The sequence below is a fragment of the Actinocrinis sp. genome (assembly GCF_035605935.1).
Classification (GTDB): domain Bacteria; phylum Actinomycetota; class Actinomycetes; order Streptomycetales; family Catenulisporaceae; genus Actinocrinis.
Genome location: NZ_DATNGK010000118.1, coordinates 1 through 41,721 on the forward strand (window position 1 = coordinate 1; position 41,721 = coordinate 41,721).

Annotated in this window: 53 protein-coding genes and 1 pseudogene; 46 read left to right on the plus strand and 8 right to left on the minus strand. The window is 68.5% G+C overall.

Annotated elements, in window-relative coordinates; all coding sequences use genetic code 11:
- The first annotated feature begins 80 nt into the window (after positions 1-80).
- The 29 genes from rpsC (at position 81) to glmM (ending at position 18,232) form a co-directional block, all read left to right on the plus strand.
- Positions 81-977, plus strand: a complete 897-nt coding sequence (gene rpsC, locus VN779_RS10205; protein WP_325722223.1) for a 30S ribosomal protein S3 — start codon at positions 81-83, stop codon at positions 975-977.
- Positions 978-980: 3 nt separating this feature from the next.
- Positions 981-1,400, plus strand: a complete 420-nt coding sequence (rplP, locus tag VN779_RS10210) for a 50S ribosomal protein L16 (protein WP_211468862.1) — start codon at positions 981-983, stop codon at positions 1,398-1,400.
- A complete protein-coding gene (gene rpmC / locus VN779_RS10215) occupies positions 1,400-1,621 on the plus strand; it encodes a 50S ribosomal protein L29 (protein ID WP_324839860.1) in 222 nt (73 codons plus the stop codon). The genes rplP and rpmC overlap by 1 nt, the downstream gene beginning before the upstream one ends.
- A complete protein-coding gene (gene rpsQ, locus VN779_RS10220; protein WP_325722224.1) occupies positions 1,618-1,905 on the plus strand; it encodes a 30S ribosomal protein S17 in 288 nt (95 codons plus the stop codon). Before rpmC ends, rpsQ begins: the two co-directional genes overlap by 4 nt.
- A 107-nt stretch (positions 1,906-2,012) precedes the next feature.
- Positions 2,013-2,381, plus strand: coding sequence for a 50S ribosomal protein L14 (gene rplN, locus VN779_RS10225; protein ID WP_034266103.1), 369 nt, complete (start codon positions 2,013-2,015; stop codon positions 2,379-2,381).
- 14 nt (positions 2,382-2,395) lie between these two features.
- Entirely contained in the window at positions 2,396-2,755 is a 360-nt protein-coding gene (rplX, locus tag VN779_RS10230) for a 50S ribosomal protein L24 (protein WP_325722264.1), read from the plus strand.
- Complete coding sequence (rplE, locus tag VN779_RS10235) at positions 2,755-3,333, plus strand: 50S ribosomal protein L5 (protein WP_325722225.1); 579 nt, start codon at positions 2,755-2,757, stop codon at positions 3,331-3,333. Before rplX ends, rplE begins: the two co-directional genes overlap by 1 nt.
- Before the next feature lie 2 nt (positions 3,334-3,335).
- On the plus strand, positions 3,336-3,521 hold the full coding sequence (locus tag VN779_RS10240) for a type Z 30S ribosomal protein S14 (RefSeq protein WP_211468866.1): 186 nt from the start codon (positions 3,336-3,338) through the stop codon (positions 3,519-3,521).
- A 371-nt stretch (positions 3,522-3,892) separates the two neighbouring features.
- Positions 3,893-4,291: a 30S ribosomal protein S8 gene (rpsH, locus tag VN779_RS10245; protein WP_325722226.1), complete on the plus strand. Its 399-nt coding sequence runs from the start codon at positions 3,893-3,895 to the stop codon at positions 4,289-4,291.
- 21 nt (positions 4,292-4,312) lie between these two features.
- Positions 4,313-4,852 carry a 50S ribosomal protein L6 gene (gene rplF, locus VN779_RS10250; RefSeq protein ID WP_325722227.1) on the plus strand — a complete coding sequence of 180 codons (540 nt, stop codon included), beginning with the start codon at positions 4,313-4,315 and terminating at the stop codon, positions 4,850-4,852.
- Positions 4,853-4,854: 2 nt separating this feature from the next.
- Positions 4,855-5,238, plus strand: coding sequence for a 50S ribosomal protein L18 (gene rplR, locus VN779_RS10255; protein WP_325722228.1), 384 nt, complete (start codon positions 4,855-4,857; stop codon positions 5,236-5,238).
- Positions 5,239-5,290: 52 nt separating this feature from the next.
- Positions 5,291-5,923, plus strand: a complete 633-nt coding sequence (gene rpsE / locus VN779_RS10260) for a 30S ribosomal protein S5 (RefSeq protein WP_325722229.1) — start codon at positions 5,291-5,293, stop codon at positions 5,921-5,923.
- A gap of 1 nt (position 5,924) precedes the next feature.
- Positions 5,925-6,110, plus strand: a complete 186-nt coding sequence (gene rpmD / locus VN779_RS10265) for a 50S ribosomal protein L30 (protein ID WP_325722230.1) — start codon at positions 5,925-5,927, stop codon at positions 6,108-6,110.
- Positions 6,110-6,571 carry a 50S ribosomal protein L15 gene (gene rplO / locus VN779_RS10270; RefSeq protein ID WP_325722231.1) on the plus strand — a complete coding sequence of 154 codons (462 nt, stop codon included), beginning with the start codon at positions 6,110-6,112 and terminating at the stop codon, positions 6,569-6,571. Before rpmD ends, rplO begins: the two co-directional genes overlap by 1 nt.
- 197 nt (positions 6,572-6,768) lie before the next feature.
- Positions 6,769-8,097 (plus strand): preprotein translocase subunit SecY, encoded by a 1,329-nt coding sequence (secY, locus tag VN779_RS10275; protein WP_325722232.1) that lies wholly within the window; start codon positions 6,769-6,771, stop codon positions 8,095-8,097.
- The gene (locus VN779_RS10280; RefSeq protein ID WP_325722233.1) at positions 8,098-8,748 is read left to right on the plus strand and encodes an adenylate kinase; all 651 of its coding nucleotides are present in this window, start codon (positions 8,098-8,100) and stop codon (positions 8,746-8,748) included.
- 37 nt (positions 8,749-8,785) lie between these two features.
- Positions 8,786-9,601, plus strand: coding sequence for a type I methionyl aminopeptidase (map, locus tag VN779_RS10285; protein WP_325722234.1), 816 nt, complete (start codon positions 8,786-8,788; stop codon positions 9,599-9,601).
- Between the two features lie 93 nt (positions 9,602-9,694).
- The gene (locus tag VN779_RS10290) at positions 9,695-10,315 is read left to right on the plus strand and encodes a DUF1707 domain-containing protein (protein WP_325722235.1); all 621 of its coding nucleotides are present in this window, start codon (positions 9,695-9,697) and stop codon (positions 10,313-10,315) included.
- A gap of 245 nt (positions 10,316-10,560) precedes the next feature.
- Positions 10,561-10,782, plus strand: a complete 222-nt coding sequence (infA, locus tag VN779_RS10295) for a translation initiation factor IF-1 (RefSeq protein ID WP_211468877.1) — start codon at positions 10,561-10,563, stop codon at positions 10,780-10,782.
- A gap of 41 nt (positions 10,783-10,823) precedes the next feature.
- Positions 10,824-10,937, plus strand: a complete 114-nt coding sequence (rpmJ, locus tag VN779_RS10300; RefSeq protein ID WP_015883600.1) for a 50S ribosomal protein L36 — start codon at positions 10,824-10,826, stop codon at positions 10,935-10,937.
- A gap of 241 nt (positions 10,938-11,178) precedes the next feature.
- Positions 11,179-11,559 (plus strand): 30S ribosomal protein S13, encoded by a 381-nt coding sequence (rpsM, locus tag VN779_RS10305; RefSeq protein ID WP_325722236.1) that lies wholly within the window; start codon positions 11,179-11,181, stop codon positions 11,557-11,559.
- A gap of 70 nt (positions 11,560-11,629) precedes the next feature.
- Complete coding sequence (gene rpsK, locus VN779_RS10310; RefSeq protein ID WP_324853305.1) at positions 11,630-12,043, plus strand: 30S ribosomal protein S11; 414 nt, start codon at positions 11,630-11,632, stop codon at positions 12,041-12,043.
- A gap of 20 nt (positions 12,044-12,063) precedes the next feature.
- Positions 12,064-12,690 (plus strand): 30S ribosomal protein S4, encoded by a 627-nt coding sequence (gene rpsD, locus VN779_RS10315; protein WP_325722237.1) that lies wholly within the window; start codon positions 12,064-12,066, stop codon positions 12,688-12,690.
- Positions 12,691-12,819: 129 nt separating this feature from the next.
- Entirely contained in the window at positions 12,820-13,842 is a 1,023-nt protein-coding gene (locus VN779_RS10320; protein ID WP_324853309.1) for a DNA-directed RNA polymerase subunit alpha, read from the plus strand.
- A gap of 123 nt (positions 13,843-13,965) precedes the next feature.
- Positions 13,966-14,574 (plus strand): 50S ribosomal protein L17, encoded by a 609-nt coding sequence (gene rplQ / locus VN779_RS10325; protein WP_349260730.1) that lies wholly within the window; start codon positions 13,966-13,968, stop codon positions 14,572-14,574.
- Between the two features lie 131 nt (positions 14,575-14,705).
- Positions 14,706-15,533 carry a tRNA pseudouridine(38-40) synthase TruA gene (gene truA / locus VN779_RS10330; RefSeq protein ID WP_325722238.1) on the plus strand — a complete coding sequence of 276 codons (828 nt, stop codon included), beginning with the start codon at positions 14,706-14,708 and terminating at the stop codon, positions 15,531-15,533.
- Positions 15,534-15,750: 217 nt separating this feature from the next.
- Positions 15,751-16,194 (plus strand): 50S ribosomal protein L13, encoded by a 444-nt coding sequence (gene rplM, locus VN779_RS10335; protein WP_325722239.1) that lies wholly within the window; start codon positions 15,751-15,753, stop codon positions 16,192-16,194.
- A gap of 46 nt (positions 16,195-16,240) precedes the next feature.
- Complete coding sequence (gene rpsI / locus VN779_RS10340; protein WP_349260731.1) at positions 16,241-16,744, plus strand: 30S ribosomal protein S9; 504 nt, start codon at positions 16,241-16,243, stop codon at positions 16,742-16,744.
- Positions 16,745-16,882: 138 nt separating this feature from the next.
- A complete protein-coding gene (glmM, locus tag VN779_RS10345; RefSeq protein WP_325722240.1) occupies positions 16,883-18,232 on the plus strand; it encodes a phosphoglucosamine mutase in 1,350 nt (449 codons plus the stop codon).
- A gap of 47 nt (positions 18,233-18,279) precedes the next feature.
- Here the strand turns inward: glmM and VN779_RS10350 are convergent, their stop codons facing one another.
- From VN779_RS10350 to VN779_RS10370, 6 genes and pseudogenes are all read right to left on the minus strand, one after another.
- Positions 18,280-19,125, minus strand: a complete 846-nt coding sequence (locus VN779_RS10350; RefSeq protein ID WP_325722241.1) for a class I SAM-dependent methyltransferase — start codon at positions 19,123-19,125, stop codon at positions 18,280-18,282.
- Between the two features lie 157 nt (positions 19,126-19,282).
- Positions 19,283-19,513 (minus strand): annotated as a pseudogene (locus VN779_RS26430) (VOC family protein); the annotation flags it as partial.
- A 72-nt stretch (positions 19,514-19,585) separates the two neighbouring features.
- Positions 19,586-20,305, minus strand: a complete 720-nt coding sequence (locus VN779_RS10355) for an ABC transporter permease (protein WP_325722242.1) — start codon at positions 20,303-20,305, stop codon at positions 19,586-19,588.
- Between the two features lie 2 nt (positions 20,306-20,307).
- Positions 20,308-21,258 carry an ABC transporter ATP-binding protein gene (locus tag VN779_RS10360; RefSeq protein WP_325722243.1) on the minus strand — a complete coding sequence of 317 codons (951 nt, stop codon included), beginning with the start codon at positions 21,256-21,258 and terminating at the stop codon, positions 20,308-20,310.
- Positions 21,255-22,250, minus strand: coding sequence for an ABC transporter permease subunit (locus VN779_RS10365; protein WP_325722244.1), 996 nt, complete (start codon positions 22,248-22,250; stop codon positions 21,255-21,257). Before VN779_RS10365 ends, VN779_RS10360 begins: the two co-directional genes overlap by 4 nt.
- Positions 22,247-23,185 (minus strand): ABC transporter ATP-binding protein, encoded by a 939-nt coding sequence (locus VN779_RS10370; protein ID WP_325722245.1) that lies wholly within the window; start codon positions 23,183-23,185, stop codon positions 22,247-22,249. Before VN779_RS10370 ends, VN779_RS10365 begins: the two co-directional genes overlap by 4 nt.
- 133 nt (positions 23,186-23,318) lie before the next feature.
- Here VN779_RS10370 and glmS point away from each other — a divergent pair, with 133 nt between their 5' ends.
- From glmS to tsaE, 6 genes are all read left to right on the plus strand, one after another.
- The gene (glmS, locus tag VN779_RS10375; RefSeq protein ID WP_325722246.1) at positions 23,319-25,178 is read left to right on the plus strand and encodes a glutamine--fructose-6-phosphate transaminase (isomerizing); all 1,860 of its coding nucleotides are present in this window, start codon (positions 23,319-23,321) and stop codon (positions 25,176-25,178) included.
- Entirely contained in the window at positions 25,175-25,525 is a 351-nt protein-coding gene (locus tag VN779_RS10380; RefSeq protein ID WP_325722247.1) for a holo-ACP synthase, read from the plus strand. Before glmS ends, VN779_RS10380 begins: the two co-directional genes overlap by 4 nt.
- 26 nt (positions 25,526-25,551) lie before the next feature.
- Positions 25,552-26,988 carry an NAD(P)H-hydrate dehydratase gene (locus tag VN779_RS10385; protein ID WP_325722248.1) on the plus strand — a complete coding sequence of 479 codons (1,437 nt, stop codon included), beginning with the start codon at positions 25,552-25,554 and terminating at the stop codon, positions 26,986-26,988.
- Positions 26,988-28,139, plus strand: a complete 1,152-nt coding sequence (alr, locus tag VN779_RS10390) for an alanine racemase (RefSeq protein WP_325722249.1) — start codon at positions 26,988-26,990, stop codon at positions 28,137-28,139. Before VN779_RS10385 ends, alr begins: the two co-directional genes overlap by 1 nt.
- Positions 28,140-28,224: 85 nt before the next feature.
- Complete coding sequence (locus tag VN779_RS10395; protein ID WP_325722250.1) at positions 28,225-29,421, plus strand: alpha/beta hydrolase; 1,197 nt, start codon at positions 28,225-28,227, stop codon at positions 29,419-29,421.
- 43 nt (positions 29,422-29,464) lie between these two features.
- Positions 29,465-29,992 (plus strand): tRNA (adenosine(37)-N6)-threonylcarbamoyltransferase complex ATPase subunit type 1 TsaE, encoded by a 528-nt coding sequence (tsaE, locus tag VN779_RS10400; RefSeq protein WP_325722251.1) that lies wholly within the window; start codon positions 29,465-29,467, stop codon positions 29,990-29,992.
- Between the two features lie 28 nt (positions 29,993-30,020).
- On the opposite strand, the gene VN779_RS10405 is transcribed toward tsaE, so the two are convergent.
- On the minus strand, positions 30,021-30,770 hold the full coding sequence (locus VN779_RS10405) for a L,D-transpeptidase (protein WP_325722252.1): 750 nt from the start codon (positions 30,768-30,770) through the stop codon (positions 30,021-30,023).
- Positions 30,771-30,910: 140 nt separating this feature from the next.
- Here VN779_RS10405 and tsaB point away from each other — a divergent pair, with 140 nt between their 5' ends.
- The 4 genes from tsaB to VN779_RS10425 are packed head-to-tail and all read left to right on the plus strand — an operon-like array spanning position 30,911 to position 33,430.
- On the plus strand, positions 30,911-31,573 hold the full coding sequence (tsaB, locus tag VN779_RS10410; protein WP_325722253.1) for a tRNA (adenosine(37)-N6)-threonylcarbamoyltransferase complex dimerization subunit type 1 TsaB: 663 nt from the start codon (positions 30,911-30,913) through the stop codon (positions 31,571-31,573).
- Positions 31,570-32,121, plus strand: a complete 552-nt coding sequence (rimI, locus tag VN779_RS10415; protein ID WP_325722254.1) for a ribosomal protein S18-alanine N-acetyltransferase — start codon at positions 31,570-31,572, stop codon at positions 32,119-32,121. Before tsaB ends, rimI begins: the two co-directional genes overlap by 4 nt.
- 5 nt (positions 32,122-32,126) lie before the next feature.
- A complete protein-coding gene (gene tsaD, locus VN779_RS10420) occupies positions 32,127-33,197 on the plus strand; it encodes a tRNA (adenosine(37)-N6)-threonylcarbamoyltransferase complex transferase subunit TsaD (protein WP_325722255.1) in 1,071 nt (356 codons plus the stop codon).
- 2 nt (positions 33,198-33,199) lie between these two features.
- Positions 33,200-33,430: a hypothetical protein gene (locus tag VN779_RS10425; RefSeq protein ID WP_325722256.1), complete on the plus strand. Its 231-nt coding sequence runs from the start codon at positions 33,200-33,202 to the stop codon at positions 33,428-33,430.
- An 8-nt stretch (positions 33,431-33,438) separates the two neighbouring features.
- Here VN779_RS10425 and VN779_RS10430 read toward each other — a convergent pair whose 3' ends face one another.
- Complete coding sequence (locus tag VN779_RS10430) at positions 33,439-33,849, minus strand: FMN-binding protein (RefSeq protein WP_325722257.1); 411 nt, start codon at positions 33,847-33,849, stop codon at positions 33,439-33,441.
- Between the two features lie 249 nt (positions 33,850-34,098).
- On the opposite strand from VN779_RS10430, the gene VN779_RS10435 reads away from it, so the two are divergent.
- From VN779_RS10435 to VN779_RS10465, 7 genes are all read left to right on the plus strand, one after another.
- Positions 34,099-35,364, plus strand: coding sequence for an ROK family transcriptional regulator (locus tag VN779_RS10435; protein ID WP_325722266.1), 1,266 nt, complete (start codon positions 34,099-34,101; stop codon positions 35,362-35,364).
- Between the two features lie 90 nt (positions 35,365-35,454).
- Positions 35,455-36,855 (plus strand): extracellular solute-binding protein, encoded by a 1,401-nt coding sequence (locus tag VN779_RS10440; RefSeq protein ID WP_325722258.1) that lies wholly within the window; start codon positions 35,455-35,457, stop codon positions 36,853-36,855.
- 25 nt (positions 36,856-36,880) lie between these two features.
- On the plus strand, positions 36,881-37,867 hold the full coding sequence (locus VN779_RS10445) for a sugar ABC transporter permease (protein ID WP_325722259.1): 987 nt from the start codon (positions 36,881-36,883) through the stop codon (positions 37,865-37,867).
- Entirely contained in the window at positions 37,867-38,763 is an 897-nt protein-coding gene (locus VN779_RS10450; protein ID WP_325722260.1) for a carbohydrate ABC transporter permease, read from the plus strand. The genes VN779_RS10445 and VN779_RS10450 overlap by 1 nt, the downstream gene beginning before the upstream one ends.
- Complete coding sequence (locus tag VN779_RS10455) at positions 38,763-40,025, plus strand: 6-phospho-beta-glucosidase (protein ID WP_325722261.1); 1,263 nt, start codon at positions 38,763-38,765, stop codon at positions 40,023-40,025. The genes VN779_RS10450 and VN779_RS10455 overlap by 1 nt, the downstream gene beginning before the upstream one ends.
- Positions 40,022-41,032, plus strand: a complete 1,011-nt coding sequence (locus VN779_RS10460; RefSeq protein ID WP_325722262.1) for an N-acetylglucosamine kinase — start codon at positions 40,022-40,024, stop codon at positions 41,030-41,032. The genes VN779_RS10455 and VN779_RS10460 overlap by 4 nt, the downstream gene beginning before the upstream one ends.
- A gap of 456 nt (positions 41,033-41,488) precedes the next feature.
- Positions 41,489-41,721, plus strand: a 233-nt coding sequence (locus VN779_RS10465; RefSeq protein ID WP_325722263.1) for a hypothetical protein, incomplete at its 3' end; no start/stop codon positions are given.

The window sequence follows — 41,721 nt, forward strand, 5'->3', positions numbered from 1 at the left end:
CGCGCGGCCCGCATCAACAAGCGGACCAGCCACATCACCGTGGTCGTCACGCCGAAGACCACCAAGGGAGGCACCCGCTAATGGGCCAGAAGGTCAACCCGCACGGCTTCCGCCTCGGCATCACCACCGAGCACGTGAGCCGCTGGTTCGCTGACTCCACCAAGGAGGGCCAGCGCTACCGCGACTACGTCAAGGAAGACGTCGCCATCCGCAAGCTCATGTCCCAGGGCATGGAGCGGGCCGGCATCTCCCGTGTCGAGATCGAGCGCACCCGCGACCGCGTCCGCGTGGACATCCACACGGCGCGCCCGGGCATCGTCATCGGTCGCCGCGGCGCCGAGGCGGACCGGATCCGCGGCGAGCTGGAGAACCTCACCGGCAAGCAGGTCCAGCTGAACATCCTCGAGGTCAAGAACCCCGAGATCGACGCGCAGCTGGTGGCCCAGGGCATCGCCGAGCAGCTCTCCGCCCGGGTGGCCTTCCGCCGCGCGATGCGCAAGGGCATGCAGACCTCGGTCCGGGCCGGCGCCAAGGGCATCAAGGTGCAGGTCTCCGGCCGTCTCGGCGGCGCGGAGATGAGCCGGTCCGAGCAGTACCGCGAGGGCCGCGTCCCGCTGCACACGCTGCGCGCGAACATCGACTACGGCTTCTACGAGGCCCGCACCACCTTCGGCCGCATCGGCGTGAAGGTGTGGATCTACAAGGGCGACGTGGCCAACCTGCGTGCCGCGCGCGAGGCCGAGGCCGCCGCGCAGCGTCAGGGCCGTCCGTCCGGCGGTCGTGACGAGCGTCGTGGCGGGGACCGTCCGCGCGGCGGGCGTCCCGGCGGCCGTGGCGAGCGTCCGGCCCGTGGCGGCGGCGAGCGTCGTACCGCCGAGGCCCCTGTCACCGCGCCGACCGAGGCTCCGGCCGAGGTTCCCGCGGCAGTCCACGCGGCGGAGCCGCAAAGCTCTGCACTGCCTCCGAAGGAGGGCTGACCCATGCTGATCCCTCGCAGGGTCAAGCACCGTAAGCAGCACCACCCGTCCCGCTCCGGTGCGTCCAAGGGCGGCAACGAGCTGGCGTTCGGCGAGTACGGCATCCAGGCCCTGACGCCTGCGTACGTGACCAACCGTCAGATCGAGTCCGCGCGTATCGCGATCAACCGGCACATCCGCCGTGGCGGCAAGGTCTGGATCAACATCTACCCGGACCGCCCGCTGACCAAGAAGCCCGCCGAGACCCGGATGGGTTCCGGCAAGGGCTCCCCGGAGTGGTGGGTGGCCAACGTGAAGCCGGGCCGCGTCCTGTTCGAGCTGTCCTTCCCGAACGAGAAGGTCGCTCGTGAGGCGCTGCTTCGCGCCACGCACAAGCTGCCGCTGAAGTGCCGCATCATCAAGCGCGAGGCAGGCGAGGTCTGATGGCTATCGGGACGAAGACGCACGAGTTGCGCGAGCTGAACGATGAGGCGCTCGCCGGCAAGCTGCGCGAGGCCAAGGAGGAGCTGTTCAACCTCCGCTTCCAGCAGGCCACCGGCCAGCTGGAGAACCACGGCCGGATGAAGGCCGTCAAGGCCGACATCGCGCGGATCTACACGATCCAGCGCGAGCGGGAGCTCGGTATCACGGACGGTGCCGAATGAGCGACGAGGTAACCAACGTGGACAGCGCCGAAGACCGCAACCGCCGCAAGGTCCGTGAGGGCCTGGTGGTCAGCGACAAGATGGACAAGACCGTCGTGGTGACGGTCGAGGACCGCGTCAAGCACGCGCTGTACGGCAAGGTCATGCGCCGTACCAGCAAGCTGAAGGCGCACGACGAGCAGAACGCCTGTGGTATCGGCGACCGGGTCCTTCTGATGGAGACTCGGCCGTTGTCCGCGACCAAGCGCTGGCGCGTGGTCGAGATCCTCGAGAAGGCGAAGTAACACAACCCCGCACGCTCTTAATCGAGCACAGCCTCTGCGAAGAGAATGAACCGCCATCCCGCGCCGGGCGACCGGCCGGGGCGGCAGACCACATTCAGGAGTAGAACGTGATTCAGCAGGAATCGCGGCTGCGGGTCGCTGACAACACCGGTGCAAAGGAAATCCTCTGCATTCGGGTTCTCGGTGGATCCAGCCGCCGCTACGCCGGGATCGGCGACGTCATCGTCGCCACCGTCAAGGACGCGCTGCCCGGCGCCGGTGTCAAGAAGGGCGACGTCGTCAAGGCGGTCGTCGTGCGCACCGTCAAGGAGCGCCGCCGGCCCGACGGCTCGTACATCCGCTTCGACGAGAACGCGGCCGTCCTGATCAAGGACGGCGGCGACCCGCGCGGCACCCGCATCTTCGGCCCGGTGGGCCGCGAGCTGCGCGACAAGCGCTACATGCGCATCATCTCGCTGGCCCCGGAGGTGCTGTAGCCATGGCGCACAAGATGAACATCCACAAGGGCGACCTGGTGCAGGTCATCTCCGGCAAGGACAAGGGCCTTCAGGGCAAGGTCGTACAGGCCTTCCCGGAGACCCAGAAGGTCATCGTCGAGGGTGTCAACCGGGTCAAGAAGCACGAGAAGGTCGGCCAGACCGCTCGCGGCGCCAAGACCGGCGGCATCGTCACCGTCGAGGCGCCGATCCACGTCAGCAACGTGATGCTGGTGGTGGAGCACGAGGGCAAGAAGGTCGTCACCCGGGTCGGCTACCGGCGCACCGAGCAGGAGCGCCGCCTGCCCGACGGTTCCACGAAGACGGTCACTCGGTCCGTTCGGTACTCCAAGAAGACCGGTGAGGAGATCTGATGACTGTCGTCGACGAGACCTCCGAGACCAAGGTGGCGCCCCGCCTCAAGGAGCGCTACCGCGCCGAGATCATCGGCGAGCTGCGCAAGCAGTTCGACTACGCCAACGTCATGCAGGTGCCGGGCGTCACCAAGGTCGTCGTGAACATGGGCGTCGGCGACGCCGCCCGTGACTCGAAGCTGATCGACGGCGCGGTGAAGGACCTGACCGCGATCACCGGTCAGAAGCCGACTGTCACCAAGGCCCGCAAGTCCATCGCTCAGTTCAAGCTGCGCGAGGGCCAGCCGATCGGCGCGCACGTCACGCTGCGCGGCGACCGGATGTGGGAGTTCCTTGACCGGCTGGTGAGCATCGCGCTGCCGCGTATCCGCGACTTCCGCGGCCTGTCGCCGAAGCAGTTCGACGGCAACGGCAACTACACCTTCGGTCTGAACGAGCAGTCGATGTTCCACGAGATCGACCAGGACCGCATCGACCGGGTCCGCGGCATGGACATCACCGTGGTCACCACAGCCAAGACCGACGACGAGGGCCGGACGCTGCTCAAGCTGCTCGGCTTCCCCTTCAAGGAGGCGTGATCATGGCGAAGACCGCTCTGATCAACAAGGCCAACCGCAAGCCGAAGTTCAAGGTGCGCGGATACACCAGGTGCCAGAAGTGCGGCCGTCCGCACTCGGTGTACCGCAAGTTCGGGCTCTGCCGCATCTGCCTGCGGACCATGGCGCACGCCGGCGAACTGCCCGGCGTCACCAAGTCCAGCTGGTAGGAACGGACCACAGCTGCCAGGTCACCGGTCAGGAGCAGCCCTCCCGACCGGTTACCATGGAGGAAAGACGTGGGCGCGGCGCCAGCAGGGCGCGGTGTGCATGACACACCGACCCTCTGGCGCCTCGTCACGATGGGCGCTCTAGCGAAAGCGAGTCCGTCGGTACCTCCGCCGCACCAGCGTGAACACGCGGGCGCGCGGAAAGGACCGGCCGCTGGTATCCAACCAGGCGCCTTTGCAATGTAACTACGACGCCGTAGGTCCCCTCGGCGAATCCAAAGGCACCTGGTTGCCGTGTTTTTCACGGTCTCTTCGTGCCCTGCGATGCGCACGAGCCGGAAACCGCGGTGGGAAGGCCTAAGGCCCCACCTATGACCATGACCGACCCGATCGCAGACATGCTCACCCGTCTGCGCAACGGCAACGCGGCGTACCACGACCAGGTCACCATGCCGTACTCGAAGCTCAAGGCCAGGATCGCCGAGATCCTGCAGCAGGAGGGCTACATCGCCTCCTACAAGGCCGAGGAGCTGCAGGTTGGCAAGAACCTGATCATCACGCTGAAGTACGGCCCGAACCGCGAGCGGTCGATCGCCGGCATCAAGCGCATCTCCAAGCCGGGTCTGCGCGTTTACGCGAAGTCCACCAACCTGCCGCGCGTGCTCGGCGGGCTGGGCGTCGCGATCATCTCCTCGTCCTCCGGTCTGCTCACGGACCGTCAGGCCGCCAAGAAGGGTGTGGGCGGGGAAGTCCTCGCCTACGTCTGGTAATCCGGAAGGGAGGCAACAGCCATGTCACGTATCGGACGGCTGCCCATCCCGGTTCCGGCCGGCGTTGAGGTCAGCATCAGCGGGCGCGATGTCACGGTGAAGGGGCCGAAGGGCACCCTGAGCCACACGATCGTCGCGCCGATCGAGATCGAGAAGGCCGAGGACGGCACCCTGCAGGTGACCCGTCCCAATGACGAGCGCGCCGCCAAGGAGCGCCACGGCCTGACCCGCACTCTCGTCAACAACATGATCGTCGGAGTGACCGACGGATACTCCAAGACCCTGGAGATCTCCGGCGTCGGTTACCGCGTGCAGGCCAAGGGCTCGGACCTGGAGTTCGCGCTCGGCTACTCGCACCCGATCACCGTCACCCCGCCCGAGGGCATCGCCTTCCGGGTGGAGGCCCCGACCCGCCTCGTGGTCACGGGCATCGACAAGCAGAAGGTCGGCGAGGTCGCGGCCAACATCCGCAAGCTGCGCAAGCCGGACCCCTACAAGGCCAAGGGCGTGCGGTACCAGGGTGAGGTCATCCGCCGCAAGGTCGGAAAGGCCGGTAAGTAGCCATGCCGTACAGCTTGAAAATCGCCAAGGGCGACGCGAAGAAGTCCGTCGCGCGCAAGCGCCGGCACATCCGCGTGCGCAAGCGGGTCAACGGCAGCGCGGAGCGTCCGCGTCTCGTCATCACCCGTTCCAACCGGCACATCGTGGCGCAGGTCGTCAACGACAAGCTCGGTCACACGCTCGCCTCAGCCTCCACCCTGGAGGCCGGGCTGCGCACCACCGACGGTTCGAAGACTGATCTGTCCCGCCAGGTCGGCAAGCTGGTCGGCGAGCGGGCCAAGGCGGCCGGCATCGACACGGTCGTCTTCGACCGGGCCGGCTACAAGTACCACGGCCGGGTGGCCGCGGTGGCCGACGGCGCCCGCGAAGCGGGGCTGGAGTTCTGATGCAGACCAAGACCAGTGAAACCACACAGCGCAGCGAAAAGAGGGATTCCTGATGCCTCCCCAGCAGCGCCGCGGAGGCGGCGCCGGCGGCGGCCGCGGCGGTGAGGGCGGCGGCGAGCGTCGGGACCGTCGCGATCGCCGCAACCAGGACGCCGCGCCCGCCGCGGAGAAGACCGCGTACGTAGAGCGGGTCGTGACCATCAACCGGGTCGCCAAGGTCGTCAAGGGCGGCCGGCGGTTCAGCTTCACCGCCCTGGTCGTCGTCGGCGACGGCGACGGCACGGTCGGTGTCGGCTACGGAAAGGCCAAGGAGGTGCCCGCGGCGATCGCCAAGGGCGTCGAGGAGGCCAAGAAGCACTTCTTCAAGGTGCCGCGGATCCAGGGCACCGTTCCGCACCCCATCATCGGTGAGGCCGCGGCCGGTGTCGTGCTGCTCAAGCCCGCCTCGGCCGGTACCGGCGTCATCGCCGGTGGTCCGGTTCGCGCGGTGCTCGAGTGCGCCGGCGTCCATGACGTGCTGTCCAAGTCGCTTGGCTCGGACAACCCGATCAACATCGTGCACGCCACGGTGGCCGCGCTCAAGGGCCTGGTCCGGCCCGAGGAGATCGCCGCCCGCCGCGGCCTGCCGCTCGAGGATGTGGCCCCGGCCGCTCTGCTGCGCGCCCGCGCGGGAGTGGGGGCGTGACATGGCGAAGCTGAAGGTCACGCAGGTCCGCTCCAAGATCGGCACCAAGCAGAACCACCGCGAGACGCTGCGGTCCCTGGGCCTCAAGCGGATCAACGACACGGTCGTCAAGGAGGACCGTCCGGAGATCCGCGGTATGGTCCACACCGTCCGTCACCTCGTCGTGGTCGAGGAGGTTGAGGACTGATGTCCGAGAAGACCAAGAGCCACGTCCTCAAGGTCCACCACCTCAAGCCGGCCCCGGGCGCTAAGACCGCCAAGACCCGGGTCGGCCGCGGTGAGGGCTCCAAGGGCAAGACTGCCGGTCGTGGCACCAAGGGCACCAAGGCGCGCTACCAGGTTCCGGAGCGCTTCGAGGGTGGCCAGATGCCGCTGCACATGCGGCTGCCGAAGCTCAAGGGCTTCAAGAACCGGTTCCGCGTCGAGTACCAGGTGGTCAACCTGGACAAGCTCGCCGAGCTGTACCCGCAGGGCGGGGAGGTCACCAAGGCCGACCTGGTCGCGAAGGGTGCGGTGCGCAAGAACGAGCTGGTCAAGGTGCTCGGCACCGGAGAGATCTCGGTGGCGCTGACCGTCAAGGTGGACGCCTACTCGGCCTCCGCCAAGGCGAAGATCGCCGCCGCCGGAGGCTCCACCGAGGAGCTGTAGCAGCGTTCGAAGGCCCGTTTCCGCATGCCGGAAGCGGGCCTTCGGTCCGTACGAGTATCGCCTTGTCGCGCACTTACTGCGTAAGATGTCGCGAGCCGAGGCGATGCCCGGCTGTTCAGCCTTGTCCCTGAACAGAATCAACCCGTCACGCGACCGCCGGGCGCCGCACGGCCCGACGGGGTAGCGCAGGAGGAACTGTGCTCACTGCCTTTGCCCGGGCCTTCCGGACTCCGGACCTGCGCAAGAAGCTGCTTTTCACGCTCGCGATCATGTTCTTGTTCCGCATGGGATCGCACATTCCGGTCCCAGGCGTGAACACCGCCGCGATCCGCCAGTGTGTATCCGGAGCCGGAACCAGCAGCGGCCTCGGCCTGATCAACCTGTTCTCCGGCGGCGCGCTGCTGCAACTTTCCATCTTCGCGCTCGGCATCATGCCGTACATCACCGCGTCGATCATCCTGCAGCTGCTGACCGTGGTGATCCCGCGGCTTGAGACCCTCAAGAAGGAGGGGCAGGCCGGCCAGACGAAGATCACCCAGTACACCCGGTACCTGACCGTGGGCCTGGCGATTCTCCAGTCCACCGGTCTGCTGGCCACCGCGAAGTACTCGCCGCAGAACCTGATCAACGGCTGCACGTCGAACATCATCTACCCGAACGCGAAGACCGAGGCCATGGTGATCATGGTCGCGATCATGGTCGCCGGCACCTCGATCATCATGTGGCTCGGCGAGCTGATCACCGACCGCGGTATCGGCAACGGCATGTCGCTGCTGATCTTCACCTCGATCGCCTCCGGCTTCCCGGGCTCGCTGTGGGCGATCAAGCTGGGCTCCAAGCTCGGCGGCGGCTGGGTGGTGTTCCTCGCGATCATCGCGATGGGCTGCATCCTGGTCGGCTTCGTGGTCTTCATCGAGCAGGGCCAGCGGCGCATCCCGGTCCAGTACGCGAAGAAGCAGGTCGGCCGGCGGATGTACGGCGGCTCCTCGACCTACATCCCGATCAAGGTGAACCAGGCCGGCGTCATCCCGGTCATCTTCGCCTCCTCGCTGCTGCAACTGCCGGTGCTGGTCGCCCAGTTCGCCGACCCCAACGGCACGCACCACTGGTCGGTGTGGGTTCGCCAGGAGCTGGGACTGACCCAAAACGGTTACTCGCTGTATTACTCGGTCGCCTACTTCCTGCTGATCCTGTTCTTCGCCTTCTTCTATGTCGCGATCACGTTTAACCCTGACGAGGTTGCGGACAATATGAAGAAGTACGGCGGCTTCATCCCGGGCATCCGCGCGGGCAAGCCGACCGCCGAATATCTGAACTACATCCTGACCCGGATCACCTGGCCCGGCGCGATGTACCTGGCGCTGATCTCGATCATCCCCATGATCGCCCTGGCCGAGTTCCACACAGGCAGCAAGTTCCCCTTCGGCGGTACCTCGATCCTGATCATCGTGGGCGTAGGCCTGGAGACGGTCAAGCAGATCGAGAGCCAGCTGCAGCAGCACAACTACGAAGGGTTCCTGCGCTAGATGCGTATCGTGCTGGTCGGCCCCCCCGGTGCGGGAAAGGGGACCCAGGCCAAGATCATCGCCGGGAGGCTGGCCATCCCGGCGATCTCCACCGGGGACATTTTCCGCGCCAACGTCGGGGCCGGCACGCCGCTCGGCCTCGAGGCGCGCGGTTACATGGACAAGGGGCTGCTGGTCCCGGACTCCATCACGATCGGCATGGTGCGCGACCGGCTGGCGGACCCGGACGTGGCGGGCGGCTTCCTGCTCGACGGCTTCCCGCGCAACGTGGCGCAGGCCGAGGAGCTGGAGTCGATCCTGGTCGGGCTCGGCACGAAACTCGACGTGGTGCTGGAACTGGTCGTGGACACCGACGAGGTGGTCAAGCGGATCGCCGGGCGCCGGCTGTGCCGTAACGACTCCACGCACATCTTCCACGTGGACTTCCACCAGCCGAAGGTGCCGGACGTGTGCGACGTGTGCGGCGGCGAGCTGTACCAGCGCGAAGACGACAAGGAGGAGACGGTCCGCGAGCGGCTGGCCGTCTACGAGCGGGAGACCGCGCCGATCGTCGGCTTCTACGCGGAGCACGGCCTGCTGTCCAGCATCGACGCGATGGGCCCGCTGGATGAGGTCACCGAGCGCGCGCTGGCCGCACTGAACGACCGCTGATCCCGAACCCGCTGAGTGAACGCCGAGCACCTGAACCATGGTTGAACTGAAGACCGAAGAGCAGTTCGCGCTGATGCGCGAAGCGGGCCTGGTGGTGGCGCGCACCCTTGAGCTGCTGCGCGGCGAGGTCAAGGACGGCGTCACCACCGCGAAGCTCGACGCGCTGGCCGAGGAGTCGATCCGCTCCCAGGACGCGGTGCCCTCGTTCAAGGGCTACGGCGGCGGGCACGGCGCGCCCGAGTTCCCCGGCGTGATCTGCGCCTCGATCAATCACGAGATCGTGCACGGCATCCCCGGCGACCAAGTAGTGCGCGACGGCGACATCATCGCCATCGACTGCGGGGCCATCTACGAGGGCTGGCACGGCGACTCGGCGATCACCGTGGCCTGCGGCGAGGTCGACCCGGAGCTGGCCGAGCTGATGCGGGTCACCGAGGAGTCGATGTGGCAGGGGATCGCCGCGATCAAGGCCGGTGAGCGGCTGAACAACATCGGCCGGGCGATCCAGGGCTACGTGCGCAAGCAGGGCCTGTACGGCATCGTCGAGGGCTACGGCGGGCACGGCATCGGCTCGCAGATGCACATGGACCCGCTGGTCTTCAACCACCGCACGATGGACCGCGGCCCGCGCATGCAGGTCGGTATGGCCCTAGCGATCGAGCCGATGCTGACGCTCGGCCACAAGCAGACCGTCGAGCTGTCCGACGGCTGGACCGTGGTGACCCGGGATGGATCGAGCTCGGCGCATTTCGAGCACACGGTCGCCATCACCACGCAGGGTCTGTGGGTGACCACCGCCTTCGACGGTGGCAAGGAGAAGCTGACCGGGCTGGGTGTCCCGGTCCATCCGTAACAGAAAGTCCGCTGTCCTTTCGGGCTCTGTCCAGCCGAAAGAGACAATCCATTCGGCGTGTCGCACAGTCCGTTCCCGCGCTACACTCGCGATATGTCGCAAGCTGGGGTGCCGGACCCGAATGTCCGGGCGTCGGATGCCGACCGCGAGCGGATCGTGGAGCAGCTTAGGCAGCACACGGCCGACGGCCGGCTCACCATGGACGAGTTCGAGCAGCGGATGGCGGCGGCCTACGCAGCCAAGACCTACGGGGAACTCGCGCAGTTGACCCGGGACCTGCCGGTGGACCTCGGTGCCCGCTCGCGCGGCGCCGGCTTCGGTGCGCCCTTCCCGCAGGATCAGCCGCCCTGGTCCGGCTCGTGGTCGCGCACGAGCGGCGCGGACCAGCCCGGGACCGGCAACGACATGCTCGACACGGTCATCGGCGCCGCGATGAACTGGAAGATGCAGCGGATCGCGGTGCGCGAGCAGATGCGCGCGCAGCGGCACCAGGCCCGCCTCGCGCGCCGGGCCGGCGAGCCGATCGCCTCCGGATTCGTCGGCTGGGCGGTGCTCTCCACCCTGCTGACCGGCATCTGGTTCATGCACGGCGTCACCAGTAGCCACGGCTTCGGCAATTTCTGGCCGATCTGGCCGATCGGGATCCTGGGCTTCTTCACGGTGCTCAAGGCGATCAAGACCGTCACGCTGCGCCGCGAGCTGACTCGCCGCTGACCCGGCCCGAGCTCAATCGGCGTTGAATCGGCCTCGGCTCAACCCCGAACCCTGATGTTCGCGCGGCCGCCGGAATAGGACCCACGGACACCGGGTTCCACCTGCTGCCACGCCGCCGGGCGGGCGCTTGGGCGCGCCCGTTCATCTGGCAATCGGCCGATTGGTGTTTTGCGCAGCCCGCGGCGTAAACTGGCTCGTCGGTCCTGCGACCGCCGCACGAAGTCGTCTACTGAAGAAGCGAGGACATGCCCAAGAAAGAAGGGGCCATCGAGATCGAGGGCACCGTCGTCGAGTCTCTGCCCAACGCCATGTTCCGGGTTGAGCTGCAGAACGGGCACAAAGTTCTCGCGCATATCAGTGGGAAGATGCGGATGCACTACATCCGGATCCTCCCGGACGACCGGGTCGTCGTCGAGCTCAGCCCGTACGACCTGACCCGCGGCCGGATCGTGTACCGCTACAAGTAATCAATATCGTCCGCGATCTCGATCGCTCGAAGGGACCTGATATGAAGGTCAAGCCGAGCGTCAAGCCGATCTGCGACAAGTGCAAGGTGATCCGCCGTCACGGCCGGGTCATGGTGATCTGCGAGAACCTGCGGCACAAGCAGCGCCAGGGCTGAAACAGCCTAGGCGTGCGTGTGCGTATAGCAGGACTCTAGTGAGTCCAAACGCGCTTGCTCGTCGTCTGCGATGACGTCCAGCACCCGTAAGAGCGCGGCATCCCGACCCCGGACAGCGGTGTCCTACCCCGAGTAGGGCTTCGTCAATCCGGACGCCACCCCCGGCACGGAGGCCGGGGACCCCACCTGGGACTGGTGCCGCGCCAGACCTCCGCGAGTAGAACTGAAGGAGCTTGCCGAGATGGCACGCCTTGTCGGCGTCGACCTCCCCCGCGAGAAGCGGCTGGAGATCGCCCTGACCTACATCTACGGTGTCGGCCGTACCCGTGCGCAGGCCACCTGCGCCGGAACCGGCATCTCCCCGGATGTCCGGGTGAAGGACCTGTCCGAAGACGACCTGATCAAGCTGCGCGACTGGATCGACGGCAACTACAAGATCGAGGGCGACCTGCGCCGCGAGGTCGCCGCCGACATCCGCCGCAAGATGGAGATCGGCTGCTACCAGGGCCTGCGGCACCGCCGCGGCCTGCCGGTGCGCGGCCAGCGCACGCACACCAACGCACGCACCCGCAAGGGCCCGCGTCGCGCGATCGCCGGCAAGAAGAAGCCGGGCAAGAAGTAGTCCGCCGCGGTCCTCCGACTCTGTTGGATTAGACAGCGTGGACCGATCACCTCACTTGGAGTACTGCTAGATGCCTCCCAAGAGCCGACAGGCCGCGGGCGCCGCCAAGAACAAGGTGCGCCGCAAGGAGAAGAAGAACGTCGCCCACGGGCACGCGCACATCAAGAGCACGTTCAACAACACGATCGTCTCGATCACCGACCCGCAGGGCAACGTGATCTCCTGGGCCAGCTCCGGCCAGGTCGGCTTCAAGGGCTCGCGCAAGTCGACGCCCTTCGCCGCGCAGATGACCGCAGAGGCCGCCGCCCGCCGCGCCATGGAGCACGGCATGCGCAAGGTCGACGTGTTCGTCAAGGGTCCGGGTTCCGGCCGTGAGACCGCGATCCGCTCGCTGCAGCAGACCGGCCTGGAGGTCGGGTCCATCAACGATGTGACCCCGTCCCCGCACAACGGCTGCCGTCCGCCGAAGCGCCGCCGCGTCTGAGATCCAGGAGATAGAAGGAAATGGCCCGTTACACCGGACCTGACTGCAAGCGGTGCCGCCGCGAGAAGACGAAGCTCTTCCTCAAGGGCGCCAAATGCGAGTCGGCCAAGTGCCCCATCGAGATCCGTCCCTACCCGCCGGGTGAACACGGCCGCGGTCGGACCAAGGACAGCGAATACCTGCTGCAGATGCGCGAGAAGCAGAAGTGCGCGCGCATCTACGGCGTCCTGGAGCGGCAGTTCCGCGGCTACTACGAGGAGGCGAACCGCAAGCAGGGCAAGACCGGCGAGAACCTGCTGCGCATCCTCGAGTCCCGTCTGGACAACGTCGTGTACCGGGCCGGCTTCGCCAAGTCCCGCGACCACGCCCGCCAGCTGGTGCGGCACGGTCACATCCTGCTCAACGGCCACAAGGCGGACATCCCGTCGATGCGGGTCAAGGAGAACGACATCGTCGAGGTCCGCAAGGACTCGCAGGAGCTGACTCCGTTCGTGGTGGCGCGCGCCGAGGTCGGCGACCGCATCGTGCCGGCGTGGCTCGAGGTCGTCCCGTCCCGCATGCGCATCCTGGTTCACTCGCTGCCGGCCCGTCAGGTGATCGACACGCAGGTCCAGGAGCAGCTGATCGTCGAGCTCTACTCCAAGTAAGGCCGTAGAGCACGATTGCGCGTCGGGGTGCCGTTCCCGGGTTATCCTGGGACGGCACCCCACGGCACGTCCGTAGGGGCGTGCCTGGAGGGCGTCAAATAGTGGGCGCCCACTATCCCGGAGGTTCCATTGCTCATCGCTCAGCGTCCCACGCTGACCGAGGAAGTCGTCGACGAGTTCCGTTCCCGGTTCACCATCGAACCGCTGGAGCCGGGCTTCGGTTACACCCTCGGCAACTCCCTGCGCCGCACCCTGCTCTCCTCGATCCCGGGCGCGGCCGTCACCAGCATCCGCATCGACGGCGTGCTGCACGAGTTCCAGACCATCCCGGGCGTCAAGGAGGACGTCACCGACCTGATCCTGAACATCAAGGGCCTGGTCGTCTCCTCCGAGCACGACGAGCCGGTGGTCATGTACCTGCGCAAGCAGGGCCCCGGCATCGTCACCGCCGCCGACATCGCCCCGCCGGCCGGCGTCGAGGTGCACAACCCCGAACTGGTCCTGGCCACCCTCAACGGCAAGGGCAAGCTGGAGATGGAGCTGACGGTCGAGCGCGGCCGCGGCTACGTCTCGGCGGTGCAGAACAAGCAGGCCGGCCAGGAGATCGGCCGCATCCCGGTCGACTCGATCTACTCCCCGGTGCTGATCGTCAAGTACGAGGTGCAGGCCACCCGAGTCGAGCAGCGCACCGACTTCGACAAGCTGGTCGTCGACGTCGAGACCAAGCCGTGCCTGCGTCCGCGCGACGCGGTCGCCTCGGCCGGTAAGACCCTGGTCGAGCTGTTCGGCCTGGCCCGCGAGCTGAACGTCGAGGCCGAGGGCATCGACATGGGCCCGTCCCCGACGGACGCCGCGCTGGCCGCCGATCTGGCGCTGCCGATCGAGGAGCTGGAGCTGACCGTCCGCTCCTACAACTGCCTCAAGCGCGAGGGCATCCACACCGTGGGCGAACTGGTCGCGCGCTCCGAGGCGGACCTGCTCGACATCCGCAACTTCGGCGCCAAGTCGATCGACGAGGTCAAGGCCAAGCTGCACACCATGGGCCTGGCCCTGAAGGACTCCCCGCCCGGATTCGACCCCTCACTCGCCCTGGCCGAGGCCTACGGCAGCGAGGACGACGACCTCGGCTACGCCGAGACCGAGCAGTACTAGAAAGCACACGCGTCCGGGGCCCGATCCGAGGGCCCCGGGACTGCGTCGGTACCACGGTTCGGCGCTCGTGAAGAGCACGCGGAACGCAGTCGGCCGGCGCAGGAACCACAAGGAGAATGAGAAATGCCCACCCCGAAGAAGGGACCCCGCCTCGGCGGGTCCGGTTCGCACCAGAAGCACATGCTGGCGAACCTGGCCAAGTCCCTGATCGAGCACGGCGGGATCACCACGACCCAGGCGAAGGCGCGCGAGCTGCGCCCGTTCGTCGAGCCGCTGATCACCAAGGCCCGCAAGGGCGGCCTGCACAACCGCCGCCAGGTGATGGCCGCGCTGGAGATCCGCAACTCCGCGTTCTACGACGGCGGCGGCGTGATCGCCAAGCTGTTCGAGGAGCTCGGCCCGGCTTTCGCGGAGCGCCCCGGCGGCTACACCCGGATCATCAAGCTCGGCCCGCGTCGCGGCGACAACGCCCCGATGGCCCGCATCGAGCTGGTCGAGGCCCGCACGGTCGCGCAGCAGGCGACCGACGAGGCCACCGCGGCCACCCGCCGCGCGGTCAAGGAGACCCAGGCCAAGCAGGCGGCTCCGGTCGCCGACGAGGTCGAGGACGCCAAGGTCGAGGACACCGAGACCGAGGACGCTGAGATCGAGGCTTCCGCGGACGAGACCGACGCCGAGGAGACCGAGGCCGCGGCCGAAGAATCCGACGCCGACGCCGCGAAGTCCGAGTAACTTCCGACGCTGAGTCGCTACTGACCCAGAGTCAGCCGAGCGGGCGGGAGCATCACGCTCTCGCCCGCTTCGCATTGTTGCGCCCAGTCATTTCGTTTCGCCAAGTATTCGCATCCGGAGCGCACTGAGCAGTGACCGCCGCCACGACCCGCATCCGCCTGGACCTGTCCTACGACGGCACCGAGTTCGCCGGTTGGGCCCGGCAGCGCTCCGGCGTGCGTACGGTCCAGGGCACCGTGGAAGAGGCGCTCACCGCGGTTCTTCGCCTCGCCGAGCCCGCGCAGCTCACCGTCGCCGGCCGCACCGACGCCGGAGTGCACGCCTCCGGGCAGGTCGCGCACGTCGACCTGCCGACCGGCACGTGGAAGGTTCACGCGGACAAGCTGCTCTACCGCCTCTCGGGCAAGCTCCCCATGGACGTGCGTGTCTGGCGCATCAGCGAAGCTCCCACCGACTTCGACGCACGTTTCGCAGCCCTCTCGCGACGCTACGTGTACCGCGTCGGTGATTCGCGGTACGGCGTCGAGCCGATCCGCCGCCGCTTCGTGCTCTGGCACTCGCACGAACTCGACGTCGCCGCGATGAACGCCGCCGCGGCGCTCATGCTCGGCGAGCACGACTTCGCCGCTTACTGCAAGAAGCGCGAGGGCGCCACGACGATCCGCCGCCTCCTCAACCTGCATTGGGAGCGCACCCGACCGGACGAGGTCGAAGCCACCGTCGAAGCCGACGCGTTCTGCCACTCCATGGTCCGGGCCCTCGTCGCGGCCCTGCTCATGGTCGGCGACGGCCGCTGCCCCGCCGAGTTTCCAGCCGAAGTCCTGAGCAGCCTCAATCGCCACCCCGGCGTGAACGTCGTCCCCCCGCACGGCTTGTCCCTCGAAGAAGTCCGCTATCCCGCCGACGAGGAACTGGCCGCCCGCGCGCTGGAAGCCCGCCGCATCCGCACGCTTTGCTAACGCCCGTTTTGGCCGGTCGTCAAGTCTCAGGTAGAATCCATTTTCGTTGTGTGTTCCGCGTTTCGCCGCCTTCTCGCGGCGCGCGCCCGGACTTCGGAAGCGGATCTCCGCGCCACCGAAGAAACCGGGAGGGCACGGTGCCTGATGCCGTAGGTGTCGGTCGTGCCGCCCTACGGGACCTCATCCCAGGTATTCATCATCAAGCGAAGGCGAACCCGTGTCCACGTACACCCCCAAGCCCGGCGAGGTCGAGCAGAAGTGGTACGTCATCGACGCCGCTGACGTCGTCCTCGGCCGGCTCGCCAGCCAGACCGCGATCCTGCTGCGCGGAAAGCACAAGCCGCAGTTCGCACCGCACGTGGACACTGGCGACTTCGTCATCATCGTCAACGCCGACAAGGTCTACCTGTCCGGCAACAAGCGCCAGGACAAGATGGCCTACCGGCACTCCGGCTACCCGGGCGGTCTGCGCGCCGTCAAGTACGGCGACCTGATCGACAAGGACTCCCGCAAGGCCGTCGAGAAGGCCGTGCGCGGCATGCTGCCGAAGAACAGCCTCGGCCGCCAGATGCTGAAGAAGCTCAAGGTCTACGGCGGTGCCGAGCACCCGCACGCGGCGCAGAAGCCCGAGCCGTTCGCGCTGTCCCAGGTCGCGCAGTAACCACTGCCGCTAACAATCTTTCCGATCGAAAAAGGAGTTCGCGGCTGTGTCTGAATTGACCGCCGACGTCGAGGCCGAGGTCTTCGACGAGGACGACGCCCCCGAAAGCTACACCACCGAGTCCGCCCCGGCCTCGGCCCCCGCCCGCCAGCTTGTCGCCACCGTCGCCGCAGGCGGCACCGGCCGCCGCAAGGAGGCCGTGGCCCGGGTCCGGATCATCCCCGGTTCCGGCCAGTGGAAGATCAACGGTCGCTCGCTCGACTCGTACTTCCCGAACAAGGTGCACCAGCAGGAGGTCAACGAGCCCTTCCACGTGCTGGAGCTCGACGGCCGCTACGACGTGATCGCCCGCATCGACGGCGGCGGCATCTCCGGCCAGGCCGGTGCGCTGCGTCTGGGCATCGCCCGCGCGCTGAACGAGGCGGACACCGAGACGAACCGCCCGACGCTGAAGAAGGCCGGCTTCCTGACCCGGGACGCCCGGGTGAAGGAGCGCAAGAAGGCCGGTCTCAAGAAGGCCCGTAAGGCCCCGCAGTACAGCAAGCGGTAGTCTCCGCTACCCTGGCGCGGCTTTGCTGAATGCTTTACGTGCAACCCCGCCGTGCGCGTCTCGCGTACGGTGGGGTTGTTCGTTTGTCCCGCCGGTAATTGGAATTTCCCACACGTCCAACACTTGGGGGTTCGGACCATGGCCCGACTTTTCGGCACCGACGGCGTGCGCGGCCTCGCCAATCGCGAGCTGACCGCGGAACTGGCGCTCGACCTGTCGATCGCCGCGGCGCACGTCCTGGCCGAACTGGGCACTTTCGCCGGGCACCGGCCGCGGGCCGTGGTCGGGCGCGACCCGCGGGCCTCCGGTGAATTCCTCGAAGCGGCGGTCTCGGCCGGACTGGCCTCGGCCGGAGTCGATGTGATCCGGGTCGGCGTGCTGCCCACCCCGGCCGTGGCGCACCTGACCGAGTCGCTGGGCGTGGACCTGGGCGTGATGCTCTCGGCGAGCCACAATCCCGCGCCGGACAACGGAATCAAGTTCTTCTCCCGCGGCGGCCTGAAGCTGGCCGACGAGGTGGAAGAGGCGATCGAGGCGCGGATCGGCGAGCAGTGGGACCGCCCGGTCGGCGTGGGAGTCGGCCGGATCACCGACCTGCCGGACGGCGGCGCGCAGTACATCGACTACCTGGTCTCCACCGTGCCGAATCGGCTCGACGGCCTCAAAATCGTCGTCGACGAAGCGCACGGCGCCGCGTTCCGGGTTTCCCCCGAAGCGCTGCGCAGGCTCGGCGCCGAGGTCGTCGAGATCGGTGTGCAGCCCGACGGCCTCAACATCAACGAAGGCTGCGGCAGCACGCACCTGGACCTGCTGCGCGAAGCAGTGCTCGAACACCAGGCGGACGCCGGCATCGCACACGACGGCGACGCGGACCGATGCCTGGCTGTCGACGCGTCAGGCGAGGTCGTCGACGGTGACCAGATCATCGCCATCCTGGCGCTCACCCTGCGCGAGCACGGCAAGCTGGCCAAGGACACCGTGGTCGCGACCGTGATGGCCAATCTCGGCTTCAAGATCGCGATGGAGCGCGAGGGCCTGACCGTCATCGAAACCGCGGTCGGTGACCGCTATGTCCTGGAGGCCATGCGCGCCGATGGACTGTCCATCGGCGGAGAGCAGTCGGGCCACGTGATCCTGCTCGATCACGCGAACACCGGCGACGGCGTCCTGACCGGCTTGCACCTGCTCGCGCGCGTCGCGGAAACCGGCAAGCCGCTCGGCGAACTCGCGGCCGTGATGCGTCGCCTCCCGCAGATCCTGATCAATGTGAAGGGCGTGGACAAGTCGCGCGTCCACTCGGCCATGCAGATCTCTGATGCGGTCGCCGCGGCGGAGCGCGAACTCGGTGAATCAGGCCGCGTACTTCTTCGCCCTTCCGGCACTGAGCCGATGGTACGCGTCATGGTCGAGGCCGAGTCGCACGACCTGGCCGAATCCATCGCGCACCGCCTGGCCGGCGTCGTGCGCGAGACCCTGTCAGTAGTCTGACGAAGCTACGTCGGCTCGACCGGCTAGCCGCCTGCTGAAGTCCCCGCTCAAACCCGGCGCAACCAGAGCGCGCCGGGCTCCTGTCCCCGGAGCTGCTCCGGCACCGAGTCCGGGTGCCGGTGCCATAGCCATGAGCTGAACAGCTCGATCCGCCAGGCCTGGTTGTGGCAGAGGAAGGCGTGCACGAGGTAGTCCTCGTTCCAGCTGCGCCCTTCCTTCAGCCACTGCGCCGGGTACTCGAAGGGCCAGAACATGTCGTGTACGTGTACGACGACGCCCGGCGCGAGACGCGGCAGTACGTGCAGGAAAAGCCACAGCACGTCCGAGCCGGCCTTGGCGACGTGCGTGGAGTCGATGAACAGGATGTCGTCGGCCTCAAGCGCCGCGAACGTCTCGACCGGCACGTCCTGCACCGGCGCCGCGATGAGGTCGATCTTGTCCTCGGGCAGCAGCAGCGAATTGAGCCGGTCCGGATACGGCTCAACGCAGGTCACCGACAGGTCGGGCAGATATTGGTCCGCGGTGTCCAGCAGCATCGCCGTGGAGAACCCGGAGCCGACTTCGATGATGCGCCGGGGCTTGAGCCGCCGCACGAACGCGCGATAGACCAGCGCGTCCGACGTGTCATACATGCTGTTGCCCGACCCGGCCCCCGCGCGGTAGCGCTTATTCGGCGCGCCCTCGAACAGCGCGAGCAGCGATGCGAAAAGCTCGAGCTGCTCGGCCTCCCGCAGTTCGACGCCGGGCAAATCCTCGATCGGCGACAGCGCCCGCGCCACGTCGGCAGGCCCGTTGACCGGCGAGTAGAAGTGCCCGTTCGGCACGAACGGCGGTTGCGAAACCGCCCCGCCGACAGCTCGCAGAGTCTGGACGGCGCGGTGCAGCGCTGCCATGTCGGATTCCTCCCCCTTCGCGGCGCGCCCGGCGGCCACGCGTACGCTCTACGAACTTTGCCATAACGAATCCGTTCCGGGGAGCCTTTGCCGAAGCTCGCCTGGACACACACTGCGCTGGTCGGGGCTCCGCCGCGCTCCACCCGGACGCCTGCGGGTGGAACTGCTGCGGGCGAGCGGGATCCGGCCACTGCGGCGGCTGATAATCCTCCACGCGTTGGAAGGCCAGCACGAACCCACCGTCGAGGTGAAGAGTCGCCCAGCCCTCACTGAGCGACCATCGTCGATCCGGCTGGTCCACCACGCCACCGAGAAGCGATTGCTAGAACCGGGACAGCTCAGCAACGTCTGCACAGTCCAACACGATGCACTGCGGCTTTGCGATCATGGAGACCGCCATTTCACGGCACCTGCGGCGGTGAAATATGGCGGGCCGCGTGCATGGTCAGACCTCGCGCAATCAGGCGTCCCCGGTGAGCCGGAAGGAGCGCAGCCGTGTGCCGGCGTAGCTGACGGCGGCGGCGGTCGCGATCGCGGCGAGGATCACCGCGGTCGTCGCCGTGAGGTGCGCGTCCAAGGCGCCGTTCTTGGCGATCGCGTTGGCCAAGCCAAGCGAATACTGCTCGACGGACAGGTACTTCGCGCCGGACACCAGGTTCGTGACCAGGCCCTCCCATACCGCGACATACGCGAGCGCGAACGCTACCGGGTGCCTGGTGATCGTGGAGATCAGCACGAAAACCGCGGTGTAGACGATCGAACCGAGGACCGCGCCCACCCCGAGCCCCACTGCGAACGAACCCGCTTTACCCGTGGCGATGACGCCGGCGACGAATTCGGGGAGCGCGGCGAACAGCAGCGTCACCGCGGCCGCGATCAACGTCTTGGTGAAGATGATCGACGCGCGTGACACCGGCGTGGCCAGCAGGTGCAGGATCGAGCTGTCGTCGATCTCCGCGCCGAGGACCGACGTGCCCACGATCAGCGCCGTGAGCGGTAGCAGAGCGCTGAATCCCACCCTGCCGAGCACCTCGGCCGGCCAGCTGGTCGACGCGTTGTGGTCCGCCTTCAGCGCGATCGTGATGATCAGCAGCACCGCTCCGGGAATCGCCAACAGGAAGACCCGCTTGCGGCCGAGCAGCGCGCGCAGCGTGATTCCGGCGATGGTCGGGTTGAACATGCCTAGGCCCCCACGAGATATGCGAAGACTGATTCAAGCGATTCGTCGGCCGGGATGACCTCGCGCAGCCCGACCCCGGCTTCCCGGCTGACGCCGGCGAGCTGACGGGTGAACGTGCCGTGGTCGCTCGCGTGGACCTCGAGTCCGGTGGTGGTGAGGGCGACGCCCTGCACGGCCTGGGAGGCGATAAGGGCCTTGGCGAGCGTGCGATCGTCGGTGGTGCGCACGACGAAGACGTGCGGCCGATTGGTCATCAGACGCCTGATACTGCGGTAGTCGCCCGACGCGGCGAGGCGTCCCGCGACGACGACTTGGACCGTGTCGGCGAGGCGTTCGACCTCTTCCAGGATGTGCGAGGAGAACAGGATCGTGCGACCGGACCGGCCAAGACCGCGCAGCAGGTCCATCATGTGCAGGCGCTGGCGTGGGTCCATACCGTTGAACGGCTCGTCGAGCAGCAGGACGTGCGGGTCGTGCACGAGCGCCGCCGCGACCTTGGCGCGCTGCCGCATGCCCTTGGAGTACGTGTCGATCGGGCGGTCGGCGGATTCGGTCAGCTCGACCATGTTGAGGGCCCGGTCGGCCGCGGCGGTGGGGTCCGGAAGCTTGTGCAACTTCGCGGAGGCGGTGACGAACTCGCGCGCGGTGAGAAACGCGTAGACCGAGTCGCGTTCCGGCACCAGGCCCACCGTGCGGAAGATGTCCGCGTTGCGCCAAGGCGCGACTCCGCCGATGGTGACGGTGCCTCGGGACGGCTCGAGGAAACCGGAGATCATGTGCAAGAGCGTTGACTTGCCGGCGCCGTTGGGGCCCAGCAGGCCGGTCACGCCGGGGCCGAGGGTCATGCTGATGTCGTTGACCGCGACCACGTTCCCGTACCAGCGGGTGGTGTTGCGCAGTTCGACGAGGGCTGCGGCGCCAGCAGCGGCGCCGTTCGGGGACGGGGCGCTCATGCGACGCCAACCTTCCGGTAGCGCAGGAACAGGCCGCCAGTGGTCAGCCCGGTCAGGAGAAGCAGTTCGGCGCCGTACAGCGGACCGGCGCCCTTGGGGTCGGGCATGTTGGCGTCCGTCGCGTGCAGCGCCCAGATCCGGGTGCCCTCGACGAGCCGCAGCGGGTCCACCAGGCCGCCGTAGCGGGCCACCGAGTCGTACGCGAAGGTGGGGCGGAACGGCGGCCCGTCGTCCGACTGCTGCACCTGACCGGTCTGGTCGGGCTGAGCGCTGGACGAGGAAGGCGGAGCCGGCGGCGGGCCGACTTCGTGCTGGCCCACGGACTCGAACACATGCGAGATCGCGGTGGTGGCCAGGAAAAGGATCGCGATGGCGCCGGTGGCGATCGCGCGGCGGCCGGTCGAGGACGCGATGAGCAGCGTGAGCGGCGCGAACGCGACTCCGTAGGCGAGGGCGACGAGCAGGCCGGGGACGAGCGCCTTGGTCTGACCCCAGACCCCTGATCCGGACGTGCTCGACGCGACGGTGCCCAGGTACATGACGATCAGCGGCAGCGCTTCGAACAGGAAGATCGCGGTGGCGAGGGCGAGCAGCTTCGCGAGCGGATAGTCCGACCGGCGCAACGGCCGCGAGAAGTAGAGCGGCAGCGTGTGGTGCCGTAGATCGCGGGAGACCAATTCGGGCGCGGCGACCGCGACGAACACGATCAGGAACAGCGACATGCTGTACGCGTAGTGCGAGTACGTCAGCACCGGATCGCCGCCGACCGACGCGACCTTGTAGATCGAGATGGCCGCCGGAAGCAGCATCGCCGCGAAGCCGCCCAGCGGGATGATCCTGGCCTTCGCTCCCCGGCCGAAACCGAACGCCGAGCGCAGGCTGAACCAGTAGAGCGAGCGCAGGATGTGGCCGCGGCCGAGCCGCGGGCCGGTGTACGGCTTGTAACCGATGTCGTGGATGACGCTGTCTGTGGTCATTGCTGGCGTGGTCACGGCTGGGGCTCCGCTGCGTGTACGAGGGCGGGCGCGGGGGCGGTTGAGAAGAGCTCTTCGACGTGGTGACGCCGGTGCTCCATCCGGTTCAGCGGCAGGCCGAGGTCGGCGATCGCGTCCCGGATGAGGTCGAAGACGGCGTCGTCGCCGACCGGCACCAGCAGAGCGCGGTTCTCCGTGCGCACCACCAAGCCGAGGGAGGTCAGGTGCGCGGCGAGGGCGTCGGTCCCTTCCTCCACCTCAAGCGCGAGCCACGGCACGTTCTGCGTCATGGAGGACAACGTCGCGGCGCGCAGCAGCCGGCCGCCCTCGATCGCCACCAGCTGATCGCAGATCCGCTCGATCTCGCTGAGCAGATGCGAGGCCACCACGACCGCGATGCCGAACTCGGTGCCGATCCGGTGGATCAGCGCCAGCATCGCGTCGCGGCCGGACGGGTCCAGGCCGTTGGTGGGCTCGTCGAGCAGCAGCAGCCCGGGGTCGCCGACGAGGGCTTGGGCCAGCTTCACGCGCTGCTTCATGCCGGTGGAGAAGGTACCGATCTGCCGGTAGCGCTCCTCGTGCAGACCGACGTGGCGAAGCGCCTCCGCGGCCTGTTCTTTCGCGGCGGTCGCCGGCAGCCCGCTCATCCGGCCCAGGTGCGTGACGAACTCGGTGGCGGTCACGTCCGGGGGCAGGCAGTCGTGCTCCGGCATGTAACCGACCCGCGCGCGGATCAGCTCCCCGTCGGTGCGGGTGTCGTGGCCGAGCACCCGCGCGGTCCCGTCGGTCGGCGCGAGCAGACCGAGCAGGATCTTGATAAGCGTCGACTTGCCGGCTCCATTCGCCCCGACCAGGCCGGTGATGCCGGGCTCGACGGCCAGCGTGAGCCCGGTCAGCGCGGTCACGCCGCCTGGGTAGCGTTTGCCGAGGTCTTGCGTCTCGATGACTGACACGCGGACACCGTAGTGCGTAGCGGCACCGGACGGCGTCAGTTCCGGGACTGGTTTCCGGGCTCAGCCTGGGGGATGACGGTCCCTTACCGGGAGTAGGGGTTCGCCCGGACAGCGGCCCGGTAGGGTGGCTGGCATGTGCGGAATCGTGGGTTACGTGGGTGGCAAGCCGGCGCTCGATGTCGTCATGGAAGGCCTGCGGCGGCTGGAATACCGCGGCTACGACTCGGCAGGAGTCGCCGTGGTGCACGTCGGCGCCGACGGATACCGCCTGGACGGGCGCAAGAAGGCCGGCAAGCTGGCCAACTTGGAGAAGGAGCTGTCCGAGCGGCCGTTGCCCGCGGCGACCGTGGGGCTGGGGCACACGCGGTGGGCGACGCACGGCGGTCCGACGGACGGCAACGCGCATCCGCACTTCGATTCGGCGGGCCGGGTCGCGGTGGTGCACAACGGGATCATCGAGAATTACGCGGTGCTGCGCGCCGAGCTGACCGCGGCGGGCGTGGAACTGCGCAGCGAAACGGACACGGAAGTCGTCGCGCATCTGCTTGCCGCGCAATTCGAGCCGAGCGGCCGCGATCTGGCCGAGGCGATGCGGCGTGTCTGCGGGCGGCTGCGCGGGGCGTTCACGCTGGTGGCCGTGCACGCGGACGCACCTGATGTGGTGGTCGGCGCGCGGCTGAACTCGCCGCTGGTCGTCGGCGTCGGGGACGGCGAGGCCTTCCTGTGCAGCGATGTCGCCGGGTTCATCGGCCACACCCGCGAGGCGATCGAGCTCGGTCAGGCGCAGGTGGTGGAGGTGCGCCGGGACGGGGTCACGGTCACCGACTTCGCGGGCGTGCAGCAGGAAGCGCGGCACTTCCACGTGGACTGGGACGTGAAGGCCGCCGAGAAGAGCGGCTATGAGCACTTCATGCTCAAGGAGATCGACGAGCAGCCGCAGGCGGTGGCGGACACGCTGCTCGGCCGGGTCTCGGCGAGCGGGAAGCTCGTGCTCGACGAGATGCGGATGAGCGAGGACGAGCTGCGCAGCGTCGACAAGATCGTGGTGATCGCGGCGGGCACCGCGTTCCACGCCGGGCTGATCGCGAAGTACGCGGTCGAGCACTGGACCCGGATACCGGTCGAGGTCGAGCTGGCCTCCGAGTTCCGCTACCGGGACCCGATCCTGACCAGGGACACGCTGGTCATCGCGATCTCGCAGAGCGGCGAGACCGCGGACACGCTGATGGCGCTGCGGCACGCTCGCGAGCAGCACGCGCGGGTGCTCGCTATCTGCAACACGAACGGCGCGACGATTCCGCGTGAGTCAGACGCGGTCGTGTACACGCACGGCGGACCGGAGATCGCGGTCGCCTCGACGAAGGCTTTCCTCACGCAGCTGATCGCGTGTTACCTCGTCGGCCTTTACCTGGCGCAGGTGCGCGGGGAGAAGTACGAGGACGAGATCAAGGCACTGCTCGCGCAGTTGGCCTCGGCGCCGGAGAAGATCGCCGAGACGCTGGGGCGCATGGAGCCGGTACGTGAGCTGGGCCGGGCGCTCAAGGACGAGGGCCGGGTGCTGTTCCTCGGCCGGCACGTCGGATTCCCGGTGGCGCTGGAGGGGGCGCTCAAGCTCAAGGAGCTTGCGTACGTGCACGCGGAGGGCTTCGCGGCCGGCGAGTTGAAGCACGGGCCGATCGCGCTGATCGAGCAGGACCTGCCGGTCGTGGTCGTGGTGCCGCCGCCGTCCCGGCCGCTGCTGCACGACAAGATCGTCTCCAACATCCAGGAGATCCGGGCGCGCGGCGCGAAGACCATCGTGATCGCGCAGGACGGCGACAGCGCCGTGGAGGCATACGCGGACACGTTGATCTGGGTGCCGGAACTGCCGACGCTGTTGCAGCCGCTGGTGGCCACAGTGCCGCTACAGGTCTTCGCCTGCGCGCTGGCCGACGCGAAGGGCCTGGACGTGGACCAGCCGCGCAACCTGGCCAAGTCGGTGACGGTGGAGTGATCGTCGGCGTCGGCATCGACGTGGTCGATATCGCACGATTCGAGGCCACGTTGGAGCGCACGCCGGGCATGGCCGAACGGCTTTTCACCGTCGGTGAGCGCCGATTGAAGCCGGCTTCGCTGGCGGCCAGGTTCGCGGCGAAGGAGGCGCTGGCTAAGGCGCTCGGCGCGCCCGGAAACATGCACTGGCACGACGCCGAGGTGATCAGCGAGCCGACCGGTAGGCCGCTGCTGGTCGTGCGTGGGACGGTGGCCGCTCGGGCGGCAGAACTGGGCGTGGTCAACATGCACCTGTCGCTCAGCCACGATGCGGGGATCGCGTCAGCGGTGGTTGTCGCAGAGCGATGACGGACCGGTCGCTCTAAAGTCTGTGTATGCGTCGTGCGTATCACGTTGAAGCGATCAGGCATGCCGAAGCCGACCTCATGGCGAAGCTCCCGCCCGGCGCGTTGATGCAGCGCGCGGCCGCGGGGCTAGCGACCGTGGCCACTCGGATTCTGCGTGAGGACGGCGGCGTCTATGGGGCGCGGGTCGTGCTCCTAGTCGGCGTCGGGGACAACGGTGGCGACGCGCTTTACGCAGGAGCGATGCTCGCGCGGCGCGGAGCGAAAGTCACGGCAGTGCTCACCGACGAGGTGCGTGTACACGCAGGCGGGCTCGCGGCGTTGCGCGAAGCCGGCGGACGAATCGGCGGCGCGGAGACGCTTGAAGACGCTGATCTGATCCTCGACGGGTTGTTGGGGATCGGTGGCAAGGGCGGGCTGCGTGGGCGGGCAGCGGAACTGGGCAAGGCCGCCGAAGCTTCGGGCGCGCCGATTCTCGCGGTTGATCTGCCGAGCGGAATCGATGTCGACAGCGGGCAAGTCGCAGGGGTCTGCGTCAAGGCGGACGTCACAGTGACGTTCGGGGCGTACAAACCAGGCCTGTTGATCGATCCGGCGGCCGAGCGAGCCGGCGTGGTGGAGTTCGTCGATATCGGACTGACCGCGTTGCCCGAGCGCGCGGCCGTGGAAGCGTTGCAGGCCGCCGACGTAGCCGACCTGTTGCCGCGGCCGGGCCGTGAGTCGGACAAGTATGCGCGTGGCGTCGTCGGTGTCGCCTGCGGTTCGGTCGATTATCCGGGGGCTGGGATGCTCGCGGTCGGTGGTGCGCTGAAGGCCGGCGTCGGAGCGGTGCGGTACTCAGGGCCGCGCCGAGTCGGCGACGAGGTTTCGCGGCGGTGGCCGGAGATCCTGATTGAGAAAGAGCTGCCGGGAGATGCGGGCCGCGTGCAGGCATGGGTGTGCGGCAGCGGATTCCCGGTCGACGACGATTTCGCGGCAGAGCGGACAAAACAGGTCATTGCGAGTGGGCATCCTGCGGTGCTCGATGCTGGAGCGCTTGGGTACCTCGACGGGGCGGAACTGAGTGAGCGGGTCGTGCTCACTCCGCACGCGGGCGAGGCGGCGCGGTTGCTTGGCGTGGAGCGCTCGGACGTCGAGGCGCGGCGGCTGGAGTTCGTGCGGCGGCTTGCTGGCGAGCGCGGCGCGACAGTGCTGTTGAAGGGTTCGACGACGCTGATCGCGCAGCCGGGCGGGGAGACGGTACGTGCTAATCCGACCGGCACCGCGGCGCTGGCGACGGCCGGAAGCGGCGACGTGCTCGCCGGCCTCATTGGCGGGCTGCTCGCGGCCGGCCTGCGGCCGCTGGATGCCGCGAGCGTCGGTGCGTATCTGCACGGCCTCGCCGGAAGGATCGCACGCGGCGAGGGCCCGATCGCGGCCGGTGACCTGCTCGCCGCCCTTCCACACGCCTGGCACAATCTCCAGTGATGAGTACCGGTGAGCAGGCACGTTTGGAAGCCAGGATCGATCTCGCCGCGGTCCGCTCCAACGTCCGCCGGATGCGTGAGGTGGCCGGTCCGGCGCAGGTGATGGCCGTGGTGAAGGCCGACGCATACGGGCACGGAATGGTGGCGTGCGCCCGAGCCGCGGTTGAAGCCGGGGCGACGTGGCTCGGTACCGCGTTGCCCGAGGAGGCGCTGGCGCTGCGCGCGGCCGGCCTGAACGTGCCGATACTGACGTGGCTGCACGCGCCCGGCGATCCATTCCGGGACCTGATCGAAGCCGGCATCGACGTCTCGATCTCGGGGCTGTGGGCGCTGCGCGAGGTCACCGAGGCCGTGCGCTCATCCGGCCGGTCCGCGCGGATTCAGCTCAAGGCGGACACCGGGCTCGGTCGCAACGGAGCGCAGCCGCACGACTGGCCGCTGCTGGTCGAGGAGGCGGTCAAGGCCCAGGAAGACGGTCTGGTGACCGTCACCGGTCTGTGGTCGCACTTCGCGTGCGCTGACGAGCCCAGGCACCCGTCCGTGGCCGCGCAACTGACGGCGTATCGGCACGCGCTGGAGGCCGCCGAGCGGGCGGGACTGCGCCCAGAGCTGCGGCACATCGCGAACTCGCCAGCCGCGCTGCTGCTGCCCGACAGCCGCTTCGACCTCGTACGCAGCGGGATCGCCACATACGGCGTCTCACCGGCTCCGGAGGAGGGCAGCGCCGCAGACTTCGGGCTGCATCCCGCGATGACGCTGGTCGGGCGACTGGCGCTGGTCAAGCAGGTCGAGGCCGGGCACGGTGTTTCATACGGTCACATGTACCGCACGGCCCGGCCGACGCGGCTGGGACTCGTACCCGCCGGATACGCGGACGGGATTCCCCGCGCCGCATCGAACTGCGGCCCGGTCTGGATCGACGGCGCGCGGCACACAATCGCCGGCCGCGTCGCGATGGACCAGTTCATCGTCGACCTCGGCGACCAGGAGGCCGGCGTCGGCGACGAGGTCGTGCTCTTCGGTCCCGGCGATCGCGGCGAACCCACCGCGCAGGACTGGGCCGAGCAAACCGGGACGATTGCGTACGAGATCGTCACACGCATCGGCCCGCGCGTTCCGCGCGTCTACTTCAACACCGGCGGCGGTGTGTAACGCTCCAGGCCAGGCATGAACCGCTACTGCGGGGTAACAACTGAGTAGAAGAGCGGTACAGGAACGGTCGAAAGGTGCGTTACCCGTGGTTGAGAGTGCGTCAGGTGGTGCGCGGGGCGGCGTCCAGCGCGGCTTACCACGCGGCGCGGGCATAGTCGGCGCTGCACTCGGTGTGGTCGCGGCCGGAACGGCGGTAAGCATCGCCGTCGAGCGGTACACCATCGGCCGGGCCGTGCGCCGCATGGCCCAGATCCACGACCCCGGCGAGGCGTACGGCACGCTGCGCGGCGTCCCGCAGACCGTGATGGCCGCGGACGGCACGGAGCTGTACGTCGAGGTGGACGATCCGTTCGGCTGGCCGCGCAGCGTCGACTGGCAGCGCATCGGACGGTCATCGACCCGCCAGCAGCGCCAGACCAGGTCGCAGTCGCAGGAGCGCCCGACGCTGCTGTTCACGCACGGGTTCTGCCTGCATCAGGACTGCTGGCACTACCAGCGCTCCGAGTTCTCCGGCGAGTACCGGATGGTGTTCTGGGATCAGCGCGGGCACGGTCGCTCCGACCCGCTCAAGGCCGGGGCCGACCTGTCGATCAACGTCACCGGCGAGGACTTGTACGCGGTCATCGAGGCGACTTGCCCGACCGGTCCGATCATCCTCATCGGTCACTCGATGGGCGGAATGACGATGATGGCGCTGGCCGAGGCGCACCCGGAGCTTTTCGGCGATCGGGTCGTCGGCGCGGCGCTCATGGCGACCTCCGCTGGAGAGTTCGCCGACCTGGAGTTCGGGTTGCCCAGGGCGGCCGCGAAGGTGTTCCACACCGCGGCGCCGAGCCTGTTCGACCTGCTGACGAAGCAGCGCGCGCTGGTAGAGCGCGGGCGGCGGGCCGGCGGCGACCTCGGCTTGGTGCTGACGAAGCGTTACGCCTTCGGTTCCGACGCGCCGGAATCGGCGGTGCGCTTCGTGCAGGAACTGATCCAGTCGACGCCCATCGACGTCATCGCGCGCTTCTTCACGGTGCTGCGGGAACACGACAAGGCGGACGCGCTTCCGGTCTTCGACAAGGTGCCGTCGCTGGTGCTCGCGGCCGACAAGGACCTGCTGCTGCCGCTCAAGTTCAGCCGCGCGCTGGCCGACGCGATCCCGAGCGCCGAGTTCGTGATCGTGCCGCACGCCGGACACGTCGTGATTCTTGAGCATCCGCACGAGGTGAACGCCGCACTGCGTAGGCTGGTGGACCGAGTCGAGACGCGGCTGGGAAAGTCGTCGAACGCCTCGTAGTCGGTCGGACGCAGCAGAACGGGCAGAGGCGGGAGCAAGCACGGTGGACGGCGGAGTCGAGGGTGCGGGCAGCGCCGCGGTGACGGTCGAGCGGGTTGAGGCGGACGCCGCGCGGGACACGCAGGAGGTCGGCCGGAGCCTCGGCCGCCGGCTGCTACCGGGCGATCTTGTCATCCTTTCCGGCGAACTAGGCGCCGGGAAAACGACCTTCACGCAGGGGCTCGCGGAGGGCCTGAAGGTGCGCGGGCCGATCACGTCGCCGACCTTCGTGATCGCGCGGGTACATCCGTCGCTCGACGGCGGCGTGCCGCTGGTGCACGTGGACGCCTATCGGCTCGGCTCACTGGCGGAACTAGACGATCTCGACTTGGACGCGTCGGTCGAGGACTCAGTGACCGTGGTGGAGTGGGGCGAGGGGAAGGCCGAGGTGCTTTCCGGGCAGCGGCTCGAGGTTCGGATCGAGCGTGCCGTCGCGGACGATGCTCCTGAAGGCGACGATCGCCGCGTGATCACCGTCGTCGCGTACGGGGATGCGATCGCGCACCGGTTCGTCGCCGAATCCCAGGTCTGACTTGTCCAGTTGAACTGGACCGCCCAGCTCAGGGCACGACGACAACCGTGGTGCCGACGCTGGCGAAGGTGAACAGCGCCTGCGCGTCCGCCTGAGCCATCCGGACGCCTCCGGTTCGGGAACTCGGCGCCGGGGGCATGCCGGTGACGTTGGCCACCGCGTCGAAGCCGAAGGCCTTGTTGAACAGCACGACATACTGCACCGGCGTGCCGTCGGTTCCCGTCACCTGGGACAGCTTGTTCGTCACGCTGAAGCTGCCGGTCGGCGCGGGAACCGTGCCCGGCACGACGATCATCGTGCGCGCGACCGCGTTGCTCGACGAAACCAGCCAGACCCGCTTGGCGCCCTCGCCGTAGACGATGCGCGCGCCGGAGCCGGAGTTCGCGGGAAGCGCAGCCGCATTCGCCGCGCCGCCACCGCCGGCCGAGCCCGCGGACGCGTTCGCCGTCGGCTGCCCGGAGGCCGTGCTCGTGCCCTTATTCGAGGTGTTCGACACCTTCGGAGCGGTCGCCGCGGCCTGAACCGCCAGCACCCCGATGCCGAACAACGAGGCGATCGTCATCACCACAACCGAGTACGTCGCACCGCGGCCGGGCTTCTTCCGCACCGGCCGGGACACCGGACCCGAGGGCGGCGCGGAGGGCGGGTTGGCGGAAGAGAGGGTCTCCCATGACTCCTGGCGGGAGTCCGAGCCGCGGTGAGCCATCGAGCCGCCGCTGTACCGGGGCGCAGAGGCCTGCTCAGACGAGCCACGCCCGCCGACTCCGCGTCTGCCCATCGCGATTGCTCCTCCACGTTCGTACACGCGCCGGGGACCCATCATGCCGTAACCCGCCGACGGAGAGGAGAGGGCACGATCGGGCGGTCGCCGCGCCGCGCATGCCGGATCAGTCGGCCGGTAGGGCAATAATGGCTCCCGTGCTCCTCCTGGCTTTTGACACAGCGACCCCGGCCGTGACCGTCGCGTTGCACGATGGGACCCAGGTACTCGCCGCGCACACCGAGCTCGACGCGCGCCGCCATGGGGAACTGCTTGCGCCCGGCATCCGCACCGTGCTGGCCGAGGCCGGACGCGACCGGCGCGAACTGACCGACATCGCGGTCGGCGTCGGCCCCGGCCCGTTCACCGGCCTGCGGGTCGGCCTGGTGACCGCGCGCGCCCTCGGCGACGCCCTCGGCATCGCGGTACACGGCGTGTGCACGCTGGACATCCTCGCCTCGGCGGTGCGGCACGACGGCCCGTTCGCCGTCGCCACCGACGCGCGCCGCCGCGAGGTCTACTGGGCGCGATACGCCGCCGCCGACCAGCGGATCACCGATCCGGCGGTGGACTGGCCGCACGTCGTCGCGCCAGAAGTCACCGGGCTGCCGGTGGCCGGCGAGGGCGCGGTGAAGTACCCGGACGCGTTCTCTGACGCGATCGAGCCGGTGTATCCGAATGCGGCCGACCTCGCCGAACTGGCTGCCCGTCAGCTGGCCGCCGGCGCCGCGCTGCTCGAACCGCTGCCGCTGTACTTGCGTCGACCCGACGCGGTGGAGCCTGGCGCACGCAAGCCGGTGAGCCAGCCGGCATTACGGTGAGCGCGCCGACGCAGCCTGGCCCACCCCGCGCCGAACTGCCGCCGCGCACGGTGCTGCGGCCGATGCGGTGGTGGGACATTCCGGCGGTCACCGTGCTCGAACACATGGCGTTCCCTGAGGATGCCTGGTCGGTCGGGATGTTCTGGTCGGAGCTCGCCGAAGTCGCGTCGCGCTATTACCTGGTCGCGGAGGAGTACGGCTCCGACCCGGCCCATCCAGACGGGCAGGGTCCGCGCATAGTCGGCTATGCGGGACTGCTGGCCGGGATCGGCGAGGCCGAGGTGCAGACCATCGCGGTCGACCCGAACCGCGAGGGCCGCGGCCTGGGCACCGCGCTGCTCACTGAGCTGCTGCGGGAGGCGGCCCGGCGCGATTGCGGCGACGTGGTGCTTGAAGTACGCGAGGACAACCCGCGGGCGCAGGAGCTGTACCGCAGGTTCGGGTTCGTGCAGATCGGGCTGCGCCGGGGCTACTACCAGCCGGCGAACGTGGACGCGCTGGTGATGCGCGCGTCGGGCGTCATTGAACGATTCGGAGAGGAAGACTGAGTTCTGTGACTCAAGGGACTGCGACGCTCGGCTCGGGGAGTGCCGGCCTGCCGATCGTGCTCGGCTTCGAGACCTCGTGCGACGAGACCGGGATCGGCATCGTGCGCGGCACCGAGCTGCTCGCCGACGCGGTGGCCACCAGCGTGGACGAGCACGCCAGGTTCGGCGGCGTGGTGCCGGAAGTCGCCTCGCGCGCGCATCTGGAAGCGATGGTCCCGACCGTGCACCGCGCGCTGGAGACCGCGGGCCTGAAGCTTTCCGATATCGACGCGATCGCGGTGACGGCCGGACCGGGTCTCGCCGGGGCGCTGCTCGTGGGCGTGGCGGCGGCCAAGGGATATGCGCTCGCGCTGGACAAGCCGCTCTACGGCGTGAACCACCTGGCCGCGCACGTGGCCGTGGACCAGCTGGAGCACGGGCCGCTGCCCGAGCCGTGCCTGGCGCTGCTCGTCTCCGGCGGGCATTCCTCGCTGCTGCTGGTACCTGACGTCACGTCGGACATCCGGCCGCTGGGCAGCACCGTGGACGACGCGGCGGGCGAGGCCTTCGACAAGGTCGCCCGGGTGCTCGGCCTTGGCTTCCCCGGCGGCCCGCTGATCGACCGGGCGGCCCGCGAGGGCGACGGCGCCGCGATCGCCTTCCCGCGCGGCCTGACCGGGCCCAACGACGCGCCGTTCGACTTCTCCTTCTCCGGGCTCAAGACGGCGGTCGCGCGCTGGGTCGAGGCGCGGGAGCGAGCCGGTGAGCCGGTGCCGATCGCGGACGTGGCGGCCTCGTTCCAGGAGGCGGTCGTGGACGTGCTCACTCGAAAGGCGATCCGCGCGTGCAAGGAAAACGGGGTGGATCACCTGCTGATCGGCGGCGGCGTCGCGGCCAACTCGCGGCTGCGCGCTCTCGCCGAGGAGCGGGCGGCCGATCAGGGCATCCGCGTGCGCGTTCCGCGGCCGAAGCTGTGCACGGACAACGGTGCCATGGTCGCGGCGCTGGGCTCGGAACTGGTGGCGCGCGGCGTGCGGCCCTCACCGCTGGACCTGCCGGCCGACTCCTCGATGCTGATCACCGAGGTCCTGGTCTGACCGTGCGCGTGCTCATGTGGGAGGCCAAGGGTGACGCGGACGGGTTGATCGCGTGGTGGCGCACGCAGGTTGAGCCGCAGCTGCCCGACGGGGTCTCGGCGGAGCTGTTTCGTTCAGCGGACCGGGTCGTCGCGCTGGTGCGATTCAGCGGTGAGCGCGTGACCGTGCCGGATCCTCCGGAGGAGCTGGTCGCCCGCCCGCCGCACGCGTGGCCGTTCGAGGCCGTCGGCTGACCGTCAGGTCAGACCTTCATGCCCAGGGCGTCGAGCGCGGCCTGAAGAGACCGGGCATAGCCGCGTGAGGTGTACGTCGCGCCGGAGACGACGTTCACGTCGGCGCTCTGCGCGGCCAGCACCTCGGTACGCAGGGTCGCCGCGGCGCGGTTCGAGTAACTCCACGAATCCGGGTTGTCGTGCGGGAGCTGAAGCGCCTTCACCTCGGTGATCCGCCCGCCGACCACGGTCACCTGGACTTGCACGATGCCGTGCGCGAGCACGACCTGCGGACCGGTCGCGGTTCGCGTCTGGCCCTGGGTCACGATGGTGACCGTCATCCCGGCTGCCTGTGCCTTGTGCCCGGCTTTCGCCGCGAGCAAGGCGAGCATGGCCAGCAGAGTCGCGGTGGTCACCACGGCTATGCGGCGCAGACTCATCGGAACTCCTTCAGCAGCGGATCCAATTCAACACTGTGCTGCCGGGCAGATGATGCCCCGTCACGAGCGCACAGGGCAAGACCCGGCTGCGGCAACGGTACCGGGGTTTTCGGCTCGGCACTGCCTTGGCCGGTTCTTTGCCACATCCAGGAAGAGGCTGATCTCGTTAAGACTCTTGACGAGCGTTGCGGGACGGCCTAGCGTTCACCCATCGATAAGGAAAGTTTCCTTACTCAATTGGGGGTGCGTATGGATCGCGACGCGGTCGGTCCGCCGGGCACCCCCAGCCTGCTGCGCGCCATCAACGACCGCACCGCGCTGCGGCTGCTCGCTGATCGCGGGCCGCTCTCGCGCACCCAACTCGGCGCGCTGGCCGGGCTCTCCAAACCCACCGCCTCACAGCTGATGGACCGGCTGGAGACGGCCGGCCTGGTCGAGGCGGTGCTCGACGCCGATCCCGGGCACGTGAACGGCGGCGCGGGCCGGACCGCAAGGCGCTACCGGCTACGCGGCGCGGCGGCGCACGTCGCTGGGCTCGACGTGACTGCGGCGCGCATCGTGGCCCGCGTGTGCGACCTGTCCGGGCAACCGGTCGGCGAGGCGACGCTCGTGACGCCCGGACGCTCGGCCAGCGGCACCGTCGACCGCGTACGCGAGGCGCTGACCGCGGCCTGCGCTACCGCCGCGATGGACGTCGGCAGCCTGCATCACGTCGTGATCGGCATCGGCGGCGCCATCGACCCGGGAACCGGCCGGCTCGGCTTCGCCCGTCACCTACCGGGCTGGCACGAATCCGACCTGCTCAACCGGCTGCGCGCCGAGCTGACCGCACCCGGCTCGCCAGATCCGCGGGTAGACGTCGAAAACGACGTGAACCTCGTGGCGATCGCCGAACAGACCGACGGGGCGGGCCACGGCGCGCGTGACGTGGTGGTGCTGTGGGTCGCGGAGGGCATCGGCGCGGCCGTGATCATCGACGGCAAGCTGCACCGCGGCGCGACCGGAGGGGCGGGCGAGGTCGGCTACATGCCGGTGCCCGGCGCCCCGGTGGTCCGCAGCATCGGACGCGGCACCACCGGCGGCTTCCAGGCCCTGGCCGGCGGCCCCGCGGTGCTGAAACTGGCCCGCCAGCACGGATTCACCGGCGCCGACCCGCAATCCGCGGTGGCCCGCGCCATCGAGGCGATCGCCGCGCCCGCGCCGGTGGCCGTCCAGCAGGCCGCACGCAGGCTGCTGGCCGAACTGGCCGACCGGCTGGCCACCGGACTGGCCCCGATCGTGGCGGTGCTCGACCCGGAGTTGATCGTGCTGTCCGGCGCGATCCCGCGCTCGGGCGGCGCCGTCCTGCGCGAACTGGTCGCCGAGGCCCTGCACGGCATGGCGATCCCAAGACCCCGCCTGGTCGAGTCCGCGCTCGCGGACAACCCGGTGCTCGCCGGGGCGATCCACGCGGCCCTCGCGGCGACCAGGGAGGCGGTGTTCGACACGAGCGCCGGCAACCCGATCCCCGCATAGACGCCCCACCCATCCGCACAGCTCTTCCAAAATCACAGCCCAGGCTCACCTCCCCGACCCGCTCCATGAACCCGCGAAGGAGTACCGCCCGTGTCGCACCTGCGTCGCATGACCGGCTCCGCGGCCGCGATAGCCGCGGTCCTGACCGCTGCGGCCTGCGCCGGCAGCACCGCGCCCGCGCAGCAGAAGATCACCGCCGTCGACCCGTACCCCACGAGTAAGCCCGACGTCACCATCAACCTCTGGCACGGCTTCTCCGAAGGCTCGGAGAACGACGCGTTCAACGCGATGGTCGCCTCCTTCGAGAAGGCACACCCCAACATCCACGTCAAGGTGACCGGCAACATCACCGACACCCAGATCCAGCAAGGCATCAAGGCCGGCGGATCGCAGTCCCCTGACGTAGCTGTTTCGTTCACCACCGACGACGTCGGCACGTACTGCTCCACCGGCCAGTGGATCAACCTCAAGCAGGACCTGGCCGCCGCGCAGATCGACGTCGCCAAGACCTTCCCGGCGCCGCTGATCAACTACACGCAGTATCAGGGTGACCAGTGCGCGCTGCCGCTGGAGAACGACGCGTACGGGCTCTACTACAACAAGACCTTCTTCCAGCAGGCCGGGGTCACCGACCCGCCGAAGACGCTCTCCGAGCTTCAGGCCGACGCGCTCAAGCTGACCCAGAAGAACCCGGACGGTTCGTTCAAGCGGATCGGTTTCTTTCCCTCCTTCGCCTACTTCGAGCAGGTACCCGGCCACTTCACCTCGGTCTTCCACCTCAAGTGGCAGACCCCGACGCACAACTCGCTGCTGGCCTCCGACCCCGGCTTCACCGCGATGCTCAACTGGCAGAAGAGCTTCGAGGACGCGATCTTGAATCAGACCCCGAAGTCGACCGCCAAGCAGCTGACCGACTTCATGAACAAGTCCATGGGCGCGGGCGAGTTCACCGCCGGGCAGAACCCGTTCGAGACCGGCGCGGTGGCGATGTCGATGGACGGCGAGTGGCGCAACGCGAATCTGAAGGCTGAGACGCCGAACCTGTCCTACGGCACCGCGCCGTTCCCGGTGCAGGACTCGGACGCGGCCTCGTACGGCGGCGGCTACGTGACCGGAACCGTGATCGGCATCTCCTCGCGCAGCGCGCACCAGGACGCCGACTGGGAGCTGGTGAAGTATCTGACCACGAACACCGACACCCTGGTCGCCTTCGCCAACGCGATCCAGAACGTGCCCTCCACCATCGCCGCGCTGGCCTCGCCGCAGCTGACCCAGAACCCGAACTTCCAGACCTTCGTGAAGGTCTCCGGCAACCCGAACTCTGCCACCACCCCGGCCTCGCCCAACGGCGGCCAGTACCAGCAGACCGCGCAGACCTGGATCGCGACCTGGGAGGCGGGTCAGGTCTCGAACCTGCCCTCGGCGCTGAGCGCGCTCGACACCCAGATCGACAAGGACACCAACGCCGGCGTGCGGCCCAGCGGCAGCTGACCCCAAGGATCGAGGCTCGACACTTATGGCAACGCCCGTCCTCGCCCTGCCGGGGCGCGGGAGGAAGCGGGCCGGCCTTCCGGCGGCGCTGCGCGCAAAGCGCCGCCGGGAGGGGCTGGCCGCCCTGGGCTTCCTCTCCCCTTGGCTGCTCGGCTTCAGCGTGTTCTTCGCTTACCCGCTGCTCGCCGCGGTCTACTTCTCCTTCTACTACTACGACCAGTTCAACGCGCCGGTGTGGGTGGGCCTGAAGAACTGGGACTACATCCTGTTCAACTTCCCGGACTTCGTCACCGGCCTGCAGAACACGCTGTGGCTCGTGGTCGTCATGGTCACGCTGCAGACCGTCTTCGGGCTCGGCGTCGCGATGTTGATCACCAAGATCAAGCGCGGCGGCAACATTTTCCGCACCCTGTTCTACCTGCCGTACCTGGCGCCTCCGGTCATCTCAACGCTCGTGTTCGTGTACTTGTTCGACGCGGGCGGTCCGATCAACGCGATCCTCGCGCACGTCGGGGTGCACAACCCGCCGGGCTGGTTCAATTCGCCGACCTGGTTCAAGCCCTCGCTGACCCTGCTCTCCCTGTGGGGCATCGGGAACACCGTCGTGATCTTCTTCGCCTCGCTGCTCGACGTCCCGAAAGAGCAGATGGAGGCCGCGATGCTGGACGGCGCCGGGCCGGTCAAGCGGTTCCGCTTCGTCACGCTGCCGGCGATCCAGCCGGTGATCCTGTTCTCCGTGGTCACCGGCGTGATCTACACGATGCAGTACTACACGCAGGCGATCGTGGCCGGAGAGGTGGCCAGCGGCCATGTGGCCACCGCGGGTACGACCCTTGATATCGGTTATCCGCTCGGCTCCAGCCTGACCGTGCCGCAGTTGATCTACCAGCAGGGCATCCTCAACGCGAATACCGGCCCGGCCTGTGTGCTCTCGATCCTGCTGTTCGTGATGACGATGTTGTTCACGCTCATTCTGTTGCGCCGCAAGAACGGATTGGTGGGAGGGGACTGATGGCAGCCGTAATGTCGCCCCCGGTCACCCGGCATGCCGGGATCAACCGCACCGCCCGCTCGGCGGCCCGGCGCCGGCGCGCGCTGGAGTGGATCGCGGTGCACTCGCTGGCGATCGTCGCCGCGGTGTTCTTCGCCGGGCCGTTCTTCTTCCTGGTGGTCACGTCGGTGATGCCGGACAACCAGGCGCTGTCCGGGGCGCTGTGGCCCTCGCACTGGCAGTGGTCGAACTTCCGCTCGGTGTGGGACCGGGCCGGCTTCCTCACCTGGTACAAGAACACGCTGATGTACGCCATCCCAGTAACGGTTCTGACCGTGGTCTCCTCGGTGCCGGTGGCCTACGCGCTGGCGAAGTTCAAGTTCCGCTACCGCCGCCTGGCCATGATCGTGCTGGTCTCCGCGATGATGATCCCGCCGCAGGTGACCGTGATGCCGATGTACATCCTGTGGACCAAGCAGTTCGGGCTCGGTGGCACGCTGTGGCCGCTGATCGTGCCGACCGCGTTCGGCGACGCCTACTCGATCTTCCTGCTGCGCCAGTTCCTGCTGACCGTGCCGAAGGAGTACATCGACGCGGCGAAGGTGGACGGCTGCGGGGAGATCAGGACCCTGCTGCGGGTGGTGGTGCCGATGATCCGGCCCGCGATCGCGGCGGTGGCGCTGTTCCAGTTCTTCTACGCCTGGAACGACTACTTCGGCCCGCAGGTCTACGTCGGCGCCAATCCGGGCAACTGGACCCTCGCCCTCGGCCTGGAGACCTTCCACGCCGCGCACCACGTCGACTGGAACCTGATGATGGCCGCGAACTTGATGGTCATCGCACCGATCGTGGTCGTGTTCTTCTTCGCGCAGAAGGTATTCGTCGAGGGCGTGACATTGACAGGAGTGAAGGGCTGATGAAGCTCGCGATCATCGGGGGCGGCTCGACGTATACGCCTGAGCTCGTCGACGGGTTCGCCCGGCTGCGCGCCGAGCTGCCGCTCACCGAGCTGGCGCTGGTTGATCCGGCCGCCGACCGGCTTGAGGCGGTCGGCGCGGTCTCCCGCCGGATCTTCGCCAAGCAGGGGCATCCCGGCAAGGTGCTGACCACCGACTCGGTGGAGGAAGGAGCCGACGGAGCCGACGCGGTGCTCTTCCAGTTGCGGGTCGGCGGCCAGGCGGCGCGCAACGTGGACGAGACGCTGCCGCTTCAGTACTGCTGCGTGGGACAGGAGACCACCGGCGCGGGCGGCCTGGCCAAGGCGCTGCGCACGGTGCCGGTGGTACTCGAACTGGCCGACCGGGTGCGAAAAGTAGCCCCGGAGGCGCGGATCGTCGACTTCACCAACCCGGTCGGCATCGTCACCCGCGCGCTGCTCGACGCGGGGCACGACGCGGTCGGGCTGTGCAACGTGGCGATCGGCTTCCAGCGCCGCTTTGCCGCCGAACTAGGCGTCGCTCCAGAGCGCATCCAACTCGACCACGTTGGACTCAATCACCTGACTTGGGAGCGCGGAGTCAAGCTCGACGGCGACGAGATCCTCCCGAAGATCATCGAGGAGCACGCCGCGGAAATAGCCAGCGGCAACCAGATTCCCGAAGAGGTCATCCATCACCTCGGCATGATCCCGTCCTACTACCTGCGCTACTACTACATGCACGATCGAGTCGTAGAGGAGGAGCGCAGCGCGCCGTCACGCGCGTCGGAGGTCGCCGCGATCGAGGAGAAGCTGCTGACGATGTACCGGGATCCGTCCGTGGACGAGAAGCCGGAGCTGCTGGCCAAGCGCGGCGGGGCGTTCTACTCGGAAGCGGCCGTGCAGTTGCTCGCATCGCTCGTCGGCGGGAAGGGCGACGTGCAGGTGGTCAACGTGCGCAACGACGGCACGCTGCCGTTCCTGGACGATGACGCGGTGATCGAGGTCTCCGCGACGGTCAGTGGATCAGGGGTCGAACCCCTGCCGCAGTCCACCCTCCCCGCGGCTCTTCGAGGGCTGATCGCACACGTGAGCGCGTACGAGGAACTGGCGCTCGACGCGGCGATCCACGGCGGGCGGGACCGCGTGTTCGGCGCACTGCTGGCGCACCCGCTGATCGGGCAGATCGACCTGGCCGACAAGCTCGCCGACGCGCTGATCGCCGCTAATGCGCAGCACCTGCCGTGGGTGGAGCCCAAGTGACCGTGAGCACCAACCAGACGGAGTCGGCGGGGGGAGCCGGGGAGCAGATGGCCCGGGCCGGAACCGTGCTCGCCATCGACGGCGGGAACAGCAAGACCGATGTACTGCTCGTGGACGACGAAGGGAAGGTGATCGCGAGCGCGCGCTCCGGCGGGTTCACCCCACAGTCGAGCGGCGTGGCAGCTGCGATCGCGGTGGCCGCGCAGGCGGTGGCCGTCATCCGGACCGAGCTCGGCCTGGACCATAGCGAGCCGCTGGCTCGCCACCTGGCGGCTTACGTGGCCGGCGCCGACCTCCCCGTGGAGGAAGAAGCGCTGGCAGTGGCGTTCGCGGCCGAGGGCTGGGCCGACACGGTCGAGGTCGGCAACGACACCTTCGCGCTGCTGCGGGCCGGAGCGAGCCGACCGTGGGGGGTGGCGGTGGTGTGCGGCGCCGGCGTCAACTGCGCCGGGATCGGACCGGACGGCACGCGCGCCAGATTCCCCGCGCTTGGCCGGATATCCGGCGATTGGGGCGGAGGCCATCACCTCGGCGAGGAGGCACTCTGGCATGCGATCCGCGGCGAGGATGGCCGGGGTCCGCGCACCGCGCTGACCGAAGCGGTCGCGGAGCACTTCGAGCGGCCCAGCGCGGAAGCGGTGGCTCTCGCGCTGCACTTCGGCGAGGTGTCCAGCGAGCGGCTCAACGAGCTCGCACCGGTGCTGCTCGCCGTCGCGGCAGAAGGAGATCCAGTGGCCCTCGCGGTGACGGACCGGATGGCGGAGGAGATCGTCACGCTCGCTCGCGTCGTGCTGGTCCGGCTGGGCATCGCGGACCGCGCAGGCGAAGTGGTGCTCGGCGGAGGGGTGCTGCGCGCCCGAGTTCCGGTGCTGATGGACCGCATCGCCGCACGTGCGGCGGCCGAGATCCCGCTGGCCGAATTGGTCGTGGTCGAGGAGCCACCGGTCGTCGGCGCGGCATTGCTGGGCTTGGAGGCGCTAGGCCTGACCGGTGTAGTGCGCTCCTAGTAGTGATGGTGCTCAGGCGCGTGCCCGGTCGGGTTGAGCCTCAGCTCCGACTCAAGCGACACGAGTCTGCTCGGGCCCGCGATCGGCTATGCCTCGTGCGACGGGCCGCCATTGTCCCGTTCAACTGGACACCCTGCTTTTCCCCACCCACTTACCGCCGGCCGCCGTCCTGCTTTTCCCCCATAAAACCCCGCGATGACATCTCCGCTACGCGGCTTGAGTGCAGCGGCGAGTCTCGTTCACAACGGCTCTCGGCCACCGACGCCCTTGTGCGCTGGGAGTCCCGCGATAGCTTCGCCGACGGCGGACGAGGGTAACGCGGGACACGCGTGCACAGGTTTTTCACCAGGCCACGCGCAAACGGGTGAAACACCGAAAACACCCACCACACAACCCCGAAACCCCAGAAAATAGACACAGGGAAACCATTCCACTCACCTTTTTCCGGGGCCCACCATGCACATTACCGACGACCACTCCCGCACCGACCTGATCGACGCACTCACCACCGCCGAGAAACTCCTCACCCAACTCCACGCCGCCCAAATCAGACTCCTCGCCACCCTCGCCGCCTCGCGCGACGCGGATCCCTTGGACTGCACCGAGGAGGAGATCACCGCCGCGCTGCGCTGGTCCCCCACCACCACCCGCACCCGCCTGCACACCGCGCACACCCTGGCCACCCGCTT

Bases quoted from the DNA above. Each gene is read 5' to 3' on its own strand.
- rpsC (WP_325722223.1), top strand. From the start codon at position 81: ATGGGCCAGAAGGTCAACCCGCACGGCTTCCGCCTCGGCATCACCACC.
- rplP (WP_211468862.1), top strand. From the start codon at position 981: ATGCTGATCCCTCGCAGGGTCAAGCACCGTAAGCAGCACCACCCGTCC.
- rpmC (WP_324839860.1), top strand. From the start codon at position 1,400: ATGGCTATCGGGACGAAGACGCACGAGTTGCGCGAGCTGAACGATGAG.
- rpsQ (WP_325722224.1), top strand. From the start codon at position 1,618: ATGAGCGACGAGGTAACCAACGTGGACAGCGCCGAAGACCGCAACCGC.
- rplX (WP_325722264.1), top strand. From the start codon at position 2,396: ATGAACATCCACAAGGGCGACCTGGTGCAGGTCATCTCCGGCAAGGAC.
- rplE (WP_325722225.1), top strand. From the start codon at position 2,755: ATGACTGTCGTCGACGAGACCTCCGAGACCAAGGTGGCGCCCCGCCTC.
- VN779_RS10240 (WP_211468866.1), top strand. From the start codon at position 3,336: ATGGCGAAGACCGCTCTGATCAACAAGGCCAACCGCAAGCCGAAGTTC.
- rpsH (WP_325722226.1), top strand. From the start codon at position 3,893: ATGACCATGACCGACCCGATCGCAGACATGCTCACCCGTCTGCGCAAC.
- rplF (WP_325722227.1), top strand. From the start codon at position 4,313: ATGTCACGTATCGGACGGCTGCCCATCCCGGTTCCGGCCGGCGTTGAG.
- rplR (WP_325722228.1), top strand. From the start codon at position 4,855: ATGCCGTACAGCTTGAAAATCGCCAAGGGCGACGCGAAGAAGTCCGTC.
- rpsE (WP_325722229.1), top strand. From the start codon at position 5,291: ATGCCTCCCCAGCAGCGCCGCGGAGGCGGCGCCGGCGGCGGCCGCGGC.
- rpmD (WP_325722230.1), top strand. From the start codon at position 5,925: ATGGCGAAGCTGAAGGTCACGCAGGTCCGCTCCAAGATCGGCACCAAG.
- rplO (WP_325722231.1), top strand. From the start codon at position 6,110: ATGTCCGAGAAGACCAAGAGCCACGTCCTCAAGGTCCACCACCTCAAG.
- VN779_RS10280 (WP_325722233.1), top strand. From the start codon at position 8,098: ATGCGTATCGTGCTGGTCGGCCCCCCCGGTGCGGGAAAGGGGACCCAG.
- map (WP_325722234.1), top strand. From the start codon at position 8,786: ATGGTTGAACTGAAGACCGAAGAGCAGTTCGCGCTGATGCGCGAAGCG.
- VN779_RS10290 (WP_325722235.1), top strand. From the start codon at position 9,695: ATGTCGCAAGCTGGGGTGCCGGACCCGAATGTCCGGGCGTCGGATGCC.
- infA (WP_211468877.1), top strand. From the start codon at position 10,561: ATGCCCAAGAAAGAAGGGGCCATCGAGATCGAGGGCACCGTCGTCGAG.
- rpmJ (WP_015883600.1), top strand. From the start codon at position 10,824: ATGAAGGTCAAGCCGAGCGTCAAGCCGATCTGCGACAAGTGCAAGGTG.
- rpsM (WP_325722236.1), top strand. From the start codon at position 11,179: ATGGCACGCCTTGTCGGCGTCGACCTCCCCCGCGAGAAGCGGCTGGAG.
- rpsK (WP_324853305.1), top strand. From the start codon at position 11,630: ATGCCTCCCAAGAGCCGACAGGCCGCGGGCGCCGCCAAGAACAAGGTG.
- rpsD (WP_325722237.1), top strand. From the start codon at position 12,064: ATGGCCCGTTACACCGGACCTGACTGCAAGCGGTGCCGCCGCGAGAAG.
- rplQ (WP_349260730.1), top strand. From the start codon at position 13,966: ATGCCCACCCCGAAGAAGGGACCCCGCCTCGGCGGGTCCGGTTCGCAC.
- glmM (WP_325722240.1), top strand. From the start codon at position 16,883: ATGGCCCGACTTTTCGGCACCGACGGCGTGCGCGGCCTCGCCAATCGC.
- VN779_RS10350 (WP_325722241.1), bottom strand. From the start codon at position 19,125: ATGGCAGCGCTGCACCGCGCCGTCCAGACTCTGCGAGCTGTCGGCGGG.
- VN779_RS10355 (WP_325722242.1), bottom strand. From the start codon at position 20,305: ATGTTCAACCCGACCATCGCCGGAATCACGCTGCGCGCGCTGCTCGGC.
- VN779_RS10360 (WP_325722243.1), bottom strand. From the start codon at position 21,258: ATGAGCGCCCCGTCCCCGAACGGCGCCGCTGCTGGCGCCGCAGCCCTC.
- glmS (WP_325722246.1), top strand. From the start codon at position 23,319: ATGTGCGGAATCGTGGGTTACGTGGGTGGCAAGCCGGCGCTCGATGTC.
- VN779_RS10385 (WP_325722248.1), top strand. From the start codon at position 25,552: ATGCGTCGTGCGTATCACGTTGAAGCGATCAGGCATGCCGAAGCCGAC.
- alr (WP_325722249.1), top strand. From the start codon at position 26,988: ATGAGTACCGGTGAGCAGGCACGTTTGGAAGCCAGGATCGATCTCGCC.
- VN779_RS10405 (WP_325722252.1), bottom strand. From the start codon at position 30,770: ATGGGCAGACGCGGAGTCGGCGGGCGTGGCTCGTCTGAGCAGGCCTCT.
- VN779_RS10430 (WP_325722257.1), bottom strand. From the start codon at position 33,849: ATGAGTCTGCGCCGCATAGCCGTGGTGACCACCGCGACTCTGCTGGCC.
- VN779_RS10435 (WP_325722266.1), top strand. From the start codon at position 34,099: ATGGATCGCGACGCGGTCGGTCCGCCGGGCACCCCCAGCCTGCTGCGC.
- VN779_RS10445 (WP_325722259.1), top strand. From the start codon at position 36,881: ATGGCAACGCCCGTCCTCGCCCTGCCGGGGCGCGGGAGGAAGCGGGCC.
- VN779_RS10450 (WP_325722260.1), top strand. From the start codon at position 37,867: ATGGCAGCCGTAATGTCGCCCCCGGTCACCCGGCATGCCGGGATCAAC.
- VN779_RS10455 (WP_325722261.1), top strand. From the start codon at position 38,763: ATGAAGCTCGCGATCATCGGGGGCGGCTCGACGTATACGCCTGAGCTC.